Below are 57671 nucleotides of genomic sequence, written 5' to 3' on the forward strand. Positions count from 1 at the left end.
GTACTTTATTTATGAAAAAAATTATTATTTTTAATAAAATATATATTGCTCACCTCGAATGCCGTCTCACTAACATCCTATGTTAATGAAAGTTCGACGGTCTCCAATATAAAGGGGGATTTGTGCCCCTACGTAAACAACTGTTATTCGGCAGAGAACCTGCACTTGTTGTAGTGAAGGGTGATTGTATTACGATAAAAAAGGAATGCCGATTATTATAAGCATTCCTTTGCATTCAGATTTTGCTGCTGTTGCTCTCGTTTTCCGGTTTCTTTAAGATTGCGTATGCTAGGTATCCTATTAAGCCGATAAATAATCCGGTGCCGCCTACAATATAAATCATTGTAAACACTTTTCCTAATATTGTCTGTGGTTCAAAACTGGGATGCCCAACCGTGCTAAGAGTAACAACGCAGAAGTAAAGGGATTCAATCACAGATAGACCTTCCTGCTTAACATAGAAAATCGTGCCGGAAAATAACATAACGAGGACCAATACGAAAAGAACCTGGAAGTTCTTCAATTTAAAAGCGGACCAGAGTGCTTTTAGGAAACGTTTCAAGGTGAGGATAAATGAAATCATTGGTAATTGAATTTCCTTTCGGTTCATTACATTTTAAGTAAGGTGAATGAGTAAATCCTGATATTCGAGCTCGATCAGTCAATCATTCTACTATACAGGAATTCAGCTTGGATTGACAAAAAAAACCGTATTTATTTTGATCTCGTTTGAACTAAAAGAGTTGGTAAACAATAGAAGGAGAAAGTAAGTAAAAAGGGGGACAATCATGAAACCACGTATTACTGTCATAACATTAGGTGTGGATGATTTGGAAAAATCGCTGGAATTCTATCGGGATGGCCTGGGATTTCAAACAGAAGGAATAGTGGGCAAAGAATTTGAGCATGGGGCCGTTGCCTTTTTCGACCTGCAAGTAGGCCTAAAGCTTGCCATATGGAATCGCAGGGATATAGCTCATGAGGCCAAGGTTCCTTTGTCTCCGGCAAGCCCTTCTGAATTTACCCTTGGTCACAATGTAGGCAGTAAAGAGGAAGTGGATATTGTGTTGGAAAAAGCAAAAAAAGCTGGCGCGATCATAACCGATCCGGCACATGACACTTTCTGGGGAGGATACTCTGCACACTTTCAAGACCCTGATGGACACCTTTGGGAAGTCGTTTGGAATCCGCAGTGGGATATCATAGAATCATGAATAGAAAGCATCCTCATACTCAAGTTTAGTCCTGATATTTTAATACAAAAAAGACTGTAGCAATAGGAGTTCTATCCAAATGTTAAAACAAAGTCAATTGGAGCGGGTGTTCGAGACTCCTGCGGGAAAAGCGGGTCTAGGGGAGACCAGCAGGCGTAAGCCGAGGAGGCTACCGGACCGCACGCGGAAAGCGAGTGCCTGGAGTGATTTAACGTTTAAATTGTAAAAATCATAAAAAACTGTAGGCAAAATTGATTTTCATCGAGTTTGTATGAAACAAGCACTTTACCTAGGGGGTAAGTGCTTGTTTTTTATTGATGAATTCTCTACTTCTTGCAATCATTTCTTTATTCTTTTCAATCGCTTCGTTGTTACTGAATTTCACCTGATTAACCGTCTCATTGTCTTCCATGTATTCAAGCAGCAAGTCTACCGCTTTATCCATCAGTCTTTCGATGGGGATACCTCTTTCTTCAGCCAAATTAGCGAGTCTATTAGTCAAGTGCGGATTGATGGTAATGTTTATAGGTTTTTTCGTTTCAGAATTGATAGGTCGTTCCACCTTCAGACTTTTAATCTATCATATACCTTTAATTGATGTTAAACAAATATAGTGTAGGGAAATGTAAGTATGCTTGTGGTTCATTTTGGCCCTCCTTCTTTCCAATTCTGGAAGTGAAGAGTAATTTTAAAAAGAAAGCAGGAAATTGACAGTGATCAATTTCCTGTTTTTTTTTTTTTGTACTTGGGGGAGTCACGAGAAGGATTTGCACCTCTTTTATCAACAGCGGCTATAAAACTGCACTGTGTATTCCTATATTTCAAAGTTTGTAACACAAACTATATTTTCAATAAAAATATTGACATAATCAATATAACGTTATAATGTTTATTTATTGTAATTGTTTGTTTTTTCAGACTCTTATTCAAAAAGGGGGAAAAGTTATTGAATAATTTTATGGGGTTACTCGAAATGAAAGTGCTTCCAGTTGCAAACAAAATTGGTTCACAAAGACATCTGCTAGCGATCAGGCACGGTGTTCTGGCAACACTTCCACTGACGATCATTGGATCATTCTTTGTTATTTTGTTGAATTTTCCAATCGCTGGGTATGACGAATGGATTGCACCTTATCGTGCCGCTTTGGATGTTCCTTTTCGGTTTACAGTGGGAGCAATGGCTTTATATGCAGCTTTTGGGGTTGGGTCAGCGCTGGCAGGACATTATAAATTAGATCAGCTCAGTGCAGGTCTTCTATCAGTCTTAGCTTTTCTGATTACATGCGTTGTGCCTACCCAAGTCATGGAATCCGTTCCAGGAGTAATAGAAGCGGGTCGCTGGTTACCTATCAGCTCTTTAAGCGCAGCCTCTTTATTCGGAGCAATAGTAACATCGTTGATTTCCGTCGAGATTTTTCATTTTTTGATTAAACGCGATATAAAAATCAAATTACCGGAAAGCGTTCCGCCAATGGTTTCGAATTCCTTTGCAGCCCTGATTCCAACATTGGTCGTGGTCCTTCTTTTCTGGGGCATTCGTTATGGTTTAGGCTTTGACATTAACTCGATCATCACTACTTTGGTGTCACCTCTCAAAAATTTATTGGTTGGTAATAGTTTAATAGGTGGCCTGCTTACAGTCTTTCTCATTGTTTTCTTTTGGTCGCTGGGTATTCATGGACCGGCAATATTGGGTCCGATCATACGGCCGATGTGGGATTCGGCGATTCTCGAGAATATGGATGCATTTGCGAGAACGGGTAATGCGGCGAATTTGCCCAATCTATTTACCGAACAATTCATTCAATGGTTCGTATGGATTGGCGGGGCGGGATCGACATTATCACTTGTTGTACTATTCCTATTTTCAAAATCGAAGTATTTGAAAGAACTGGGTAAACTGTCCTTTGTTCCAGGGATTTTTAATATAAACGAACCTATCATTTTTGGAGCGCCGATTGTCATGAACCCCATTTTAATGGTTCCGTTCATCGTTGCCCCTTTGGTAAATGTCATCGTTTCTTATACATTCTTTCAATTAGGGTTAATACCAATGATAATGGCTAAGCTGCCGTTTACGGTCTTTAGTCCAATTGCCGCTGTCATCAGTACAAATTGGACAATCATGGCCGGGGTTCTGGTTTTATTGAATTTCGTCATCTCTTTAATGATCTATTTTCCCTTTTTCAAGATGTTCGAGAAGCAGCATTTACGTGATGAAAATAAAATAGAAGCTGGACCGGAAGAAAAGGAAGCGGGCATTAAATATGCTTGAAATAATATCCGCAATTCTATCATTTGTCGGGTCACAAATCATTTTTTCCCGAACTGGGCTAGGTGAAAAATTAACACCCTGGAAATCGGTTGGCCTGTCTATTTTAATCATTAGTTTTTCTATCTTTCTGTTTACCGCAATGGGATCGACTTATTATTTAATTGTCATTGTACCAACGATTATTTGTTCTGTAATGGTATCCTCACGCTACCGTGATTATTTAATGGGATTACAGGCTAAGCGGGCTCAATGGAAAGAAAGTAGTAAAGGAGTGAATGATAGCTTATGAGAAGATTAGGTATTTCAATTTATCCGGAACACTCTACACCGGATAAAGACAAGCAATATATTAAACTTGCCCATAGTTATGGTTTTGAACGAATATTCACGTGTTTATTATCGGTTTCAAAACCATATGAAATTGTCATGGAAGAATATAAAAATATTATTTCATATGCGAAAGAGCTACATATGGAAGTCATTCTTGATGTTGCTCCAGCTGTTTTCGACAAGTTTGATATTAGTTATGATGATTTAAGTTTTTTCGCAGAAATGGGAGCTGACGGCGTTCGTCTGGACCTTGGGTTCGATGGCTTGAAAGAAGCTAAAATGACCTATAACCCTTACGGATTGAAAATCGAATTGAATATGAGTAATGATGTCGATTATTTATCGAACATACTGACGCATCAAGGGAATAAAAATCAAATCATTGGCTGTCATAATTTCTATCCCCAAAAATTCACAGGTCTCCCTTACGACTTTTTCATTGCCTGCAGTAAACGTTTTAAAGAACATGGCATTCGTACAGCTGCATTTGTTACTTCACAAACTGGTGATATAGGTCCTTGGAGTATAAATGATGGATTATGTACATTAGAACAGCATCGTGAGCTTTCAATTGATGTACAAGCCAAGCATCTATGGGCAACGGGTTTAATTGATGATGTCATCATCGGGAATGCTTACGCTAGTGAAGAGGAACTAAGAATGCTGGGATCATTACAGCGTGACATGATCGAGCTGAAAGTGGAACTCCATTCGGATGCGTCACCAATTGAGCAAAAGGTTGTGTTGGATGAATTACACCTTCGCCGTGGTGATATCAGTGAGTATATGGTCCGTTCAGTGGAGGTCCGGAAAAAATATGCGAATGAAGATTTTACAGTCCGGGAAAGTATCCCACAGTGCAAAGGGTCCGTTTTCATCGGCAATGATTCTTTTGGAAAATACAAAGGCGAACTTCAAGTCATCTTAAGGGACATGCCATTGGATGAACGAAAAAATGCAGTCGCCCATGTTGTAACAGAGGAACATTTTTTGCTGGATTACATTAAACCATGGGGCACATTTAGATTGATTAAATAACCTGAACCTAATTTTTAAGGAGGAATAATGATGAATATACTATTATGCTGTTCTGCAGGAATGTCCACAAGTCTATTGGTTAATAAGATGGAGAAAGCGGCAATGGAAGAAGGATTGAACGTGAAAATCCAGGCTGTTGCCACTATGGAAGTAAGAAACCATATAAATGAGGTCGATGTTATACTTTTAGGCCCTCAAGTTCGTTATTTACTTAATGATATAAAGAAAATAGGGGATGAAAAAGGAGTACCGGTAGATACGATTAATCCCATGCATTATGGATCATGTAATGGCAAGGAAGTATTGCGTACGGCCCTCCAATTAATATCAAAATAACATACTATCAAAAGGGGTGTTAATATGACGAAAACGAAAGAGGATCTCTCTGAATTATCATTTCAATTAATTCTCCATAGCGGGAATGCCCGCAGTTGTGCAATGGAAGCCATCGCCTTGCAAAAACAAGGTAAATCAAGCGATGCCCAGGATAATTTAAAGGAAGCGGAACAAGAATTCGTTGCGGCACATAAAATCCAAACCGCATTGATTCAACAAGAAGTGAATGGTGAGGAATTCGATATTCCAATGCTCCTGATCCATGCTCAAGATCACTTGATGACTTCCATGACAACAAAAGATTTAGCAATAGAAATCGTGGAATTGCACGAGAAAACACAAAAGAACTAACGAAGTGATTCATGCTGATAGAGGGTTTAAGAGGTTGCTGCGGCAGCCTTTTTCTAATGGACCTAACGTGTGAAATGGCACGACAAGATTTCTTTTGTTAAAGTTCATGAACCTTAACAAAAGAAATATGGCATAGGGTCACTCAAAATTAGGATTCTCCGAAATTTTAAATTATACTATTGTTCAAGGCAGCAGCGAATGATACTGACACAAATTAACGTAGGATAATCATGATAGAAATACAAACAATTAATTAGCAAGATCAAAGGGGAGAAAAACATGCAAAGAGTCAATCTAACTGATGAGCTTAGTCTTTCACGAATTGTACACGGTATGTGGAGATTAGCGGATTGGAGATTTTCTACAGAGGAAATCCTATCTCTTATTGAACACGGAATGGATCGTGGCGTCACTACATATGATCACGCCGATATATATGGAAGTTATACATGTGAGGAAATTTTCGGGAACGCACTTTCATTAAAGCCATCTTTACGCGATAAAATGGAGATCGTTACGAAATGTGGCATAGTTCTTCAATCAAAAAACCGTCCTTCCCATAAAAGTCACCATTATGACACTAGTATAGCCCATATCATAAAGTCTGTTGATCAATCTCTTATGAATCTTAAAACGGATTATATTGATTTATTACTTATCCATCGTCCTGATCCCCTGATGGACCCTGCGGAAACGGCTGAGGCGTTTAATCAATTAAAGGAATCAGGGAAGGTCCGTAACTTTGGAGTATCGAACTTCAAAAAACCGCAATGGGATATGCTTCAATCTTATCTAGAATATCCGCTTGTGACGAATCAGCTGGAGCTTTCTGCATATAATCTTGAAAACTTCGAAGACGGAACCATGAACTTATGTCAGGAAATGGGCGTGGCGCCGATGGCATGGTCACCGCTTGCAGGAGGAAGCATTTTTGAGGAGTCGAATGAAAAGGCTGTCCGCTTAAGAAAAACGTTAGAAATCGTAAAAGAAGAAATCGGGGCCAATGGAATAGATGAAGTGATGTATGCATGGCTGTTGAGACATCCTGCAAAAATCATTCCGATCGTTGGATCAGGTAAGAAAGAACGATTGGACAGCGCCATTGATTCACTAAACCTAAGCATGGAAAAAGAACAATGGTTTAACATTTTAACAAGCTCGATGGGACATGATATTCCGTAATGAATTGTACCGTTGAACAAGAAACCTTGCCTTCATTAATGGGGACCTCCGTAAAGAGGTCCCCATTCTTAAATTTCAATGAATCCATATCAATCCACTTTCCCATGTTTCCTAAGGTACAATTCATTTCCTTTCAATATGATATGTGGAAGAAAGCAATCTATTAATAGAAAAAGCGGGAAAACAAACTGATCTATTACTGTTTTCAGGTTCCATACCTTTTTTATGGATATGAAAAGGTTAAAAGGAGCTTAATAGAAACTATTTATGTCCCATCTTCTGGACTTTCAGATAATTCTTGCCCCATACCTTCTATTTGACTTTCACTAACTGTGGTCTTTGTGGCATTGTTCAATAATTTTAAATATTTTTGAGTATTACACTTCCAGGGTTCGGTCAAATACTAAACAGTAAATTTTTGCATCAAAACTCGTGTGAAAGCCGTTTTTCCATTTCTGTTATTGAAGGGCGCGCAGGCATTTTCAATGATGGAACCTCCTGATCATTCAAGCCAGTAGCAATGATAATTACTATAATTTCATCTTTTAAGTTTTCATTAATAACAGAACCGAAAATCATATTTAACTCTGAGTCTGCCTCGGAAGTAACAATATTTGCTGCCTCTTGTACTTCATATAGACTTATATTGGCGCCTGTGAGTTTCATTAGCACACCTTGGGCTCCGTCGATGGAAGTGTTAAGTAACGGACTGGAAATGGCTTTCTTTGCAGCTTCCGCAGCGCGATGTTTACCTGTTGCTCTGCCAATGCCTATTAAGGCAGACCCTTTATTGGACATGATTGTTTTCACGTCTGCAAAATCAATGTTGATTAAACCTGGTACAGCAATTAAATCCGATATACCTTGGATACTTTGGCGAATAACATTATCCGCTTCAAGAAATGCTTCAAGCATTGGTGTATCTTTATGTAAAATCTCCAATAAGCGATCGTTTGGAATAACAATTATTGTGTCCACTGCTTTCTTCATTAAGGAGATTCCTCCTGCTGCTTGTGTTGCACGCTTATTGCCCTCAAACGCAAACGGAAGTGTTACAACGCCAATGGTTAGTATGTCAAGCTCACGGGCAATTTGAGCAATGACAGGGGCAGCACCCGTTCCTATACCGCCGCCCATTCCGGCTGTAATGAGTACCATGTCTGTACCTTTTAATGCTTCTTGGATCTGCTCTTTGCTTTCTTTAACTGCTTGTTTACCTACCTCTGGATTTGCCCCTGATCCTAAACCTTTTGTCAATGTTGCACCGATTTGTATCTTGATCTCTGCTTTTGATAAATTAAGAGCTTGTGCATCTGTATTAACAGCTATAAATTCTACACCTTTAACTCCATGTTCGATCATACGGTTAACGGCGTTATTTCCTCCGCCGCCAATACCAATTACTTTAATGTTGACTGATGAGTTTACACTTGTAACAAACTCCATTTATAAGACCTCCTAGTCATTGAAATTACCTTATTTCAAATTATTCAAATAAATAGCGGAAACAACACTCATTCTTTTATTAGAAATGTTTTGTCTTTCTTATATTTAGATTTAGTTAAAGAAAAAGGCATTGTCGTTAGCGGTCCCGTAAAGGAGACTTCTAACGACAATGCCTTTCATTGAACCCTTCCATTCTTTGCTAAAGGTGGGTGGGTTCGATATCCTAAAAAGGTAATCTTTGTTTTAATTCTAAGGTAATTCCACTATTAAATCAATATATATACATTATTATAAACAAATACGTATTCATGAAGATGGCGACGACCATCTGATTAGAATTATTTACAGTGTGTAACCTAATAAGGTTAAAGATAATGATATCTTTAGGAGTTTTAAAAGGTGAAACTAACTTAGTTAAATTACCGTGCTGTATACCTTTAATTCATGAACAAGAAAATAGATAAGCAAAGATGCACCACTACATCTCATCTTTATTTTGTATTTTTCCTACCGTCAGCACTCTACACATATAGTATGTGGGAACATAGTTTACACCTAAAATAATTTCAATGTTGTGAAAATTTAGGGGTGAAATGATTCTGATTCTTATTTTGAATAAACTAAAACAGACAGGAAAATATTTATCCTGTCTGTTTTTTGCCTCTTAAATAACTACGGTGAAGCGTACCATGAGTAATATAATGAGGCTTTTACGCATATAAAGAAAAAACACTATGTTCTCTTAATAGTCCATACAGCAAATCCTTCCTCCGCTTGTGATTTTATTGTGATATTAAAGAAAAATGATAGGTAGAAGGTGACGAATATGGAAGCAATCGTCCTGGCTGCTGGATATTCCAGCCGAGCGAATGCATTTAAAATGACTTTGCCGATGGGGCAAATGAGCGTGTTGGAGCAAACGATCTCTAAATTTGAAGGATTATGCAACAAGGTCATCGTCGTAGCTGGATTTCAAGCGGAAATCATCCAAGAGGAAATTGTCAAAATTATCAGTGAAAATGCCTATTCATTTCAGATCAAGTTTGTTTATAATGAAAACTTTAACCAGGGAATGTTTCATTCCATTCAAAAGGGCTGCAACGAAGTGAATGACCCAACCTTCTTTATAACACCCGGCGATTGTCCGCTTGTAAAAAAAGAGACTGTTCAGCTACTAGCAAAACACAAAGGAAACGTGGTTATTCCCAGCTTTGACTATAAAGGCGGCCATCCCATTAAATTATCAAGCGAAGTGAAACAGAAAATTCTCGAAACCAATCCAGAAAGTAATTTGCGTGTGGTCCTGGGCGGTTACGAAAAGCAATACATGAATGTAGATGATGCGGGAGTATTAATGGATGTTGATACACCGGAGGATTACCAAAAAGCCATTGAATATGATAATGCTTTAAATTTCTCGAAGTAAAAATAAAAATAAAAACTACGAAAATCTTGAATAGAAATGAATCATAAAAGATCATTCTCATTGATAAAATCATTGGAAGAGGTTTCTATTCAGAATATGTCCCATTAAAAAAATGAGTCGAAGGGTGTTGTTGCAATGAATCTCAATGACATAAGCACCTCAGTGCCCAAAAAGGACCATAAAGGTAAAGTATCGGGCCAGTTGCCCTATATTAGTGACGTAAAAGTGGAAAATATGGTTTATGGTGTTTTGTATCGATCGCCAATTGCATATGGAAAAATAATATCCATTCAATTACCTAATCTTCCAGAAGGGTATGAAGCTGTTGGAGCAGAGCATATCCCCGGACCGAATTATGTCAAAATTATCAAAGAAGATCAGCCCATTTTTGCCAATGAGTGGGTCAATTATATTGGTGAGCCAATTCTCATGCTCACGGGCAAAGATCTGGATATCCTGTACAGTTTGTTAAATGAAGTGAAGGTTGAATTTGAAGAACATCAGGCTATTTATACATTGGACGAAGCGATCAAGCAAAAATCAGTATCCTTAGTTTTGGCAAGCTATGAATTTGGGGAAAGCTTAGTCAACATTTCAGCTATCGAGCAGGGAGCCCATCAAATCATCGAAGAAGAATATGATACGGGTTATCAGGAGCATGTCTATCTTGAGCCGCAAGGAATGCTCGCCGTTTATAAGGATGATGAAATTGTCGTCCAGGGATCGATGCAATGTCTTTATTATATAAAAAATGCATTGCTAAGCGCATTAGCCTGTGGTGACGATGAAGTTAGAGTTGTTCAAAGTCCTACCGGCGGAGGTTTTGGCGGCAAAGAAGATTATCCTTCTATGATGGCTTGTCACGTAGCCGTTGCCGCAAGAGCAGTAAAAAAATCGGTAATGCTCGTGTTCGACCGTTCTGAGGATATGCTGGTAACGACGAAAAGGCATCCGGCCAAACTCAAATATCGGACGGCCCTTGATAAGGAAGGAAATATTTTGAGCATGTGTGTTGACATCTTTCTCGATGGAGGGGCAAATGTTGGATTGAGCTCTGTTGTGCTGCAGCGCGCATTATTAAACAGTGCCGGTGTTTATAAAATTCCGCATTTTCATGCAAAAGGCTATGTCTTAAAAACCAATACCGTTCCGAACGGCGCCTTCAGAGGCTTTGGTGCTCCTCAAAGCTTTGCCGGAATCGAAAGTCATATTGGACATCTTAGTAAACTGGCAAAAATCGACCCGCTTGAATATAAACGAAAATACCTCGTCAAACAAGGAGACCCCACCATCACCAAAGGTAAATTCCGCGACCCGATATTAGTGGAAGATATGATTGAGGACGTACTCAACGTGTCAGAATACAACAAGAAAAAAGAAGACTTTCAGCGCTTAAATCAACAAAATCAGCGCTATAAAAAAGGCATAGGAACTTCGCTGTTCCTCCACGGCTGTGGATTTACTGGCAGTGGCGAAAGAGATCATATTAAAGCAAAGGTGAAACTGGTTAAATCAAAGGACGACCAGGTATCACTAAAAATCTCAAACTCTGATATGGGACAAGGTATTTTGACTACGTTGTGTAAAATTGTCGCCAAAGAACTTAACCTCCCGTTCGAAGATATTTTGTACCCTTATCCCGACACAAAAGAGGTTCCCGACTCGGGTCCGACCGTAGCTTCCAGGACGACGATGATTGTCGGAAAATTGCTTGAGCGGGCCGCAAAAAAACTTAAGAATCAGTGGCAAACAGGGGTGGAACAGGAAGTGGTTGAGCACTATGTTCACCGTGAAATGATTCCTTGGGACGAGAAAACCTTCACTGGAGATGCCTACCCGGCTTATTCATGGGGCGTTAATATCGTTGAAGTAGAAGTTGATACGTTAACAGGTAATTTAAAGTTAGAAAAAGTATACGGCAATTATGAAGTTGGGAAGGTCATCGATGAACGGATTATGAAAGGCCAAATTGACGGTGGTTTGGCTCAAGGGCTAGCATATGGTTATCTAGAAAAGATGACGTCAAAACAAGGTAGAATCCAACAAAAAAGCATATCGGATTATGGACCGCCGACTTCATTGGATATTGTTTCAATTGAAAGCAAGGTCTTTGATAACCCCTATGCTGATGGTCCATACGGGGCGAAGGGTGCAGGTGAATTGACTTTAATCGGAGGCGCTCCAGCAGTCCAAGCTGCGATTGAGGATGCCCTGCACACTTCTTTTCAGCAAATTCCGATTACACCGGAAGTCATTATTGAAAGTCTTTGGATGAAAGAAGGTGAAGAGGGTTGATTAAATTCACACTAAATGGAAGAACGGTAGAAACTGACGCCCCTGCTACAGCAAGATTACTAGATTTACTAAGAGATGAGTTTGAGTTAATCGGAACAAAGGAAGGCTGTGGTGAAGGGGAGTGCGGAGCCTGCAGTGTTTTTGTGAATAACCTCCTGCAAAACAGCTGCCTTATTCCAATTGGCTCGATTGCTGGTGCCGATATTCAAACGATCGAAGGCATCATTGAAACGGAACAATTTAAAATTTTAGATGAAAGCTATTCCATAGCCGGGGGAGTGCAATGCGGCTATTGCATACCGGGAATGATTATGGCAAGTGCAGCTTTGTTATCTGAAAATCCTCATCCTTCAGAGGCTGAAATTCGTGAGGGCATCTCCGGAAATTTGTGCCGATGTACGGGCTACAATATGATTGTTGAGGCGATTAACCTAGCAGCTAAAAAAGGTGATGGCTTATGATAGAGAAAATAACAGCGTATCGCTTCGAGCGTTTAGACGAAACTTTGAGCCAATTGAATAGAGAAGATTGTGCAATCATAGCCGGAGGCACCGATGTTATGGTTCTTCACAAAAGTAGAAGGGGAGTACCTCCAAAAATCCCTAAACCGATTGTTTTTATTAATCATCTTTCCGAATTAAAGCAGGTGTATCAACATCACAAGGATCTCCACATCGGGGCCTGCTGTACCTATAGTGAATTACTTGAAAATCCGTTGATTCCTTTTGCTTTAAAGAATGCAATTAAAACAATTGCTGCCCCGGCAATTAGAAACCGGGGAACATTAGGCGGTAATATTTGCAACGCCTCTCCAGCCGGTGACATGCTTCCTTTATTATATGTATACAATGCAAAGCTTCTGTTGCGCTCCGTAAATGGTGATCGCATGGTTGCGATTAGCGATTTCATTCAAGGTCCACGACAGGTTCAACGCTTTCACAATGAAATAGTAACGGAGATTATTCTGCCGTTCGTATTAGGAGATTCACATGTCGTTTTCGAGAAAGTTGGCAACCGCAACGCAGATGCCATTGCCAAAGTATCGTTTGCGGGTTTCGTCCGGATAAGCAAAGATCGAATCGATGACATTCGATTTGCCTTCGGGGCGGTCGGACCTACGATGGTTCGTTCCATTGATATTGAGAGGAAGCTGGTTGGAAAAACGATACCATTAGCCGATGCAGACATCGCTGAAATTGTGGCAGCCTTCGATAAGATCATTAGACCAATCGACGATCAACGCTCCACTGCGGCTTACAGAAAAACCGTTGCGTTACATCTTTTACGTTATTTTCTCAGCATGAAGCAATATCAACCGAATTAATGTTTAAAGATAGGGGGGAGCTTTTCATGCAGCTGATGGAAAAAGTGGCCATGCTGACGCGTCAAAACGAAACCTTTGCTTTAGCCATGATTATTGAATCAAAGGGCTCGACTCCCAGGCATGTTGGAAAAATGATTGTCTACCGGGATGGTACCATTGAAGGGACTGTCGGAGGGGGCTTGGCTGAACACTATGTGATCGAAGATAGTGTAAAGGCGATCCAAGATGGCCAATCGAAAATCGTTGAATATAAATTGAATAAACATGCAAAAGACGGAATTCAGATGAATTGTGGCGGCACGTTACGGGTCTTTATTGAAGTCTATACAAGCAGGCCTGAACTCATTCTGGCTGGGGCCGGTCATTTAGGCCATGCGTTGGCAAAGCTCGCTGATTTCCTTGAATATCCTTATTGCATTGTCGATGATCGCGTTGGTTATTGTACAAAGGAACGCTTTCCGAATGCGACAAACCTTTTTGTGAACGAGGATATTGGAAAGGCTTTGCTCGCAGCCAACCTAAATGAAAAATCATATGTGGTAATTGTTACAAAAGATTGTGATGATATTGTATTAAAAACGGCACTGCAATTTCCGATTGCATATGTTGGGATGGTAGCCAGTAAACGCAAGGTCATAAGCATATTTGAAAAGTTAAAAAGTGAAGGGGTCACGCAAGAACAGTTGGAGCAGGTACATTCTCCAATCGGATTGGAAATTGACTCGGAAACATCAGAAGAAATTGCCATCAGTATTATCGGTCAAATCATCAAATTAAGCAAGGAAAAAAAGCCTGTAAAAGTGAAACAATTAAATAGATAAGTAGAAAGGTCAGATAAAGCTAAAATCAAAATTTCTAATAGACAATTAGGTCAGTCCCCACTGTGTTAAAGTATTAACTCAGTGGGGACTGACCCTTTTTCTTTGATAAAAGCTAGAAGCAGGCCCTTGCTCTTCAGAGTGGGCTTTTTGTCGTTTTGATTAATTCATTAATATGGTAGGAATATTTTACTTTATATGCTACTACTATCATACTATACACAAAGGAAAACTCCTGGAGGTATTTTGTATGGGGATATTAGATGGACTTATGGGAAACGGGTTCTGGTGCAAAGATTACATCCATTGGAAAAAGGTATATAGATTCCTATAGAATCAACTATTATGCAGCCATTCCAAATAGTGATGAATGAACTTCACTTGATTTTGGACAGACTTGTTCTGTAAAGTAAGCTGTCCTTTTTTAATGATTGTATCGTGCATAACATAGTTTGAAATGATTGCTGATAGGTAGTGCAAGTATCCAAAAGCAAATTTAACCTGAAGAAAAGAAGTGAAAAAAATGGCTGAGCCTTTAAAGGATTTATATAATGAAACGTTCATTCGTGAATTCGGTGAAAAAGTAAAGGGTGTCCATCCGTCCTTCTCTACTGAATCGTTTATAGGGGAAGTGATTGATGAGCATTGGGACGAGAGGAAGTTAAAAGAACGAATAAGACACATTTCCATTACTCTTGGAAAGCATCTTCCAAGTGATTATCAAGATTCTTTGGATATTTTGTATCGGCTTGATAAGGATTGTGAAGGTTTTAGATATTTATTTTTCCCGGATTTTGTAGAGGTACATGGATTGAATAAGAAAGATTGGCCGTTATCGCTAGACGCGTTGGAGCGTTTTACAGCAAGGTCATCCTCCGAGTTTGCAATCCGTGCTTTTATCTTGCTTGATCCCGTTTTAATGATCGAGAAGATGAAGGAATGGACCAATCATGATGATGAGCATGTCCGCAGGCTGGCTAGCGAGGGATGCAGGCCCAGGTTACCTTGGGGGCAAGCTTTACCGATGTTCAAATCCGATCCGGCACCCGTCTTGGAATTACTTGAGAACCTGAAAAACGATCCATCCCTATATGTTCGCAAAAGTGTGGCCAATAACTTGAATGATATTGCCAAAGATCATCCCAAAACCGTTATAGAAACAGCTAAGCGCTGGTATGAAAGCGGAGAACCCAACACGATTTGGATTATTAGACGGGGATGCAGGACCTTAGTTCGACAAGCAGATCCAGAAGTCCTTTCATTATTTGGATACACGGATGTATTGAATAATCCGAATATCATTACAAACGCATTTATTAGAAATGAACCAGACTCGATTTTTATTGGGGAAACGAGTGAACTTCATTTCGGCTTTCGAGTTCAAGAAAAGAACTCAGTAAAACTACGCATCGAGTATGCCATCGATTTTGTAAAAGCAAATCAGAAAACTTCCCGTAAAATTTTCCTTTTGTTAGATAGGGATTTCTCAGGTAGTGAAGAAGTTGAAAGAGTGAGGAATCACAATTGGAAAGACCTGACGACACGGCGACATTATATGGGAATCCATCGAATATCACTTCTTGTAAATGGTGTGGAAGTTGCAGAAACACAAGTCAAACTAAACACTGAAACTTAAATGTTTACGAATGAACAGAACAGTTGTTAACGAAAGGGTTATAATACTTCAATTTTAAAACAAAAATGACTGTAAGCAAAAGGAGTTCTATCTAAATGTTAAAACAAGGTTGATTGGAGCGGGTGTTCGAGACTCCTGTTTAGAAAGCGCGTCCAAGGGAGACCCCGCAGGCGCAAATGCGCCGAGGAGGCTTTCGGACCGCCCGCCGAAAGCGGGTGCCTGGAGGTGAAATCAACGGTCATATATAAAAAAACCTAAAAAAGCTGTGAACAAATTCAATTATATCGAATTTGCAACAGTCTGAGAGGAGCACCCTAGCTCCTCTTTTTGTTTTTTAGATATATGTGAAGATTATTCACTTTTCTCCGATTTTGAATATTCTTCGTTAAAATCGTTTATCGCATCAAAAGGCTTATACTATTTACATCAAATCCAAAAAGTTGGATAGCTCCGATTGCTGCGTAAATTATTAATTAACAATGCCAGTAAAACGATTATCACAGCACCAGTTAAAACAGGTGTAAATAAATAACTCCAGCTATACTGGCCAAGCATAACTACAAGCGGGTCTGCCCCAGCTGGAGGGTGCGTCGTTTTTGTCAGCATCATCACCGCAATTGCTAATCCGACAGCCAATCCGATTGCCCAAGGTTCGTCGCCAAAAAAATGATAGGAAGCTAAACCTACGAATGTTGAAACGAAATGGCCGCCAATAATATTCCGTGGCTGTGATAATGGTGCGTTCCACAGACCGAACGCCAGTACACAGCTGGCACCAAATGGAGCCATTAACCACACTGCTGATGTTATTTTTGTTAAAAGAATTAAAGCGAATATAGTTAAAAACCCTCCAATAAGTCCCGTTATTGCGTCCTTTACATTTATCTGTAAAGGGCTTCTTCCTTTTCCCTTCATCTTCGATAAATAACGAATATGAAAAAAACGTTTTTCTTTATGACTCGATACTGAAATACGGTCCAATATGACCCCTCCTTTTTTATATAATTAGACTTTATATGAAATTAACTAACCTGTCAAAACTAATTTTAAAGGTTAGTTTGAAAGTCCATAAAAAAACCAACTTATATAATAAGTTGGAAAGACTTTAGCCAAAAGGGTTTTATCTAGAAGTAAAAACAAAGCTGATTGGAGCGGGTGTTCGAGACTCCTGAGGGAAAAGCTCGTCCAGGGGAGACACCAAAGGCGCCGAGGGCTGACCGCCCGCGGAAAGCGAGTCCCTGGAGGCAGCGTTCACATTGTACAAACTTAAAAAAACTGTTAGACAAACTTATTTAATAAGTTAGATCTTCATTCATCATCAGATTTCCGGTGTTGAAATCGTGCTACCTTTTTTCTATTTCCGCATATTTTCATTGAACACCACTTGCGTCTCCCGCTTTCATCGATAAATAACAGGACGCAATCATCATTCGAGCATCGCTTTAGTGATGACAGCTTATTTTCTTCAATTAATTTTAAGGAGTCAAAGGCAATATAAGATTGCAGGATATCTTCCGCTTCTCCAACAGGTATGGGAACAAGTTTTTGATCACTTAATTTAAAAGTGAAAGGTGATTTTTCGATTTTATTTTCTAAAAAGGCGATAAACTCATCAGGAATCGGATTCCCATCTGCTATTAACTCAAATTGTTTTCTTAAAATAGTACGCATTTGTAGAATGCCTACAAATACCTGCCCGATTCTCTCTTTAATTTTTAAGGATAGCTGATTATCCCAAAATGAGTTTTTCCCTTTTATTACAGCAAGCCAGTCCAGCACATCCCGTTCTGAAAGTAATAAGTCTTGCCGTTGACCACGACTGACCAGTTCCGTATTCACTAAATCCAGAGAAAGATTACCTGATATAAGTGGAAATTTATTAGTTTCAGACATAAGTTCATCTCCCATTTTCCGCTAAATTCTAACCAGTAAAATGTTAATTGAGAGGTTATGTCATCATTATACCCTATTTCGGATTTTTTCAGCTACTCGTTATCTTGAGAATTACGGGATAACATAAATGTGATCAAACATCCATATTAGCAATAAAAGAATAGTGATTGAAAGTACATGATAATCAATCCTTTTAAAGTGAGTAAAAAAGTTATTGACAAATCCTGTACGTACAGGATAATATGAAAGCGTATACAGAACCTATACGTACAGGTTATAAAAACAACTATATTTTGCTTTCTAGGGAAAGGAAGTAGTGAAATGGGTAAATACACAGAACCAGCAACGGATTTGCTCCAACATGTCGGAGGGAAAGAAAATATTGCGACGGTTACGCATTGTGCGACAAGAATGCGTTTTGCGTTGAAAGATCCCGCCAAGGCGGATGTAACGAATATCGAATCGATTAAGCTTGTGAAAGGAACGTTTACACAAGCTGGCCAGTTCCAGGTCATAATCGGGAACGAAGTATCATCGTTTTATAATGAATTCGTTTCCATAGCTGGACTTCAGGAAGCGTCAAAAGAAGATGTGAAAAATGCAGCAAAACAGAATATGAGCTGGCTGCAGCGTATGATTGCACATCTTGCGGATATTTTCACCCCGCTAATTCCTGCAATAGTCGTTGGCGGACTCATTCTTGGTTTCCGCAATATTATTGGGGATATAAAAATGTTCGATGACAGCACAAAGACCCTTGTGGATATTTCACAATTTTGGGCAGGGGTACACGCCTTCCTTTGGCTGATAGGTGAAGCTATTTTTCATTTTCTTCCTGTTGGGATTACATGGTCGATCTCGAAGAAAATGGGCACGACTCAAATTCTCGGCATCGTCCTTGGTTTGACCCTGGTTTCCCCACAGCTTCTTAATGCATATGCAGTGGCAAACACAAAGGCAAGTGACATACCTTTTTGGGATTTCGGTTTTGCCCAAGTCGATATGATCGGCTACCAGGCACAAGTCATCCCAGCGATACTTGCAGGGTTCGTCTTGGCGTATTTAGAACGGTTCTTGAGAGATAAAGTGCATAATTCCATTTCCATGATCGTCGTTCCATTTTTTGCTTTACTTCCAACTGTAATCATTGCCCATACCATTCTGGGGCCAATAGGCTGGAAAATCGGTTCTGTAATTTCTACGGTTGTATATTCCGGATTGACTTCATCAGTTGGCTGGCTGTTTGCTGCCGTTTTCGGCTTTGCCTATGCACCGCTTGTCATCACAGGCCTGCATCATATGACCAACGCAATCGATCTTCAGCTTATGAGTGAACTTGGCGGTACGAACCTATGGCCAATGATCGCATTATCCAATATTGCACAAGGTACGGCAGTGCTAGCAATGATTTACATCAACAGAAAAGACCAGGAGGAAAGACAGGTTTCCATACCCGCCACGATTTCATGTTATCTCGGTGTAACCGAGCCAGCCATGTTCGGCATTAACCTGAAATACGGCTTTCCGTTCTTAGCGGGTATGATCGGTTCACTTTTCGCAGGCATCGTTTCAGTCGGATCTGGCGTAATGGCAAATTCCATCGGTGTTGGAGGGATTCCAGGTATCCTATCCATCCAGCCGCAGCATATGGGAATGTTTGCACTTGCGATGCTGGTTGCATTCGTTGTTCCATTCATTTTGACTATAGCATTCTCCAAGCGACCTAATATGAACTTGAAAACAAGAACGAAAACAACGAAATTAAATGCTTAATAACGCGGAGGGAGAGCATTCTCCCTCTTTTTTTACCATACTGGCAAAAGATACATCAGGGATAGCAGGGGAGGAATTACAATGAAGGATTTTAAAAATAGTACGATCTATCAAATTTATCCGAAGTCATTTAAGGACTCGAACGGTGACGGCATCGGGGACATAAATGGTGTTATAGAAAAACTTGATTATTTGAGTATACTGGGAGTGGATTATATTTGGCTGACCCCTTTTTATCGTTCACCTCAAAATGATAATGGATATGATGTAGCTGATTATACATCCATTGATCCTGTTTTTGGGACGATGGATGATTTCGAAAGATTGGTGAAGGAGGCTAATTCGCGGGATATCCAAATCATGTTGGATATGGTATTCAACCATACATCAACAGAGCATGAATGGTTCCAAAAAGCATTGGCTGGAGAGAAAGAATATAAGGACTATTATATTTTCAAGAAATCGAAAAATGGAGAGCCCCCTACGAATTGGATTTCGAAATTCGGAGGACCTGCATGGGAATATGTAGCGGAACATGATGAATACTACCTCCATTTGTTCGATCGGACACAAGCTGACCTTAATTGGGAAAATCCCAGAGTGAGGGAGGAAATCTTCAATGTAGTAAACTTCTGGCTGGATAAAGGTGTCAAAGGATTCCGTTTGGATGTCATCAATCTTATTTCGAAACCTGACATCTATGAAAATGACAAAGATGGAGATGGACGATGCTTTTATACAGACGGTCCCAAGATTCATCAATTCCTAAAAGAGATGAATGAAGAAACTTTCGGGAAAGATGAAGAGGTGATGACTGTAGGGGAAATGTCATCGACGACCATTGACCATTGCATCAAATATTCATCTCCAGTTGAAAAGGAGCTGTCAATGGTATTCAGTTTCCATCATCTAAAGGTGGATTATAAGGATGGGGAAAAGTGGTCACTTGCAGATTTTGACTTCAGTCAGTTAAAGGAAATCCTAAGCAGCTGGCAATATGGGATGCAAGAAGGAAATGGATGGAATGCCCTGTTCTGGTGTAACCATGACCAGCCGAGGATCGTATCCAGGTTTGGGAATGATCAAGAGTATCACAAGGAATCGGCCAAGATGCTGGCAACAGCCATTCATATGCTTAGGGGAACCCCTTATATTTATCAAGGGGAGGAAATAGGGATGACCAACCCGAAATTCAATGATATTGGACAATATCGGGACGTGGAATCGATTAATTATTACAATATTTTAAAAGAGGCAGGCAAGGAAGAAAAGGAAATAATCGAAATCCTTCAAGCTAAATCCCGTGATAACTCGAGAACTCCCATGCAGTGGGGAAATGCGGAACATGCAGGCTTTACAAAAGGGACTCCATGGATTGCAGTGCCTGATAATGCCAAAATCATCAATGCTGAACACGCACTTATGGATCAGGATTCCATTTTTCATCATTACCAAAAACTTATATTCTTACGCAAGAAACATGATATCATTGCATATGGGGAGTATCAGGAAATTCTTGGCGACCATGACCAATTGTACGCTTATGTACGCAATTATGAAGACGAGAAACTTTTGGTCGTCAATAACTTTTATGCAAAAGAAACGGTCTTCGAAATTCCAAAGGATATAGACCTATCCGGATACAACTCAGAGCTCCTTCTCTCAAACTATATCGATTCGAAAGAACTTGCAGGTGATTTTATCCTTCGTCCCTATGAATCGGTGGTCTATTTGTTGAAAAAGGACGAGTAACAGACTAAGAAAAATATATTGTGGTGATGAAATGAACAGCAAATACCTATCGCTATATGGTGATATCGTTTCAAAAATTGAAGAAGGAACCTTTCCGACAAATTCAAAGCTTCCTTCCGAAAGCAGCTTCATGGAGGAGTATGACATATCCAGGGATACTGTGAGAAAATCCTTACAGTTGCTTGAACAAAATGGATATATCCATAAAATCAAAGGCAAGGGTTCCTTTGTCTTGGATTTTAGCAAATTTAATTTTCCTGTAGCAGGGTTGATTTCCTATAAAGAAATGGTGGAAAAGTTGAATTTGCATTCCAAAACGATCATCCACAAGTTGGAGCTTGAGACCCCCGACTCAAAAATGGCCAAGCTTCTAGACTTAACTGATGATGGTGAAATATGGAAGGTGTTCCGGGTACGCCAAATCAATGGGAAGAAAATCATACTGGACAAAGACTATTTCAAAAGCGAATTCGTAACTAACCTGACCAAGGAAATTTGTGAGGATTCTATTTATGGATATATCGAAAAGGATCTCGGGCTCCAGATTGGTTTTTCCAACAAGGAAATTACCGTGGAGCCATGCAGTGAGGAAGATAAACAATTATTGGACATTGAAGACTTCGATATGGTGGCAGTTGTGAAAAGTACGGTCCATTTAATCGATGGAAGCTTGTTTCAATATAGCGAATCCAGGCATAGACCCGATAAATTCAAGTTCACTGACTTTGCACGAAGGACTTGGTGAAGGTTAAGGAAGAAATGAAGGACTGACTCTTGAAAGTTCAGTCCCATTCAAAATGAGAACCCCGCCGTTGAAGATATTTTTATTTTTGAACGAGCGGGGAGAGGAGGAGAGTCAAACTTAGTTTGTCTCTCCTTCCGCTTGTTTAGTGGTATGGGAAGCATTTAGTAAAATCACTCCGCCAATGATTAATACTAAACCGCCTAATGTAGTGATACTAAATGGCTCATTCCATAATAGTACGCCAATCATTGCCGTTAAAGCTGTGCCTATTCCTGACCAAATGGCATAGGCTAAGCTTAACGGAATTGTTTTAAGACATAAAGATAAGCTATAAAATGCAATGCTAAACCCAATTATAACTCCAAATGAAGCGAATAAATGTGTAAAGCCTTCAGACAACTTAAGCATGGTCGTACCAAATACTTCACTAATGATTGATATTCCTAAGGCTATGTATCCGTTCATATTATTACCTCCGATTACTAAATTGTTAAGAAGTGCCTCCACTAGAGAGTTTCAAAACAACAACTCCTCCAATGATCAGGACTAAACCTAAAAATTTTTTCACGTTAAAGCTTTCTTTATAAACGATAACTCCCACTAAAGCAGTTAAAGCAGTGCCTATTCCCGACCAAATGGCATAAGCCGTTCCAAGCGGTATGGTTATTAATGATAATGACAGGCAATAAAAAGCCAAACCCATTCCAATTACCACACCAATGGAAGGGAATAACCTTTTAAACCCGTTTGATACTTTTAACATCGAACTGCCAAACACTTCACTTAGGATGGCTATTGCCAAAAACGCATAAGGATTCAAGATGAACTCCTCCTAAATATTGATCTATTTTCGACCACTTCCCCCAAGAATCTTATCATCTAAAGGACTCATATTAAACTAAAACCACCTATAGTCAGTTTCATATTTTCTGTCTTTGCAATTCACGCTCAATATTCATCTTAAAGTGATACAATAAGCCGCTTCTTCGAACCTGGTAGCAACATATAAGAAGGGGGAACAGGGATTTCTAGGAATTTTGTCGAATTATTCCTTTAACGATTATATTACTTAAGAAATAGGGAAACGGTAGAATATGAAATTAATTAATAGTTATTCGGATAAATTTACTTTTACACTGTGGGAAGAGCCTCTGTAAGTATATTATTTATTTTAAAATATACCTCGATAGAATAAATTGATGATGTAGCTACACTTAGAATCCGTATTTCATCTCTATTAGCAACAACTTTAATAGGATTAGGGCTCCAATTCTGCGGAGAATAGATCACGTTCACAACAATTTAGGTATCCCACTTTAGTGCATACTCTATACAAAGCTAGTTAATTTATTCAGATGTTACCGGGATGTAAAAAGGGATTTTCTATAGGAAGATCCCTTTTTACTACTTCTTCAACTAACGACCCTTAAATCAAAAGCTAAACAAAAAGGCTTTGGTTATACCGGTACGTTTATTTGGCTAAGAAAGCCAGCAGCAGACAAGAGTGGATTTCGGAATAAACGTACGTATTTCATCAGAAAGGTCCATATCTGCATTTATAAGAAGATTTTCCTTTATTTAGGCAAGCTTCTCCATTATCCATTGTTTAATTAACTTAGCGACTTGGGGCGGGGAAGTGGTAGAAGTGTCTATAGTAGGTATTGGTGGAACTGATGTTTTGGCTTCTTGAACTAACTTCTCAGATAGTTCATTCATATAATTAATGCTGTCAGCCGTCCATTTGCCACGAGCCGATAATCGTTGTGTACGCGCTTCACCGTTACAATAAAGATGTAGGTAATGAACTGGATCAAATAAAGGGAAATGGTCGCAAATTTCAACATTATAGGGATCGGGTACATTGCCGAATAATACGGAATTACGTCCGGAATAAGCACTATAATAGGCAACCTTCAACCAATTATCACATGCTGTTTGATAATCGTCATTGTTAACGATAAGATCCATATCAAATACATTGAAATCCACCATGATTTTCTGCAATTCCAGTGAAGTTGCTGATTTACCTGAGCCACTAATGCCAGTCACAATAAAAAGAGGGTAAGTCATGATCATCACCTTCCAGTATATTAAGGAAATAGGTTACTAATATCATAATGATATTTTCCACTTTATTTATTAGTATGTTCAAACTGTTAATTCGCATCTTTTTTTTACCCAGTATGAAAAAAGAACTTTGCCTGCCTCTCTAGAAATGTGATTCTTCTTTAAGGCTATTGACTGGCCTATATAAAAAATGTACTTTGAATATGAACATTACTGGTATATGGAAATTCACAGGATATAGTCAGGGGGATAATTATGTATGTTAGTCAAACCAGGGATCATGAAGTAATTGCAAAACTAAATAGAAATGTCCACGATCTGCATGCAAAACTATATCCTAAGTATTTTAAGGAATATAATTATAGTGCAATGAAGGAATCTTTCAAAAGTTTGGTTGGAAATAACAGTTTTGTTTTTCTCGTTTTAAAAGAACATGAAGAACCGATCGGTTACGTATGGATTGAAATTAAAAAATATCCAGAAAGTGCTTTTAAAAATGCGTATAAATCAGTTTATGTGCATCAGCTTAGTATCGTTGAAAATCAAACCAAAAAAGGTTACGGTAAAATACTAATGAATGAGGTCTATGAAATTGCCAAAAAGAATGATATAGATTTAATTGAACTGGATTATTGGTTTGAAAACAAAGCTGCAAAAGAGTTTTATCAAAAACAACACTTTAAAAAGTATAGGGAGTTTGCATTTAGACAGTTGTAAATCCTTTGACACTCATTATTCAAAGGATGGAGGAAGGAATTAATAAAAACCCCGAATTGGGGTTTTTTTAATTAATATCTTACCAGTCTCCTTGAAAAACTAGGGGGTTGAGGAACTCCACAAATAAAGCTTTGGGAATAACACTCTTTCACGATACTTCGGGTATGCGGTATATATGTGTTGAAGTGTTTATTCACCGTAGTTGTATGTGTCGGGTGAAAAACCGGAATCACCGTGTTGATGACATTGGTTTTTACATATTGCTTTGCTGGGGAGATTTGAGGTGGATTATACTGTGTAGGCATTCTGTGAGGTGGGCAATATTGTCGTGGGCATTGACCGCCTTTCAGATGCCCCCAGGGCTTATTATACATTTAAACACCTCCTGGATTTTTTTTTGAAAGTCATTATTAGTTTATGAAAATAAATGATAAAGGGACTAGTATAAATGCCTTTATCAAAAATATCCTGGGCATATCAGATTTTTCACTCATTTTAAAAAGCATTAATTTAAACGAATTCGGTTAATCGCTTGACGAACAAATGACTTGTGTCTTTTTCGCCAGTTATTTTCCTTGCTCTTTTCCAAGCCCCATTCAGGAAATGTAGATAACCGTAATGAGGCAAATAATTGCCAGTAGGGTAAGTTTGTAAAATTCACCTCAGGCATCAGGGTTTTATATTGATTGGTGAAGTCATTCATCGCTTGCATTCCAAAATGATAAAAGATTTCGAGTTGACTATTGGCAAGGTCAATCAAAGGGTCCCCTAAGCCTGAATCTTCCCAATCAATTATGGAAACTAGTTTACCCTCTATCCATAATAGATTTCCTGGCCAATAATCACCATGAAGGATCACTTCCTTATTAATGGATGGTAAAGGGGTGAAATATTTTAACAAATCCCTAATCAATCTCATATTTAATGTTTCGTCCAGGATTACCCTATCGTTATTATTTAACATTTCGATATATGTATTTTCTAATTTAGGCAGGAATGATAAAGATAGATTTGCACAATCAACACGATGGATTTTTGCTAGATTTATTGCCGATTGTAAGATATGATCATTGAGATTTGAGGGTGTGAATTCTGACTTCCCCTCAATAAACTCGATAAGTATGCATGGCTTGGAAAAAATCTCGCAAGATTGCTCTAGGTAATATGGCATCGGTACAGGCAAACCTGCAGCTTTCAATATCCCTAGGAGCTTGTGTTCATCAGCTGCAACATTTGGATTCCGTTTTAGGTCAGGATCACCATGCTGACGAACGATCATTTTCATGAGCCGCCCTGAAGGATGTAATACTTCAAGGCCTGTAACCTGTGCAGAAATTCCGCCTTTTAATTCCCATGCGCGAATTAGCTTGCTTCCTTGATCAAACTTTTGAACCAATTGTTCAAACTTACCATATTCATTCATCATACAACTCTCCTTTAAAAAATTTTAGCTATAGGATAAGTTCCCAGATAACTTTCGTAATTAAAGCATTATGTTAGAACTTCAATAAATGAAACCAAAGCTCGTTACACACGTAGAGTAATCTAAACAAAGTGAGGTGCGCTGATATTGAAAATAGAAAAATATAAAGTGGAAACACCAAAAGGGACGTTACAATATAATATTAGTGGAAAAGGCAAACCAAATATTGTTTTGATTAATGGTGGTTCTGGACCGATAGAGGGCTGGATGAAAATACTACCGGTAATTTCTGAAACATCATCTGTATTTTCCTATAATCGCTTTGGTGTTGCTGGCAGCGATAAACCTAAGGAAAGCCAAGACGGGGAAAGTATTGTTAACACTTTACGTGAGGCATTAACAACGGTGGGGTTTGAACCTCCATACTTATTGGTCGGACATTCGCTAGGCGGCCTATATGCTAATTTATATGCCCGACTTTACCCAAATGAAGTGGGGGGACTAGTTTTTTTAGAATCCAGTACAACGAAAGATATAAGCCTTAATGAATACCAAGGCAAGGCCGTAAAAACCATTAATAGGATGTTCAAGGTGTTTGATTCCTTATCCTCGCATAAACAATTCAATGAAGTTAATTTTGTAAAAAAAACTGTGGATCAAATCCAGCAAACTGATACATTTCCCGAAATACCTGTATTTGTCATTACTGGTGGACAAGAAAATCGAATGATGCCAGAGGAAATTCGAAAAAAACGACTTAAGAATCAATTGGAATTGCTTTCATTGTCAAGAAACAGCAATCACATTGTCGCAAAAAAAAGTGGGCATTTTCCGCAATTATCAGAACCAACTATAGTGATTGACTCAATCAAAGATTGTGCAGAACAATTAAATAAAACAAACCATAACTAAATAAATACAAGCATTTTGTTAGATTTTTTGTTAATAATGTTGACTTTTTTTATCTCTCTATCTCCTTCTATCACTTTATTTGTAGACGCCCAATAATTACTGATAGAAAAGTATAAAAATGGAAGAAGGCTTTAAAAAATTCTGCGTCCATTTGGCGAATGTTATCGTATAATGCCATAACACCCTTAGGGTGTATTTTTTTTGGAACTGTGGCCGAGAGATGAATTCTTTATTTTGAAATTTCTTTAATCAGATAGTTATGTGTACAAGCATTTATTGATACGTAACATAAGATTAATAGAGGTGATAGAAATGGTAAAAGTATTTATTGATCCCGGCCACGGCGGTACGGATCCAGGCTCGGTGGGGAATGGATTGAGAGAAAAGGATTTAACTTTATCCATTGCAACTCGAATTAAAGACATCTTATTAATAGAATATAATAACGTTTCTGTAAAAATGAGCAGATACCAAGATACGTACCCCTCTTTAAACGATAGGACGAATGCAGCGAACGCGTGGGGAGCCGACTTTTATCTCTCCATCCACATCAATGCCGGCGGCGGCACTGGGTATGAGGATTACGTTTATACGTCTACTAATCAGATTACGAAAACGTATCAAGATCATATTCATTCAGAGGTCTTGAAGCTTATCAACATCCAAGACAGAGGACAAAAAACAGGAGATTTACATGTGCTCCGTGAAACGGACATGCCTGCACTACTGACTGAAAATGGATTTATCGATAATGTCAATGACGCAGCCAAATTGAAAACGGCAGCCTTTATCGAATCACTGGCTCGCGGGCATGTAAACGGTTTAGTTAAATGCTTCGATCTTAAAAAGAAAAATACAGCTGTATACCACACAGTCGTTAATGGTGACACCGTATACTCCTTAAGCATGGCTTATGGCAGTACGGTTCAGCAAATTAAACATTGGAACGCTCTTGACAGTCAGTACACCATTACAGTAAACCAGAAATTGCGGGTTAAATGAATAATTAATAGTTGCCTGGTTAAATTATTTTTAACTTCCAGAAGCACACCACACAGGAAGCCTTTCTCAAAAAGAGTTTGTCTACAGTTTTTAAGGATTAGTACAATTTGAACGTTGATTTCCACTACAGGCACTCGTTTTCCGCGGGCGGTCCGGAAGCCTCCTCGACGCCTTTGCGCCTGGCGGGGTTTTCTTGGACACGCATTTCCCTCAGGCGTCTCGCCACCCGCTCCAATCAACTTTGTTTTAACTTTTAGAGAGAACCTCTTTTGTCTACAAACTCAGCCCTTCTCAAAAAGAGAGGGGCTTTTCCTCGTTCAGGAATATGCGTGTAATAAAATAGTCGTGTACATTCTACTGTCCTAAATGAGTACTTAGATAATAGCGGAAGAAGTGAAAGGGAAAAATAAATAAATTTGCACAGAGGGCTAAAGTGGAATTGAATATATACTCGCATTTTCCAAGAAAAAAGCCTCTGACGGGATTCGAACCCGCACTCCTTTCGTAAGCATAGGCTAGGGGAGAACACGCTTCCCTACGGATTTTCACCGGCAGGAATTCCGCCTGCCTCAGCTATTTGCTTTTCGGTGCTTCTGAAACCCTTACCTTGCGACCCGGTGGCTACAAATGTTTTCCGGCGCTCTTCCCTTCTAGAGCTACAGAGGCAAATGCTTATCATCCTATTATAAGATTCCCATATGAGGTTGTGAACCGAATAATAAAAATATGATAATTTGATTGCCTAATACAGACAATTATATTCATTCTGCATGAAAGGGAAATCTGAAATAAAAGCCCTAGGAAGCTTAGAGTTCCAAAAACATTCACTCAATGAAATAAGTAATCTGGGGAAAACGGATATGCCTTTGTATATAGGCTGACACAAATTTTAATTATCTTTTGCAAAGACATATATAAAGAACAATACTAATAAGCACAAACCATGATGGCTTGTACCTAATATGTATCGGTCAACAAAGAGAACTTAATTAATACTCCATAAAGAAACTCTAAGTCGATATTAATCGTATATTTTAATGGCTTGAACCACTTTTCCTAAAATTCGAACTCTATCATTTTTGATGTTATAGGTTTTTTCTTCATAAAAAGGATCCGTGCTGCAGGGAGTGAGTGTGATATTTTCTTCATCGATATTCACTTTTTTGACAGTGGCATCGTGACCATTTACCAAGACCACTCCAATTTTTCCTTTATCAACGTAGGTTGTTTTTTCAACGAGAATCAATGATCCGTCACTGAATTCTTTGTTCATGCTATTGCCATTCACTCTAAGGAAAAAATATTCTTTATTCGTTTTTAGCATCGAATTTAATGTCGGCATATAGGCTTCTATATATTCATTGGTAAAATTAGGCTCTCCAGCAGGGATATTGCCATATACTCCAATTAATCTTACATTCTTTTCATTTAGAAATTCCATTCCTGGAGCATTTCTAACGTTAGGTGCTCCTTCGATGAGGTGGGATAGCGGTATTTCAAAGCATGAGGACATCATGCCCAATTTATCCATTAAAGGTTTATTCCGTCCGGATTCCCATGCTGATACTGCCGTTGGTGCCACCTTTAATATATTTGCCAAATCTTCTTGTGTCATTTTTCTTTCTTTTCTTAACATTTTAATCCGTTCACCAATGTGCATATTTCTTCACCTCTTACTTGAATATACACCATGAGTGAAGGTGAGTAAACTTAAAGTGCGTGAATTTTGCGAAAAATTGTTGGTAACTATACTTCAAGTGTGATATCATTTTTTTAGATAGGTGGTGACAAGATATGACAAACGTTAAGTTCACACTTAAACAAGCGAGGAAGTATAAAGGTTTAACACAGGAAGAAATGGCTAAAGTGCTGAAGATGGCCAAAAGGACTTACATTGACTATGAGCAATATAAGATTCCTTTGCGAATCGATAAGGCTTATTTGTTTGCTGAATGTGTAGGGTTCTCGATCGACGATATTATTTTTTTTGATCCCCACCTACACTTCAAATGTAGTTAAAGGATCAAGACTATCAATCATTTATTCACCAAAGTAACCATTCCTGGGGCAAAATTTAAGTAATGATCGAAACAGGGTGAAAAAATGGGAAAGGAAAATCAGATAAATAAATTATACAATTGGAAGAGCGAGCATAGCCCTGATATTATTTATCCAGTTCTCATTGTGAAATACGCGTATGTGGCGTTTAGGGGAGGGCTTTAAGGAGTTAATAATCCTAATACACGATTGATACTGAGATCCCTATGAATGACAGCCAATTGCTGTGAAAGAATTTTTTCAACAATTTACTTAATGTATAGGATGGACTTCAAAACAACATGAATAGGAGCAATTGGACAGTGGCAAATTCGAAGAATAATATTTGGATGCTCATAAATAAAGTCAAGCCCTACATCCTTTGCAGGAGAAGGGCTTATTCTCTTTTTCTTCGTGAACATACAGCATTCGATATATGGATTTCCTCTATAAGGATAATTTCATAATTGGAAAATGACTGTATACATAAACGAATTGAAGGCAAACCATCATACTATATCTCCATTTTTTATTAACTTTTTCTAGTTTTTTTCTCCTATCTTTATGAAGATAGCAGGTAATGGTATGCAAAAGTACAAATATATACTAATGAAGGCTATCAAAGGCATGGAAGGAGGGCGTTGAAAATAGGATGAGTTCGAAAGAATTCCACATGATATTGGAGGAGATAACAATTGAAAAGGAATGTAATCAATTATATCGTTTTTCTTGTCCTCATTCTAACCATATTAATTATGGCCAAGCCAGACATTTCCTCAGCAGGAAAATTAAAGCCCCCATCCGAAACTTTCAGTCCAGGGGATTGGTTTCTTGGAAGTATTCCTCCCAATCTTGATACAAAGAAACCACCGATCGTGTTTGTTCAAGGGAAAAACGGCAGTTCAACCAGCTGGTACGGTGAAACGGATTATCATGGTGTCAATGATATGTATACCAAAGCGTATGAAGCAGGCTACCAAACTGTTTTTGTTCAGCTTCATGATTCAGCTGGAAATGGATCAGTGAGCCAATATGCTAATGGAAGGCTTTTAGCTCAAATGCTTGCAGAAATCAGTAACCATTTCGGGGGTGAAAAAGTAAATATTATAGCTCACAGCAAAGGGGGCCCAGATACCCAAGCGGCTCTAGTGCACTATGGAGCACACCAGTATGTTGGAAGGGTGATCACTTTAGCTTCCCCCCATCATGGTTCTCACCTAGCTGATTTGGCCTATAGCTGGTATGCGGGCTGGCTTGGTTCCCTATTAGGTCAAAAAGATGAGGGAACTTATTCTTTACAAGTTGGTAAAATGGCTGAATTTCGTTCGGTCACGGATAACCATGTTAATTCTCGTAAAAACATGTATTTCACTGTGGCAGGCATGAACAGAGGCCCGGTTCTATCAGCCTTATCAATGGGTGGACAATATTTATCTTCATATGGGGAAAATGATGGTCTAGTGAATGTATGGAGTACAAAAATACCCTATGCAACACATTTATTTTCAGATCCCAACTTTGATCACGACAATATACGAGTCGGCTCAGCTGTATTTTCAAGAATTGAACCATATTTAAGAAGCACCTCCACCGCTGGAATCCCTGAATATAATGTCAATTATAAAGAACGGGTTGAAGATGATGTCATTACCACTGCACTCGCTCAAACCGTTCTGGGTGATGTCCTGAAACAAAATGTCTGGATCGAACTAAGCTTCCATGTAAATGAATCAGCCCCAGGTAATATAAACATATATACAGCATCAAATGATGTCGAGGTTGAAATGATTTCTCCATCCAATAAAAAGTATTCACCTTCCTTAATGGTTCATTCAGCCAAAAACGAAACTTCCTTTTTTAATGGTGCAACCGTCCAATCATTCAATAGAAACAACCTTGAAATTGGTGATTGGAAAGTGCGTATGAAGACTAAATCGCCAAAAGACGCCTACCTGTTCACAGCACAATTTAACGAAAAGAATCCCATTACATTAAGTATGGCCGGTAAAGTTAAGCAAAAAGATGCGAAATTTTTAATAAAGAACCCAATGAATGATAAAAAAAGGCCAATCAGCACAACATTCTTGGTTCATCTAATAGATGAAACAGGTAATGAAATTAGTGAAAAAAGCTCAATTAAGGCAATGGATACAGAAAATTTTACTGGCACACTTCCGGAAGTACCTAAGTCAGGGGTTTATAATGTAACAATAGATGTCAAGGAAAAAAATGTGGATGGTACTGAAAGAACCCGGACACTGATTCGTTCGGTCTATATTGAGAAATAGTGAAATGCATTCTCTTCTTTGAGAGGGTATCAGACTGTAGACAAATTCGAAGTTTGCCTCCAATCTTTTCTTGAAAAATAGATCCTGTTGAATACAGAAATCCGGTCCCTTTCCGCCGATCCTACCAAGCCGCCTCGGCAGGAGTGTAAAAAACATAATAACCCACTTTTCCCGACAAAAAAATCCCTTCTCTTAATTGAAAAGGGTTTTTTGATGTAATGTGGTGCTAACATGGGTGGTTTGTTTTAGCCAAAGGATTCAGCCAGTTTGTAATTACTAATACAGCGATTAAATTAATGGTGTTCGATGGGAAATAAAGCTAGTAAGGTCATCTAGCAATAAAAAGATTGATGAATTTCAGCTAGGCAACAAGAATAGATTTAATCCGTCTTTTTGTAGGATTCTCTATAAGACAAAATACCAGTTTTGAGTGCAGCATAATTGCCTATGCTTGCATAGCCATAAAACCAGCCCATGAAAATTCCTGAAACCAAGTGATGACGATGACTGATGAAAATGGAAATGAACAAGCCAAGACCCAAAGCGATGGTAGGGACGAATTTTGGATGAATATGAAACATGACCTTAATAAATTGAGTAAGAATCATGATGGTAGGAATGGCTATCACTGCATCCCAGAAGTTTGTATGGACGGTTGGGTAGTCCATGATTTCACCACCTTGAAATGAAGTTTTTAAAAATAGTTTTTGTTTTTCATCAAGGTTTTATACAAAAATAAATAATTACAAATTTAAAATTAACGAACAAGTTTTGAAGATTTTCAGTGTTCGACAGGAAAAGCCGTAAATCCATTTAATTAAATGGATTGACGGCTTTTCCTGTTTGGTAGGGAAATGGATAAATAATACTCGAAGCAGGCAACTCTAGGTAAGAAATCTATAATAAAAACAATTAGCCAAACATCAGAACCTTTTGTATGGGACTTGCTGTAACCTTTTTCATAGATGAGAATACGATAAGAATGAAGATGAACAGTGAAAAATAAAGTAAAACCATTGATGGGAGGTTCTAATGAGCAAGGAAACATTTATTAAGGAAATTGCTCCCTATGCCCAGAAAATTCAACAGGAATTTAAAATATTACCTTCTGTTGTCATTGCACAAGCTTGTTTGGAGAGTGGATATGGGACAAGTTTATTAGCAAGCAAAGGAAAAAATATATTCGGTACAAAAGGTGACTTCAAGGGTGAGTCTGTCATCATTCAGACAATGGAATATGTCAATGGCGTACCCGTTCAAGTATGGAACAAATTCAGAAAATACCCATCTTGGGAAGAAAGTCTTAGAGATCTTGCCAATTTATATGTAAAGGGGACTTCATGGAATAGAAGTCTTTATACGGCTGTCATTGGAGAAAAAGATTACAGAAAAGCACTCAAAGCAATTTTCGATGCTGGGTACGCCTCGGATCCCAACTATATTGAAAAACTGGTGAACCTTATCGAAACAAGCGATTTAACAAAATATGATGCAAGTATAGAAGAGGTTTATCATATTGTCCAAAAAGGGGATACCGTCTCTGCGCTTGCAAAAGCATACGGTTCTACACAAGTGCAGATTCAACAGTGGAACGGCTTGGTAGATCTTAACCTAATTAAAGTGAACCAAAGATTACGAGTGAAGTGAATTTTAACTGGGAGCGGTAGTTAAAGCTCTCTTTTTTATTGTAATCAGAGTGTTACCAAAGTACATATTAGGCGATCGTATACTTCCGTTCGTAATTAAGGATGTTTAAATTCCCATGAAAACTTGATTCTATTAAAATTCCATATGCATATTGAGAGAATTCGGGACATAGATTAAACAAACAAAAAAAGCGCGGTTAGCGCTTTTAGTGTATTTGTCTATATAAGCCTATTACTTTTCCAAGTATCGAAACATCTCGTAAAATAATTGGTTCCATATTCGAGTTCTCAGGCTGAAGCCTTATGTAATCCGGTTCCTTAAAGAATCGTTTTACAGTGGCTTCATCATCTTCCGTCATGGCCACGACGATATCTCCATTATTGGCATTGCTTTGTTGTTTCACGATGACATAATCCCCATCATGAATTCCTGCTTCGATCATACTTTCACCCATGATTTCCAGCATGAATACATGGTCATCATGTGGAACCATGCTTTCGGGAAGCGGAAAGTATTCTTCTATGTTCTCAATGGCCGTTATCGGCATTCCCGCTGTTACTTTTCCAAGTAACGGCACGTTCACGACATTGACTTTGGGAATATTGTTCGCTTCCTCCAAATTCATTATTTCAATGGCCCTTGGCTTGGTTGGGTCACGTCTAATCAGGCCTTTGCTTTCCAGGCGTGATAAATGCCCGTGTACTGTTGAACTTGAAGCAAGTCCCACTGCTTCACCAATCTCCCGTACGGAAGGTGGATACCCTTTTTGGCGAACCTCTTCTTTAATGAAATCAAGAATATCTTGCTGCCTTTTTGATAGTTTAGTCATATGTGCACCTCTTCCCCAATGTTCTTTGCTACATTATAGCATGGCCCCCAATTCTATACAAACATAAGTTCGAATTTTGTTGTTGACTGAAACAAACGTTCGTATTATAATTTGACCATAACATACGAACGAACATTCGCTTTGGAGGGATATTTATGAAAAAATTATACAAAAATTATATTTATACGATTCTATTAGCGGGATCAGTATTCATCTTTTCAATTTTATTCTCTTGTACATTGAACAATGATCCAAAAAAGGATTTCCTTTCTATAGAAGTAAGTGAAGGTGATACCCTATGGGGAATCGCCGAAGAATACGAAGAAGCAAATTTGACAAAAAAAGAATTCATTGGTTGGATAGAAGAGCATAATGGTGTCAGGGCGGATACAATTAAACCTGGTCAAGTCATCGTCATACCGGTTAAAGGGGAAGAACTTGTCCAGAATTTGGCCAGTGAGCAGTAAGCAGTGAAGGTAGGGTATTATGAAGGCGGTAATCTATTGTAGGGTCAGCACAGAAAAAGAGTCACAGGAAACATCATTGGCAAGGCAGGAAGATGAGTTAGTCAAATTGGCAGAAAAGATGGATGTTGAAGTTATATCCATAATAAAAGAGCAGGCAAGTGGTTATGAGTTGAATCGGGATGGCATTTTTGACATGCTCGAACTATTTAAAACTAAAGAAGCTGAAGTACTATTAATCCAGGATGAAACAAGGCTGGGAAGAGGGAATGCCAAAATAGCCCTTTTCCATGTCATCCTTAAAGAAAATGTTAAAATTTATACACTCTCACATGACGGGGAGCTTGAGTTATCGGATTCGGATGCCATGGTCATCCAGATAGTCGGTATTGTAGAAGAATACCAAAGGAAACTACATAATCTTAAAATAAAGCGCGGGATGATAAGAGCCGTTGAAAAAGGATACCGTCCTCAAAAAAACCTTCAGAATCAAAGGAATTCCACTGGAAGGGACCGTATGGAAATCCCTATTGAAGAAATTATTAAACTTCGGGCCAATGGATTGACATTCGCAGAAATCGCAGCCACTTTAAGGGGCTTTGGATACAATGTTTCAAAGGCTACTGTGAACAGGCGTTTTCTCGAACATCAACTGAATACAAATGAAAGTAAATCTTAGAACTTGTAATTTCGCTTTTTTTTTAATACCATGACAATATCCGGAGATTATGAAGGAGCGAAATTATGTTATCAAAAGAAAAAATAGCCCGTATTAATGAACTTTCTAAAAAGGCGAAGGCTGAAGGTTTGACGGAAGTTGAGGCAAAAGAGCAAACCCAATTGAGAAGTGAGTATTTGGAAACATTCAGAAAGTCCATGACTGATACGTTGGAGCATGTGAAGGTCGTTGATCCAGAAGGTAATGACGTCACTCCTCAAAAGATAAAAAATATAAAAGAAAAAAGAAACTTACATTAATGCTTGGATCCTTCTGATAAAACATTCCGCTTGAGTATCCTGTTAGCATTTAGGAGTAAAAAGGGAGTACATGCATGTATGTATTCTCCTATTTAGTTTAATCTAAATAGGGGACTTCTGTTATTATAGAAAATTGCAATATTGAGGCAGTAAATAGTGATTTTAGTTGTGATATTATGCTTGTCACTATAATATAAAGAGGTACATTACAGGAAGGGATGTTTTTACAATATGTTAGATAAATTAGATGCACTTTCTATCAATACGATTCGTACATTATCAATTGATGCAATTGAAAAGGCTAATTCCGGCCATCCAGGTATGCCAATGGGTGCTGCGCCGATGGCGTATAAACTATGGACCGAATATATGAACCATAACCCGAAAAATCCCGATTGGTTTAATAGAGATCGCTTTGTTCTTTCAGCTGGACATGGTTCTATGCTGTTATACAGCCTTCTTCATTTATCGGGCTATGGCTTATCTATCGATGATTTGAAAAGCTTCCGTCAATGGGGCAGTAAAACTCCAGGACATCCTGAATACGGTCATACGGCTGGTGTTGATGCAACTACCGGGCCGCTTGGACAAGGTATCGCAATGGCAGTAGGAATGGCAATGGCTGAACGTCACTTGGCAGAAAGCTATAACCGCGATTCTTATAATGTGGTCGATCATTATACATATGGCATTTGTGGAGATGGAGATTTAATGGAAGGTGTTTCTGCAGAAGCCGCTTCATTAGCTGGACATCTACAACTCGGAAGACTCGTTGTTTTATATGATTCTAATGATATTTCTCTTGACGGCGACTTAAGCCAATCATTTAGTGAAAGCGTAGCAGACCGGTTCAAATCTTATGGATGGCAATATATCCGCGTTGAGGATGGGAATGATCTTCAGGAAATTGCTAAAGCGATTGAAGAAGCGAAAACCGACGATGCACGCCCAACATTAATCGAAGTGAAAACGGTTATTGGTTACGGTTCACCAAACCGTTCAGGTAAATCTGCTGTTCACGGCGCTCCGCTTGGTGCAGATGAGCTGAAATTGACAAAAGAAGCATATAAATGGACATTTGAAGAGGACTTCCATGTTCCGGAAGAAGTGTATTCACACTTTAATGAATCTGTTGTTAATGCAGGCGCTCAAAAAGAAGAAGCTTGGAATGAATTGTTCAAAAATTACAAAGAAGCACATCCTGAGTTAGCACAGCAATTGGAGTTGGCCATCAAAGGTGAACTGCCTGCTGATTGGGATCAGGAAATTCCGGTCTATGAAGAAGGTAAAACATTAGCTTCCCGTGCTTCAAGTGGGGAAGTGCTAAATGCTATTGCCAAAAGGGTCCCTAGCTTCATTGGGGGTTCTGCGGATTTAGCCGGATCTAATAATACTGCCATCAAAGGTGAGACTGATCTATTACCTGGTAATTACAGTGGCCGTAATATATGGTTCGGTGTACGTGAATTCGCTATGGGTGCGGCTTTAAATGGAATGGCACTTCATGGTGGATTAAAAGTATACGGAGGAACATTCTTCGTATTCTCTGATTATCTACGTCCTGCCATAAGAATGGCAGCACTAATGGGACTGCCTGTAAACTATGTATTCACTCATGACAGCATTGCTGTAGGAGAAGACGGACCGACACATGAGCCAATCGAACAATTGGCATCATTGCGTGCAATGCCTAACCTAGGGGTAATCCGTCCAGCTGATGGCAATGAAACGGCAGCAGCCTGGAAAGTGGCTATGGAGTCTACAAATAAACCAACTGCCCTTGTACTGACTCGTCAAGGATTGCCAACAATTAAAGATACTTCCGAAACTGCGTATGAAGGTGTTTCAAAAGGAGCTTACATCATCTCTGCTTCTAAGAAAGAAGTAGCCGATGCATTACTTCTTGCGACTGGTTCCGAAGTGAACTTGGCTGTGGAAGCACAGAAAGCTTTGGCGAACGAAGGAATTGATGTTTCTGTTATCAGCATGCCATCATGGGATCGATTTGAAACTCAATCTAAAGAATATAAACAAAGCGTAATCAATCCGGCAGTGAAAAAACGTCTAGCTATCGAAGTGGCTTCACCGTTTGGTTGGGATCGTTATGCAGGTGATGAGGGTGAAATATTGGCCATCAATCATTTTGGAGCTTCTGCACCAGGCGGTAAGATCATGGAGGAATTCGGTTTTACTGTAGAAAATGTAGTTGCTCGTGTTAAGGAAATGCTTAACTAATAGTAATGGGGAACTGACACCAACTAGTTTGGTGTCAGTTTTTTTATCAAAAACAATCCAGATTTATATTGTGTGCTTCTATTCTAAGGGAAATCTTCCATTCGACAAAAAAAGAAGAAAATTTCTCCAGCAAACAACATATCTTTTTAGTTTGTCAATATATAATGAGAATAAATAAATTTCGTTTAAATGTGTCAGTTAAAGGGGAAAGTTATCAATAGTGGAAAATAGTGGAGAATGTCCTGGTGGTTAGTTATTTTCGTGACCAAAATAGGAAAGCTAGGAGGCATTGGCTGATGAGAACCTATCAAATTTATTTAATCGAAGATGAATTTGCCCATCATTATTATGGAAGAGAAAGGCTATTTTTCAATTTGTTTTTGGAGTATATTCAAGCAAAGGGCAGACTGAAGAGTATTTTGCAAAAACAAATCGAATATGTCACCAAAACAGTCCCGATTATCCAGTTGCAGTTAGCCATTGAACAACGTTTGCAAAAAAAGATGAATTATTGGACTCAAAATGGAAAATACTATTTAGAAAAAACAAACGGATCAAGTAAGGCCGTTTTAATCATTCAGCATGATTCCATTATTCTAAAAGCTGAAGGAGACTATGAAGCGGAGACCGCTTTCTTTGAAAGTATTCGAAAATATGAAGCGAGCTTTCTGGCCATTGATTTTGAACATGAAAAATACGGTTGGTTAAAACCGATAAAAGAAAGAAAATTTGTCTAAATGGGGGACTTTTCAGTAGCGGGTATTGTATAATAACCTTTGGTCTAGTACACTGATGTTAGACAACACGAAGGAGGAAATAGTATGTGGGTTTACATTCTAGTTGGCGTACTGGCATTGATTGCTGGAGTAGTGCTGGGATTTTTCATCGCTCGTAAATACATGATGGATTACTTAAAGAAAAATCCGCCAATTAACGAACAGATGCTGAAAATGATGATGATGCAAATGGGTATGAAACCATCCCAAAAGAAAATTAATCAAATGATGAGCGCCATGAATAAACAACAAACAAAATAAGATAGCAATTATAAGATAAGCAAATCATAACTACCGTGAAGAGTGAATCTTTCATCATAAATTTTCCTTGTTTTTGCTTTATCTTTCGTTACTAATCCGAAACTTCTTTCTCTGGTGGAAACTAAATCAGAGAGAGGGGTTTTTTGTGTTGTAAGGAGATAAGCAAGAGGGCAATCATGGGATTGAAAGGTTTCATATAGAGGGAATCTAGTTCATGTGACTTTCAAACTACTACACAGGATTCATCAAATTCAGAAACTTACTATAATTCATGTATCGTTTCTGAAATTGAATGCCTGGCCATTCAATTTTTTATATAATACTTACGATTTTAACACCACTTTAATGCATCCGTCTGTCCTTGTATCGAATACTTGGTAACCATGTTTAGCTTGATCCAATGGTAGTACGTGGGTTACGACATCGCCAGGATCAACTTTTCCTTCAGATATTAGATTATAGAGATATGGCATATAAGGGATAACGCGAGCTTTTCCGGTCTTGAAATCCACGTTTCTTTGAAATATATATCCTAGCGGAAAGCCATTATAACGCCCTCCGTAAGCACCAGTTATTTGAATGGTTCCTGCTTTACGGACCGCTTGTGAGGCGATTACAATACCACCCATTGCACCGCCATGAAGCTTAAGCCCCGTTGCAAGATATTCCATGGGAGTCATTTTACCACTCATGCCTGAACAGTCAATTACTAATATCGGCTCCGCCTTTAGTTATGTCTTTGAGATAATCCCCTACGTTTTCATATTGTTCGAAATTTACGATTTCGACTTTATTTGTCCTTTTTGCATGTTCCAGACGATAGTTGAGATGATCGACGGCAATGACCCTTTTCGCTCCTTTGAACCAAGCGAATTTTTGTACGAGTAATCCAACGGGACCGCAGCCTAAGACGATTACAGTATCACCTGGTTTTACTCCTGCATGATCAACGCTCCAAAATGCGGTTGAAGCTGCATCGGCGAGTAATATCAATTTTTCATCTTCAATCTCACAGTCTTCTGGAATCTTAAAAGGAGTGAAATTCCCATAAGGGACCCGCATATATTCTGCTTGTCCTCCAGCATACCCGCCAGTTGTTTCTGAATATCCAAAAAACCCGCCCATTTCCCCATGTGGATTCGAGTTATCGCACTGACTTGTAAGGTCGTTGTCGCAATACCAGCAGCTTCCGCAGCTAACGTTAAAGGGGATGATTACACGATCTCCCTTTTTCAATTTATTTACACCAGGACCAACTTCCTCGACAACACCCATTGGCTCATGGCCAATAACATAATCGGTTGGCATATTGGGAATCATTTGATGAATCAAGTGCAAATCCGAACCGCAAATGGCCGAAGCAGTAATTTTTACGATGATATCATCAGAATTTTTGATTTGGGGGTCTTTAACCTCTTTGACCTGCACGTTTTTATTGCCCTGGTAAGTTACGGCTCTCATTAAACTACCTCCTCTATTTTCTCGGCGTTGCGAACATTCCGAGTCTATCAGTATCGTTAGGGAACAGCTTCATCCCAGCGATGCTGACTGCCATATCAGCTGTTTTCAGATCCAATTCAACTTGCTTTCCAACATCATTTGGATAGAGCCAGCCTTTACTTATCATTAAATCGGTTATTTCTGCATGTAAATCAATGGATTGCTCCATTTGCCGGTATAATGCTTGTCGCAATTCTGGACTCGCTGTTTCTGACAAAGCGATACCATACGTATGAATACCGCTTTTGACCGTCAGTAGGAAATCCAGGGCAAAAGAGGAGAAATCCTGGTAAACCAAGGCGAGGGAAGACAATGACTAACTTTTTGCAAAATATGGCGGGGATGGGTGGTATGACCGATCAGGTTATTGCTACTGACTTTTTGAATGCTGCCAAATCAGGAATAAGAAATACGGCTTTCTCGCCATAACAGAAACAGCTTCCCCTGAATTGAGGGCTGCATTACGGGAACAGCTGAGGTCTGCTGTGGAAACACATGGGCTAATAAGTGATTACACGGTTTCAAAAGGTTATTATCATCCTCAGGATATAATTGAGCAATCGAAAGTGAATCTAAAAGCGGCTAGTATTAGTACGGCTTTGAATCTTTCTCAACGATGATATTATCGGTTTGTAAAATTAGCTGAATGAAATTCCCTCAATCCTTTGTGTATAGGAGGGAATTTCATAGCAATCATAAAGTAATCAACAAAGTTGAGAACTCTGTTGAGTTTTTTGAGTTGACTTTACCAACTGTAAACATTAAAATTACAGTAATCTCCTTGAGGAGGATGCGAAAAGTGAATAGTGATTTTACAATAGCTGTGCATAGTTTGGTCTATTTAGCTTATCTACCAGATCATATGGCAAGCAGTGAGTCTATCGCAGAAAACGTTTGTACAAACTCGGCAAGGATTCGGAAAATGATGAGCTGCTTAAGAAAAAAGGGATTTGTTAAAACGAAAGAAGGTGTGGGCGGAGGTTATATTCTAGACTGTAATCCTGAAGAGGTAAGTTTGGCAGATATTTATATAACGGTCTCACATGGAACCTTGAAACCGAAATGGTGTACAGGCGATCCGGAGAAAAAATGTGTCATATCCTCCAATACCCAGGTAGTCATGGATCAAATATTCGATGAAGCAGAATTGTATTTTGAAAAATATTTGGAAGATATAACTCTCAGCACTTTTTTGGAAAAAATTAAACAATGTCCGTGATATTGATTTAGTTTTTTCTTTGTACAAAATGTATATTTTATTAATACAGTTAATAACTATAGTTTTAATATTAAATGAATATAAAAGGGGTGTTAAGGAAATGGTTGAAAACAATCTGTTCAAAAATGGGGATTGGGTACAGGGAAAATCAAGAGATGGAGAACTTATCCATGGTTTCGTTGAAAACGTGAGCGATAATCGTGAAATTGTTAAAGTGAATGTGGTGGAAAGTGACAATGAAAAAGCGGTTGGGAAATCTATTTGGATTCCAAGTAGATGGACTGAAAAGCTGCCGGATCTAGAAATCAGTAACGAAACACATCTTTTGGCCTTAATTGATTTGGCTTTACTTTCTAAAGATGAAACATGGTTCATGGAGTTATCCGGTAAATTGGAATCCATCAAAATCCATCCGAAAATGAATGCCAGGAAATCAGAGGCTTTTATCCCGGGAAATAGAATCGCAAAACTTGATTTTAAATAGATGGTGAGTAAAGACCATAAATATTTCGGATAATACAAGGAGGAAATGATCATGACAATAGAACATGTTACAGATGATAATTTTGCTAGTGAAATCAAGGAAGGTTTGGTATTGGTTGATTTTTGGGCACCGTGGTGCGGTCCGTGCAAAATGATTGCCCCAGTTCTTAATGAAATCGATGAGGAAATGGGTGATCAGGTTAAGATCGTAAAACTTAATGTGGATGAAAATTCAAATACGACAAGCGAATATGGAGTGATGGGAATTCCAGCACTTATTCTATTTAAAGATGGAGATAAGGTAGATCAAGCTATTGGCTTCCAGCCAAAAGAAGCCATTTCGGCATTAATTGCAAAGTATGCATGATATTTAAATTAGTTTGCGGATTTGATTTATTATACAAACCAGTGGGTTACAAAATGGAGGATTACTAAATGAATTCTAAATATACACCATTATTTGAATCATTCAATTTAGGAAAGGGAATAGAATTGAAAAATCGATTGGTGATGGCACCTATGACAAATTTCTCTTCTAATTCTGACGGTACCGTTACCGACGCAGAAGTTAATTATTATGAACGCCGGTCAAGCGGTGTAGGCATGGTTATAACGGCTTGTACTTACGTGACGGCTAATGGAAAAGGTTTTCATGGGGAATTTGGCGGAGATAAGGATGAATTGATACCTAGTCTAAATCGATTGGCATCAGCGATTAAAGCGAAAGGGGCAAAGGCAATTCTCCAGATTTTTCATGGCGGCCGAGAGGTTCCACCGGAATTAGTAGATGGTGATGTAGTCAGCGCAAGCAATATCCCGTCGGAAGGCGAAGGGAAAGCAGTTCCGCGTCCACTTTCTGAAAAGGAAATAGAATCGATCATTCTCGACTTTGGTGAAACCACCCGACGTGCCATTGAAGCGGGATTTGACGGTGTAGAAATTCACGGTGCTAATGGGTACTTGCTTCAGCAATTCTTTTCTCCTCATTCAAACCGTCGTGAAGACAAGTGGGGCGGTTCCCTTGAAAAGCGCCTGACTTTTCCATTATCGGTTGTGGACGAAGTGAAAAAGGCTGTTGCTGAACATGCAAAGGATCCCTTCATCGTTGGATATCGTTTTTCACCGGAGGAGCCGGAAACTCCAGGAATAACCATGGATGATACACTTGCATTGATTGATGGACTTGTAACAAAGGATTTGGATTATCTTCATGTTTCATTAATGGAATTCTGGTCGAAAGCAAGACGGGGAGCCGACGTTGACCGACCTCGGATAGAAATTATAAAAGAACGTATCGGAGATCAAGTTCCCGTCATTGGAGTTGGTTCCATCTATACAGCGGATGATGCGATTAAAGCACTGCAATCCGGGATTCCGTTAATCGCATTAGGCCGTGAAATCATAATCGATCCTGAATGGGTACAAAAAGTGGAGCAAGGCAGGGAAGCAGAAATCGTGACAAAAATAAACAAAGATAATCAGTTGCAACTAGATATTCCAGATCCATTATGGCAAGCGATCATCCACTCTCCAGGATGGTTCCCAGGGGTAGAATAAGTAAAAAATGCATTCTGGTTTTCAATAACCCCGGATAAGGATAAAAGTGTTCCTTATCAGGGGTTTTTATGTTTATGGAGATACCACTTAAGTGAATTTCAAATTGAATCCTTAAACTGAGTACTCTTTTTCTAAGCTGTTTCGGAAAATAAAACAGGGGAAAGATTTAGAATTTTCATTGACTAGAAATTAAGTCTCGACGGCAGATGCATTCGGAAATTTTGGTGAGGAAAGGGGCTTTCTTTACGGAACGCTTGAAAAGGTTAGGAAGGACGTTAGGTAACACCAGAAGAGCAACCATTAATTAATGGTTGCTCTTCTGGTGTTACCTTCTTTTTAACAGAATAGCTAATATCAAAGATATTTGCAGAGAAATGATAAGTAAAAGAGACAATATAAAATGTTCATCTAAAGAAGCATCATAGCTAAAGATAAAAAATAAAATCACTGATATTATTAGAATGCAAATGAAATTAATAATGACTTGCCTCATGGGCCCCCCATTCTAACAACAGATTAATAACACCCGGAGATAAAAGAACATGAGGTTATGATCATTCTCATTATTACTGTACTCTATTTTTCCTGATTATGAGTCTTGGTTTTTAGACATGATATTTCAAATTAGGAACAATTGTTTGGAGGAACATAAAGAATAGGATTCGAATTTAATGGCATTATTCCAACTCATTTGTAAAAATTACTGTACAGCAGTGATTTCACAGGTAGTTTGCATTTCAATATTGAAACCATCTTATTTAAATATGGGACAACCTATGTTCCTATTTCCTCAACACAATAATCGAAGTATCCATTACTCGATTTTTAAGCTTTGATAACCAAGATAAAAATTTCTGAGCAATTGGGAAAAAGAAAAAACACGGAGTGGATTAAACCCACTCCGTGTTATCCGTAATGTAGGGATTTAGCAAACCCACCGATTTCCTTAAAATAGAAAGGAATCAAGTGAGTATGGACCAGCTCCCGTTAACGCTATGCCAATCGCCACTGCAAGGATGGCAAGATTATATTCATAACCGTTTTGAGTTGCCCAATAGCCATTTGCTCCATGGACTTTAACGATCGCAACGAGCATTGTAAGTGCAATTAATATACCTGCAAAGGGTGTAAAGAGACCTAATGCAAACAAAGCTCCGCCAATAAGCTCTGATAGACCAGCAAATAGGGCCATGGTAACTCCTGGCTTCATGCCAATAGAATCAAACCAGCCTCCTGTACCTTTCAAGCCATGACCGCCAAACCAACCAAATAATTTTTGTGCCCCATGACCTACAAACGATAAACCGATAACTACACGTATAACTAATAAGCCTATACCAATCATTTATGATTCCTCCTGGAATTTAATTTGAATTTAGATATCTTTAATTCGAGATTTGTGATTTTAAAAAAAGATGTTATCTCGAATTAATTTATCTTTAATTAAAGATAATCTTATTTTAGTGATTTGTCAAACATAATTTTATCTCTTATGGCTTATTTCAACAGGAGGGTTTTTGGAAAACAGATGAACTTTGCCTGGAGCAAAACAATAAGTCAGAACCGTAACACATTCCTTTTTCCTACTGTAGGTTAGCTTCAGTTTGAATTTCATAGTCGCAATTAAGGTCTTCAAACGGATACCCTACTGCTATATCTATCTTACTCGTAAATTTCACACTTTTACTCGTGAGGTTTGCTCATTTACTCGTAAGTTTTATACTTTTACTCGTGAATTCCGCGCAATTACCTGTAAATTACTCAATTTTCCTCATGATCAGTATATTGAAATTCAATTTCAATTTTATTTAATTTAGGAATCGTTTAGGAACAGGCCGCTCATTTAAATAATGAACATTTGCAAAATGATTGGTGTACTGGATATCAATCGTATTCAATTTAAGTTTTCCTTTTTCAACGGTGTAATTATCGTGGGGCTGCAATACACCATTTATGAATAAATTCATATAGGATACATTTGATGGATCAAGTATTACCTGATTGTCTATGTCAGCTATTCCGTCTTTTTCTTCATAAATCCGTTGGCACCCATTTGCAATAGCGTAAAATTCATAAGAAATGATTCTTTTTGGGATCCTCGAGCGAACTTCGTTGGGAGAGCACTTAGGGAAAAACAACAAAGGTCTCGGGATAGCTGTATCTTCTTTAATGAAACGGAAATATTTACTTTGCATTTCTAAAACTCTCCCCTTTTCTTATCTCCTTATACATTTTATCTAAAGTACAGATTATCGTGAGGACCATTTCTGAAAATTGTCTATATAATTCCTTTTGCAAAGTCATAGCATGGAGAGAAGAGAGGTGAATATTTTGCCGTTAAAAATAATGAAATTAGCGATAGCGGCTACCTCGGTGATCAATGTGAATCCATTGGTCACCCGATTATTTTATGAGGTGCCTGCCGCATCGACTGGTCCAACCACGCTTTCAATTGATCCAGCAAGCTTTTTCTCGGATACTGGTGACCCTGCGACTGTACTGCCTGTATTAAGTACTGAAAACAGTTCATATGAGGTGTTTATTAATGGGGTGCTGCAAATGGAGGATTTAACAACGTACACACCAGGTGCCACTGGGGTAGGAAGTCTTGTGATCACTGTTCCGGACGGTTCTTCCATCTTAGCTGGATCTCCTATCGTTCTTGTTGTGACAAACTATGCACCGACATCCGATGTTGATATTGCTACATGATTTTTAAGCATTATTTTAAATGAAAAAACAGGAAAACAGGCAGCGCCCATAGTGCTTGCCTGTTTTTTAATATAGCAAATGTCATGCCTATGTATTCAAATTGTGAAAGAATGAAAAAGGGGAGATTGACAGCAAAATAAATCATATAATAATATATGTGGTTATCAATGGGAGAGGTACTGGGTTAAAAATTTGTACCTGTTTTATAAAAAAGTTCATTATATTTATTTAATAATTGATCAAGTTGCTGGCTGTATTCAACGGCAACATTTGAGTTCAAACCATCTTTAGCGACAATCTTGATAAGTTCATTTCTCTTCAATTCAATCTGTTCGAGAAATTCATTCTTTTTAGCCATTATATTTCCTTTCTGGCCCAACATTTTTTCATGGTACCATTAATTTATGTGTTCGTTGTAAAATCTGTATGAATATAACAATTATATCGGCTTGGACTAATGAATTCAAATAAGTTATCTTATTGAAAATTAAACCGTCGCCCCATTCTGTTTTTAGGCAATTGGCTGTCATGAAATATTCACAGTTCCATAAATGTATTTTTTTATCTTATTTGTTACAATGTTTATAGGTTGACATACATAGGAGTGAGCTTATTTGAATGATATTAATATGTTTTTAGCATTTGGGGCGGGATTCCTGAGTTTTATTTCGCCATGCTGCTTACCGTTATATCCGGCCTTTTTATCTTATATCACTGGTATGAGTGTTGGTGAAATCAAATCCGAGAACGCCATGCTCCAAAGAAGGAGCATGCTGCATACCTTATTCTTCCTGCTTGGGTTTTCTCTGGTTTTTATCGCAATAGGTTTTAGCACATCATACCTAGGTTCTTTTTTCGCGGATTACAAAGAATTAATTCGTCAGATTGGCGCCATCCTGATAATCATTTTTGGTTTATTCATTGTAGGAATCTTTCAGCCGAAATCTTTGATGAAAGACAGCCGCTTTGAATTCAAGAACCGACCTAGCGGATATATAGGTTCCATTCTTATCGGACTGGCCTTTGCCGCTGGATGGACCCCTTGTGCAGGTCCGCTATTAGGCGCTGTCATTTCACTGGGTGCAACAAATCCTAGTGCCGCCATGAGCTATATGACTGCCTATATTTTAGGATTTGCCATACCGTTTTTCATATTATCCTTCTTTGTCGGAAAATTGAAATGGATCAAAAAGTACAGCCAATACATCATGAAGATTGGCGGATATTTAATGATTGTAATGGGTGTGATTTTGTTTTTTGATTGGATGACCAAAATAATTGCAGTCCTGTCTAGACTATTCGGTGGCTTCACGGGTTTTTAGTCCATAATAAGTTATTTTTTCAATATTCTAGTTGATTGCCTGCTATTAGGTCTTATGGTATCAATTTCGTTTATTTTGGGTCTAAGGTCATTCACTGAATTGTCGGTATAAAAATTAAATCCTGACCTAAGAAATTAAAAAGGAATTTCATGCCGCAAAGGTTATAATAAGCTCTGCTATAGGTGGTCAGCAAAAATATGGTTATCGAAGGCTATAGTAAGCCAGGGTGCAAGATTTTTTTCTTCAAGCCTTTGGACGAAGGCGGGGCATTGGAAGCATCAAAAGGTAGCTTATTCAATAACACCTCCTTGTTTATCTCAAATAGGTAATATATACTTTGTTTATAAATTGAAGTCATATATAATTTTTAATGGTACTTACCTATTTTTAGTTTAAAGGGATGGTTAAGAGATGATATATATATCAACAGGTATAGCGATCGTGATGGCTATAGGTGTTTTCATATTACGGATGAAGGAAACGAAAAAACCAGTGAATGAAAAGAAAATCATCTTACCGCCGCTGTTTATGAGTACGGGTGCTTTAATGTTTATTTTCCCGATGTTCCGTGTGACTCGATACGAATTGCTGGAGGCTATTGTTGCAGGGATGTTATTTTCCATCTTATTGATTAAAACATCTAAATTTGAAGTAAGAGATGAAAAAATTTATATTCTGCGCTCTAAAGCGTTCATATTCATATTGATTGGTCTCATGGTGATTCGACTGGTGGCAAAACTGATGCTTGGAAGCACGATTGAAATCGGTGTATTGAGCGGAATGTTTTTCTTACTTGCTTTCGCGATGATCGTTCCGTGGAGAATTGCCATGCTTTACCAATATAAAAAAGTTAAAGCAGCCAGTTTCGGCAGAAGCAGTATGGTGTGATAATCAAAAAAACCTGAGTCGATATTCATGATGACTCGGGTTTTTCATTTGCCTGGAACTTTTCATGAGTAAAAAAAAATCCAAAAACCTAGTAATTTCATCCGGATTATATTATATTAGTATTATTATTAGTTTACTTAAGGAGGAAACGGTACATGTTACAAATGATTGTGTTCGGGATTATTTGTGGTTTATTGCTTGGATTTGTGCTTCAAAGAGGCCGTTTCTGTGTTGTTGGTGCATATCGTGATTTGATTTTAGCTAAAGATGGACGGATGTTTTTGGCTACATTTGTTGTTATAGCGATACAAAGTATTGGTGTTTATGCATTGAATGATACAGGGGTCATTCAGTTTGGAAATGATGGTTTTCCATGGTTGGGAACAATCGTGGGTGGCTTTATTTTTGGTATTGGTATGGTTCTGGCAGGAGGTTGCGCCACTGGAACATGGTATCGTGCCGGAGAGGGCATGATCGGAAGTTGGGTTGCCCTTTTTGGATATATGCTAGGGGCAGCAATGACGAAATATGGTATATGGAAAGTGGCTGGAGATAATCTATTATCATATCGTACAAATGATACGTATATTCATGAAACGTTAAATGTTTCGCCTTGGGTGCTTGTGATTATTGTGACACTCTTGGTTGGCATATTGGTGATTCGTGAATTGAGAAAGCCGAAACTGCCTATTTTTAAAATGAAGCCGAAAAAGACGGGATTGGCCCACATCTTATTCGAGAAACGTTGGCATCCTTTTGTTACAGCATTATTGGTTGGCCTTATTGCAATCATGGCATGGCCGCTAAGTGCAATGACAGGCCGAATGTTCGGACTGGGCATTACAGCGCCTTCCGCGAACATTTTAACTTTCCTTATAACCGGAGATGATGCGTTAATCGATTGGGGTACGTTTTTAGTATTGGGCATTTTCCTTGGTGCTTTCATTGCAGCCAAAGGGAGCGGGGAATTCCGTTGGCGTTTGCCTGATATGAAAACGTTACGTAACAATGCAATTGGCGGTGTAACCATGGGATTCGGCGCAAGTGTTGCCGGAGGATGCACAATCGGAAATGGACTGGTGAACTCGGCGTTATTTGCTTGGCAAGGTTGGATCGCGATTGTCTTTTTCCTGCTGGGTACATGGGTAGCAACTTATTTCACGATTATCCGTAAGCAAAAGCAGAAAGCTGCTGCATCCAAAGCGGCTTAAGATACGAGCCGAAAATTTTTGAGCAAGGAGTGGAATATAATTGGCAAAGGTATTGGAAACGACTGGGATGGTATGTCCATTCCCTTTAGTGGAAGCGAAAGAAGCGATAGTGGACATGGCAAAAGGAGAGGAATTGATCATTAATTTCGATTGCACACAAGCAACGGAGAGCATTCCCCGTTGGGCTGCTACCGAAGGTCATGAAATCACGGAGTTTGAGCAAATCGATGATGCTAAATGGAGAATAATCGTCAAAAAGGGAAAGTAAATTGATTGGAAAAAAACGTGCGCGGGTTTCCTGTGCACGTTTTTTCATTTTTTCAAGGTTGAATGATTGGCGCTGAAAGCTCCTAGTGATAACATGTCTTTAACCACTTTATTAAGGAGATGTTGATAATGGTAGACGAGGTCATTTTAAACGATGTTCCAATTCATGTTACTGATTTTCATGCTGAAAATGTAAAGGATTCTGAAGGTAAGGAAATCAGGAAAATCAGTTTTAACTTTAAGGTTACACATAGTGAATATCATGATATTACAACATTGCTTTATCAAATGGTATTTGATATAAAGATTCCACAGTCAAACGAGGAGTTCCGTGCAGAGATCTTTAACTATGCAACTTCGGTCACGAATCTATATGAAGAAAATGCGGTGGGGGATTTTTCGCTTGTCTTGCTGGAAGTGAACGGTCAAGAATGATTGCATTGCCAGTCTTGTAAAGATATGGGTTACTGTCTATAATAATAGTGACGATCATTCTATACATATGAGGTGGTACTTTGCTTAGCGGATGGTTTTTATGGTTTATTCTATTTTGGGTAGCCCTTTTAATTATATTGATGAGCATAGGTGGCTTTTTCATGTTTCGAAAGTTCCTGAAAAGATTTCCCAAAGAAGATGGGAAATCCGATATGGATTGGGAAGAATACTATTTGGAACAAACAAAGCACTTATGGTCAAAGCAGCAAAAGGAATTACTAGAAGATTTAGTGAGCCCTGTGCCAGAACTTTTTCGTGATGTTGCACGACATAAAATCGCAGGGAAAATCGGAGAGTTGGCGTTAAAGGAAAAAGCGGGCGATATTACGGAAGATTTAGTGATACGCGGCTATATCATTGCCACACCAAAACGTGATCATAAATTTTTACAAAAAAAATTAGCTGAAAGAAAGGTGAATATGGGTCCATATGAACACTTATTCAGCTAATGATGAAAAAAGCAGACTCTTTTGGAGTTTGCTTTTTTTATTCTGAATAATTCAAAAGAATGGTGCGGTGTGGTAAAAATTAGAACGTCTGTACCCAAACCATGCTATTCGTAAAATTTTTGATATAATAATAGTAAGTAAAAATTAGGACGGAGTGAAACTATGAAATTTATCCATACGGCTGATTGGCATTTAGGGAAAATCGTTCACGGGGTACATATGACAGATGACCAAAGGCATGCGCTCTTGCAATTCATAGAAATTGTCGAAGAGGAAAAACCGGATGCGGTTGTGATCGCCGGTGATCTATATGATCGTTCCGTTCCGCCGACTGAAGCGGTGGAGCTGCTTGATGAAATCCTTTATACGATTAATGTGAAAATGAATACACCGATCGTTGCGATATCGGGAAACCATGATTCTGCGGAAAGACTGGCATTCGGTTCATCATGGTATCGTCATAGCCAGTTATACATTCATGGGAAATTGACAAAAACATGTGAGCCGGTTCGCATCAAGGGAGTGAACTTTTATTGTGTTCCATATGCAGAACCCGGGACGGTTCGCCATCTTTTTGAAGATGATAGTATCCATTCCCATCAAGAAGCTATGAAGCGGATAACCGGAAAGATTGCTGAGAATTTCAATAAGGATGAGCCGAATGTCTTCGTAGGACATGCTTTTGTATTAGGCGGAAAAACGAGCGATTCGGAAAGGATCTTGTCGGTAGGTGGTTCTGGCTGTGTTTCATCCGACTTATTCGATGCGTTCGATTATACGGCACTTGGGCATTTACATAGTCCAGACGCGATACGTCATCCTAAGGTGTTTTACTCTGGATCACTATTAAAATATTCTTTTTCCGAGGCCAAGCAGAATAAGTCGCTTTCGATCGTCGATATGCAAGAAGATGGAAGCTTTGATATTCGCTATCGTTCTTTGGCACCCAAGTTCGATATGAGGGAAATATCCGGATCGATGGAAGAGTTGCTTGATCCCGTTTTTTATCAATCGCAAAAAAAGGATGACTATTTAAAAATAACACTAAATGATGAGGGGGCACTCATCGATCCCATAAATCGCTTGCGCCAGATTTATCCGAACGTACTACATCTAGAACGTAAATGGGATTTGACCGACCTTAGGAGAAAAAATTCCTTCTCTTCAGTAAAAGATGAACGGAAATCGGAATTGGACCTGTTCGAGACGTTTTATCAAGAAATGACAGATCGGGCCTTTGATTCCAAAAAGCAGGATTTGATGGTTTCGGTAATTGAAGCTGTTAAGAAAGAGGAGGCTTTGAAATGAGACCGGATATTTTAACGATGCAGGCATTCGGACCATATGCAGGAAGGGAAACCATTGATTTTAATTCCCTAGGAGAACGGACCATGTTTGTCATTTCTGGAAAGACAGGCGCAGGGAAAACAACGATATTTGATGGGATTAGTTTTGCGATATATGGTAAAGCCAGCGGTGAAGATCGCAGCGGGCAAGATTTGCGAAGTCAGTTTGCAGAAGATGATATGTTGACGGAAGTTTCATTACAATTTACCCTGCGAGGAAAAACGTATTTGGTGACCCGGTCGCCGCAGCAGGAACGCAAGAAAAAAGCAGGTGAAGGAACAACAACGGTTGGAGCAAAGGCTGAGTTATATGAGATATTGGCCGAAGGAAAAAAATTGCTGGGTGCAAATGTACGAGAAGTTGAAGAAAAAATAAAAGTACTCATTGGACTTGATGCGAATCAATTTCGGCAAATCCTGATGATTCCTCAAAATGAATTCCGAAAACTGTTAACTTCCGACAGCAAGGATAAGGAACAGATTCTTCAGAAATTATTTCATACTGAACTTTATAAACGAATAGAAGAAAAGTTAAAAGAAGAGGCTTCGATCCTAAGAAAGCAAAGTGAAAAAAGTGCTCAGCGGAGAATCGAATTAATGAAAGGCATCCAGCCTGGCAATCATGAAAAATTGCAGGCGCAATTACAAGGGGAAGAGCCTAATGAACAGCAGGTCTTGCCCTTGTTACAGGAAGTCATTTTGCAAGCAACAGAAAAAAATGAGTATATAAATAAACAAATACAGGAAAAGCAAAAAGCCCGTGATCAAGTAAATCAAGAACTTTCAAAAGCTGTCGATTTATTAAATCGATTTTCGGAAAAAGAAACACTGCGAAAAGAAAAGGAAAACCTTGAAGCAAAGCTGCCAGAAATGGAACTAGTGAAAGTCCAAATAAAAATGGCACACAAAGCGGCATCGCTTGAAAAGCAGGAACAATACTATTTGCGTATCGGCAAACAAGTACAAGATGCTAGTACCGAACTTCAAAAGTTAAGTGAGCAATCCGAGAAGTTACGGGCTGAGCGCATTGAGAAGCAGGATTCCTATGATAAGGAAATGTTGAAGGGAAATGAAAGAGAGCAGGCAGTCCGAACTGTTCATCAGCTTGAGCAGGTAAAAGAGGCTGTCAGGACTTTTGCAAGCTTAAAAGCACAGGTTACTTTAGACGAAAAAGAGTGGCAAACGAGTAAACGACTTCGTGAAAAAACTGTTTCGGAACATCTGGCGATTGAAGCGGAAGCAGAGAAAGTCGCTCAAGAAAAAACAGAAGCGGAAAAAGCAGCTGCCCTTTATCGTGATCAGGAAATTGAAGCAGAAAGAACTAATTCTTCGTTATCGAAAATTAAAAAGCTTCAAGAAGTTCTTAATGAAATAACTAATACGAAACGGGTTCTGGATGAAAAGAATATTCGGTTCCATGAGTTACAAAGAATACAAACTCAGGAGAAGGAAAAACTGGAAACCCTGAATCGGAACTGGAGATCAGGCCAAGCGGGTATGCTTGCCTCCATGCTGCACTCAGGAGAAAATTGTCCTGTTTGCGGTTCGCAAAGCCATCCAAAACCTGCGCAAATGCATGAGCATATGCCGACGGATTTGGAACTGAAAGAGCAAGAAAACAAGCTGAAATCTGCGGAACAACAAAAAAGCCAAGCGGAAAGTGAATATTATCAAGCGAAATCCAAATATGATGCACTGGCAGAGTCTTCACAAGAAAAGCTTTGTGACTTACAAAATGACTTGCCGGAGTTTAGGTTTGAGGATATTGAAGAGCATTTGACACAGTTTGTACAAAAAGGCAAAGTGCTGCAAGAGCAGCTAAAAGAATTGATGCGGAAAAAGTCTGTATTCAATGATCTGGAAAAAAGGTTACTTGATTTAAAAGACCAGGCAACCCAGCTAAAGGAGAATCTGATCTCTTTAGAAAGAAAAGAGGACGAAGGGAAAACCAGGTATATTGAAAACTCTACAAAACTAACAGGATTAACCGATTCCCTGCCTGACGGAATAAGGACAGAGGAAGAATATAATGCTGTTTATCAAATGGCTGTAAAAACACAGAAACGCTTACAATCGGCCTTGGAAGATGCACAAAAAAACCTTCAACTGGTGAAGGAAAGAGAATCGGCCATCATTGCAAAAACAGAATCCTTAAGTGGAAATATAGAGGCTTTCAAGACAGAATTGAAAGAGGAGCGGGAAAAGTTAATTACGGAAATGACCAATCAGGGCTTTTCCAATTATAAAGAATATACGGCAGCAAAAAAATCGGAAGCTGCTCTTGGAAATTTGGAAGATCAAGTTCAGCAGTATAATCAAAATTGGCAAAGTGTTTTAAGTCTGTTTCATGACTTGGAAATGAAATTAAAAGATGTGACCAAACCGGATCTTGAAGGATTGAAAAAGACTTTCGATTTCATAGATGGAGAATTGGAGTCTTTACGCCTAAATCAGAATGAGTTGCAGGCTGAAAAACGGACTAACGAAGAAATCGATAGGAAATTGGCGCAAATCAGGGAAGAACAGAAAAGTTTGGATGAAAGGTACAGTATCGTCGGTCATCTGTCTGAGATTTCCAAAGGTCAAAACTCCTTCAAAATAACTTTTGAACGTTATGTATTGGCAGCCTTTTTAGATGATATCCTAAAAGAAGCCAATTCAAGGCTGCTGAAAATGACAAGCGGAAGATATCAGTTATTGCGAAAGCTTGATCCTACACGCAGGAATATCCAGAGCGGTCTGGAGTTATCTGTGTATGATCAATATACAGGACAAGAGAGGCATGTCAAAACCCTTTCGGGAGGAGAGAGCTTTAAGGCTTCCCTTGCACTTGCCTTGGGTCTTGCGGATGTTGTCCAGCAGAATGCTGGCGGAATTTCACTTGAAACGATGTTCATCGATGAAGGTTTCGGTACGCTCGACCCTGAATCTCTTGATCATGCAATTGAAGCATTAATGGATATACAAAGCACCGGGAGATTGGTCGGGATAATATCCCATGTCCCGGAATTGAAAGAAAGAATCGATGCCCAGCTTCAAGTCATTTCGACACAAAAAGGAAGTCGGACGTCCTTTTATTTTGCTGGGTAATCAACAAAAAAGAATGGCTAAGGGGAGTTCCCCAGGCCATTCTTTTTATTTTTAATGAACGGACTACTCAATGTTAATATCTTCTGCTGTTTTTCCGGGGGAAAACTTATGGATGCGAATCACCAAGATCGGATTCGAGAATTCAGCGGTAATTCTGCGTGAGCAAATCGAAAAGGGGAAAGGGATTTTTCTCTGTGTGGGTAGTTTATCTTCTTTTTTATCAAGAAATGGCTTATGAGTATCGTCAACGATGATCGATAGCTCATTATCACTTAGGCATACTTTAATATCTTTCACATCATGATCTTCCAAAACTGCTTCCACCATATACTCATCGTCACTTTCGTATATATCAATTGAAAAAAGTTGATGATCCAACGCACAAGTTTCCGGATCCAGAAAAAAACTTTTTACCCATTCATCAAACTTTTCAACCTCATTCATTTGCGATCCATGTTGATTGTCTTGCATGTTGATACCCCCGGTTTTCCTTTGAGGTATTATATGTTGGGGCATGAGGAATGGTGAATGAAAAAGTGAAATTGATGATGATAATAAGTTCTCCGAAAACGTGGTTGGAAAAAATGAAAAAGCCACCCAATGCAAAGGAACGATGGGTATGTGGGTATAAAGGAGAATCAAAAAGTAGAAGGAATTCAATAAAAAAGTGATGACCAATTTTAATTGAGTTGGTAATTTTTTTATAAAGAATCAAGTTGATCGATCATGCTATTAAAGTTAATACAACTACAAATTTCATATTAAATGTATTTTTTATATAATTCACCAAAAATAATAACGATTCTGAAGATACTCGATCTGTTTCCTCTTAAGCAAACTATGTTATAAATTCAGCAGAACCGTATATTTCTGAAATCCCACTGTTCACTTTTGGAATTTATCAAGTTGAAACTTAGTTTATTATGGATTCACTAGATATATAGTTAGAATGTAATGCTAATGGCAAAAAAATCAACGAAATCCTTCCTGTAAATAGTAATCTAGTGATTCGCGTCGTAACTTTTAGGGGAATTTTGCTTTGAAAAAAGGATTACACAAATTAGTCCTGACTAATTTGTGTAATCCTTTTACATCTTTTCAATAAACAAGCCTTATATTCAGTAGCAGTGACAAGATTTTGAAAGAATGCTTTTATTCTTGTGTATGTACATTCTGCGTATATTTGTGTTGCAGTGAAATGGAAGATATTTGTTTCAATCAAGCTCTTATAAGGACTTTTTTCTATATCGGCAATGCCCCGGTTAATGTATAAACAACTAGGTATATAAGTATGATGGGCCAAGCATAAATTACATACTTTATTTGAAAGTCTATAAAGTTTGTCTCCGTAGAATCAACTAACATATATAGAGCTGGAATAACTGGTGAAATTAGACGGAATGCTTGTCCCACCATGGAAGCTACAGCTGCTTCGCTAGCAGAAATTCCATATTGGCCCATAACATCTGACATAACGCCGGCAATCCCAAAATAGAAAGCATCTTGCGGTAAAAATGTAATTGCAGGTGCTGCAATTAATGCGTAGATTGGTGCCATATTTGAGCCTAGTGATTCTGGGATCATAGCTGTAATAGATGTTGCTAAAGCGGTTGACATCCCGCTACCTGTTAAAACGCCAGAGAAAACCCCGGCAGCCAAGGT

At 38.7% G+C, this 57671-nt stretch carries 60 protein-coding genes and 3 pseudogenes (1 of these 63 running past the window's edge); 42 read left to right on the plus strand and 21 right to left on the minus strand.

Features of this window, described 5'->3' with window-relative positions; all coding sequences use genetic code 11:
- Positions 1–235 precede the first annotated feature (235 nt).
- Positions 236–583 (minus strand): ion channel, encoded by a 348-nt coding sequence (locus tag ACWF5P_RS09910; protein WP_434169246.1) that lies wholly within the window; start codon positions 581–583, stop codon positions 236–238.
- Positions 584–788: 205 nt separating this feature from the next.
- Between ACWF5P_RS09910 and ACWF5P_RS09915 the strand changes: the two genes are divergently transcribed.
- Positions 789–1214 carry a VOC family protein gene (locus tag ACWF5P_RS09915; protein WP_434169247.1) on the plus strand — a complete coding sequence of 142 codons (426 nt, stop codon included), beginning with the start codon at positions 789–791 and terminating at the stop codon, positions 1212–1214.
- 289 nt (positions 1215–1503) lie between these two features.
- Here ACWF5P_RS09915 and ACWF5P_RS09920 read toward each other — a convergent pair whose 3' ends face one another.
- Positions 1504–1776 (minus strand): ribbon-helix-helix domain-containing protein, encoded by a 273-nt coding sequence (locus ACWF5P_RS09920; protein WP_434169248.1) that lies wholly within the window; start codon positions 1774–1776, stop codon positions 1504–1506.
- Between the two features lie 384 nt (positions 1777–2160).
- Between ACWF5P_RS09920 and ACWF5P_RS09925 the strand changes: the two genes are divergently transcribed.
- From ACWF5P_RS09925 to ACWF5P_RS09950, 6 genes are all read left to right on the plus strand, one after another.
- A complete protein-coding gene (locus ACWF5P_RS09925) occupies positions 2161–3489 on the plus strand; it encodes a PTS transporter subunit EIIC (protein WP_434169249.1) in 1329 nt (442 codons plus the stop codon).
- Positions 3482–3778, plus strand: a complete 297-nt coding sequence (locus ACWF5P_RS09930; RefSeq protein ID WP_434169250.1) for a hypothetical protein — start codon at positions 3482–3484, stop codon at positions 3776–3778. The genes ACWF5P_RS09925 and ACWF5P_RS09930 overlap by 8 nt, the downstream gene beginning before the upstream one ends.
- The gene (locus tag ACWF5P_RS09935) at positions 3775–4857 is read left to right on the plus strand and encodes a DUF871 domain-containing protein (RefSeq protein WP_434169251.1); all 1083 of its coding nucleotides are present in this window, start codon (positions 3775–3777) and stop codon (positions 4855–4857) included. Before ACWF5P_RS09930 ends, ACWF5P_RS09935 begins: the two co-directional genes overlap by 4 nt.
- Positions 4858–4887: 30 nt before the next feature.
- Positions 4888–5193: a lactose/cellobiose PTS transporter subunit IIB gene (locus ACWF5P_RS09940; RefSeq protein ID WP_434169648.1), complete on the plus strand. Its 306-nt coding sequence runs from the start codon at positions 4888–4890 to the stop codon at positions 5191–5193.
- A 24-nt stretch (positions 5194–5217) separates the two neighbouring features.
- On the plus strand, positions 5218–5544 hold the full coding sequence (locus ACWF5P_RS09945) for a PTS lactose/cellobiose transporter subunit IIA (protein WP_434169252.1): 327 nt from the start codon (positions 5218–5220) through the stop codon (positions 5542–5544).
- 279 nt (positions 5545–5823) lie between these two features.
- On the plus strand, positions 5824–6726 hold the full coding sequence (locus tag ACWF5P_RS09950; RefSeq protein WP_434169253.1) for an aldo/keto reductase: 903 nt from the start codon (positions 5824–5826) through the stop codon (positions 6724–6726).
- 423 nt (positions 6727–7149) lie between these two features.
- Here the strand turns inward: ACWF5P_RS09950 and ftsZ are convergent, their stop codons facing one another.
- On the minus strand, positions 7150–8172 hold the full coding sequence (gene ftsZ / locus ACWF5P_RS09955; protein WP_452444820.1) for a cell division protein FtsZ: 1023 nt from the start codon (positions 8170–8172) through the stop codon (positions 7150–7152).
- Between the two features lie 826 nt (positions 8173–8998).
- On the opposite strand from ftsZ, the gene ACWF5P_RS09960 reads away from it, so the two are divergent.
- The 5 genes from ACWF5P_RS09960 (at position 8999) to ACWF5P_RS09980 (ending at position 14038) form a co-directional block, all read left to right on the plus strand.
- Positions 8999–9598, plus strand: coding sequence for a nucleotidyltransferase family protein (locus tag ACWF5P_RS09960; RefSeq protein WP_452444821.1), 600 nt, complete (start codon positions 8999–9001; stop codon positions 9596–9598).
- Between the two features lie 135 nt (positions 9599–9733).
- A complete protein-coding gene (locus tag ACWF5P_RS09965) occupies positions 9734–11893 on the plus strand; it encodes a xanthine dehydrogenase family protein molybdopterin-binding subunit (RefSeq protein ID WP_452444822.1) in 2160 nt (719 codons plus the stop codon).
- Positions 11890–12354, plus strand: coding sequence for a (2Fe-2S)-binding protein (locus ACWF5P_RS09970; protein WP_034312987.1), 465 nt, complete (start codon positions 11890–11892; stop codon positions 12352–12354). Before ACWF5P_RS09965 ends, ACWF5P_RS09970 begins: the two co-directional genes overlap by 4 nt.
- On the plus strand, positions 12351–13217 hold the full coding sequence (locus tag ACWF5P_RS09975) for an FAD binding domain-containing protein (protein WP_427572937.1): 867 nt from the start codon (positions 12351–12353) through the stop codon (positions 13215–13217). Before ACWF5P_RS09970 ends, ACWF5P_RS09975 begins: the two co-directional genes overlap by 4 nt.
- Before the next feature lie 26 nt (positions 13218–13243).
- Positions 13244–14038 carry an XdhC family protein gene (locus ACWF5P_RS09980; protein ID WP_063592958.1) on the plus strand — a complete coding sequence of 265 codons (795 nt, stop codon included), beginning with the start codon at positions 13244–13246 and terminating at the stop codon, positions 14036–14038.
- A gap of 340 nt (positions 14039–14378) precedes the next feature.
- On the opposite strand, the pseudogene ACWF5P_RS09985 reads toward ACWF5P_RS09980, so the two are convergent.
- Positions 14379–14467 (minus strand): annotated as a pseudogene (locus ACWF5P_RS09985) (IS6 family transposase); the annotation flags it as partial.
- Between the two features lie 91 nt (positions 14468–14558).
- Here ACWF5P_RS09985 and ACWF5P_RS09990 point away from each other — a divergent pair.
- A complete protein-coding gene (locus tag ACWF5P_RS09990) occupies positions 14559–15671 on the plus strand; it encodes a DNA alkylation repair protein (RefSeq protein WP_452444823.1) in 1113 nt (370 codons plus the stop codon).
- A gap of 426 nt (positions 15672–16097) precedes the next feature.
- On the opposite strand, the gene ACWF5P_RS09995 is transcribed toward ACWF5P_RS09990, so the two are convergent.
- Positions 16098–16652 carry an HPP family protein gene (locus ACWF5P_RS09995; RefSeq protein ID WP_452444824.1) on the minus strand — a complete coding sequence of 185 codons (555 nt, stop codon included), beginning with the start codon at positions 16650–16652 and terminating at the stop codon, positions 16098–16100.
- Positions 16653–16979: 327 nt separating this feature from the next.
- On the minus strand, positions 16980–17564 hold the full coding sequence (locus ACWF5P_RS10000) for a CGNR zinc finger domain-containing protein (RefSeq protein ID WP_452444825.1): 585 nt from the start codon (positions 17562–17564) through the stop codon (positions 16980–16982).
- A gap of 321 nt (positions 17565–17885) precedes the next feature.
- Between ACWF5P_RS10000 and treP the strand changes: the two genes are divergently transcribed.
- The 3 genes from treP (at position 17886) to treR (ending at position 21834) form a co-directional block, all read left to right on the plus strand.
- Positions 17886–19337: a PTS system trehalose-specific EIIBC component gene (treP, locus tag ACWF5P_RS10005; RefSeq protein WP_101221630.1), complete on the plus strand. Its 1452-nt coding sequence runs from the start codon at positions 17886–17888 to the stop codon at positions 19335–19337.
- A gap of 81 nt (positions 19338–19418) precedes the next feature.
- Entirely contained in the window at positions 19419–21089 is a 1671-nt protein-coding gene (gene treC, locus ACWF5P_RS10010; protein ID WP_452444826.1) for an alpha,alpha-phosphotrehalase, read from the plus strand.
- Between the two features lie 31 nt (positions 21090–21120).
- Positions 21121–21834, plus strand: a complete 714-nt coding sequence (gene treR, locus ACWF5P_RS10015) for a trehalose operon repressor (RefSeq protein ID WP_402942096.1) — start codon at positions 21121–21123, stop codon at positions 21832–21834.
- Between the two features lie 117 nt (positions 21835–21951).
- Here treR and ACWF5P_RS10020 read toward each other — a convergent pair whose 3' ends face one another.
- The 3 genes from ACWF5P_RS10020 to ACWF5P_RS10030 form a co-directional block, all read right to left on the minus strand.
- Positions 21952–22299, minus strand: coding sequence for a DMT family transporter (locus ACWF5P_RS10020; protein WP_452444827.1), 348 nt, complete (start codon positions 22297–22299; stop codon positions 21952–21954).
- A gap of 25 nt (positions 22300–22324) precedes the next feature.
- The gene (locus tag ACWF5P_RS10025; protein WP_101221634.1) at positions 22325–22654 is read right to left on the minus strand and encodes a DMT family transporter; all 330 of its coding nucleotides are present in this window, start codon (positions 22652–22654) and stop codon (positions 22325–22327) included.
- Positions 22655–23412: 758 nt separating this feature from the next.
- The gene (locus tag ACWF5P_RS10030; RefSeq protein WP_452444828.1) at positions 23413–23904 is read right to left on the minus strand and encodes an AAA family ATPase; all 492 of its coding nucleotides are present in this window, start codon (positions 23902–23904) and stop codon (positions 23413–23415) included.
- Between the two features lie 252 nt (positions 23905–24156).
- On the opposite strand from ACWF5P_RS10030, the gene ACWF5P_RS10035 reads away from it, so the two are divergent.
- On the plus strand, positions 24157–24618 hold the full coding sequence (locus tag ACWF5P_RS10035) for a GNAT family N-acetyltransferase (protein WP_452444829.1): 462 nt from the start codon (positions 24157–24159) through the stop codon (positions 24616–24618).
- A 71-nt stretch (positions 24619–24689) separates the two neighbouring features.
- On the opposite strand, the gene ACWF5P_RS10040 is transcribed toward ACWF5P_RS10035, so the two are convergent.
- Together ACWF5P_RS10040 and ACWF5P_RS10045 are read right to left on the minus strand one after the other, a co-directional pair.
- A complete protein-coding gene (locus tag ACWF5P_RS10040) occupies positions 24690–24992 on the minus strand; it encodes a CotD family spore coat protein (RefSeq protein WP_434169264.1) in 303 nt (100 codons plus the stop codon).
- 131 nt (positions 24993–25123) lie between these two features.
- On the minus strand, positions 25124–26041 hold the full coding sequence (locus ACWF5P_RS10045; protein WP_452444830.1) for an aminoglycoside phosphotransferase family protein: 918 nt from the start codon (positions 26039–26041) through the stop codon (positions 25124–25126).
- A gap of 147 nt (positions 26042–26188) precedes the next feature.
- Here ACWF5P_RS10045 and ACWF5P_RS10050 point away from each other — a divergent pair, with 147 nt between their 5' ends.
- Positions 26189–26953 (plus strand): alpha/beta fold hydrolase, encoded by a 765-nt coding sequence (locus ACWF5P_RS10050; RefSeq protein WP_452444831.1) that lies wholly within the window; start codon positions 26189–26191, stop codon positions 26951–26953.
- A gap of 312 nt (positions 26954–27265) precedes the next feature.
- On the plus strand, positions 27266–27955 hold the full coding sequence (locus ACWF5P_RS10055) for an N-acetylmuramoyl-L-alanine amidase family protein (protein ID WP_452444832.1): 690 nt from the start codon (positions 27266–27268) through the stop codon (positions 27953–27955).
- Between the two features lie 1021 nt (positions 27956–28976).
- Here the strand turns inward: ACWF5P_RS10055 and ACWF5P_RS10060 are convergent.
- The gene (locus tag ACWF5P_RS10060; protein ID WP_260357266.1) at positions 28977–29615 is read right to left on the minus strand and encodes a LexA family protein; all 639 of its coding nucleotides are present in this window, start codon (positions 29613–29615) and stop codon (positions 28977–28979) included.
- A gap of 134 nt (positions 29616–29749) precedes the next feature.
- On the opposite strand from ACWF5P_RS10060, the gene ACWF5P_RS10065 reads away from it, so the two are divergent.
- Entirely contained in the window at positions 29750–29974 is a 225-nt protein-coding gene (locus ACWF5P_RS10065; RefSeq protein ID WP_101221641.1) for a helix-turn-helix transcriptional regulator, read from the plus strand.
- 773 nt (positions 29975–30747) lie between these two features.
- Complete coding sequence (locus ACWF5P_RS10070; protein WP_434169649.1) at positions 30748–32280, plus strand: esterase/lipase family protein; 1533 nt, start codon at positions 30748–30750, stop codon at positions 32278–32280.
- Between the two features lie 380 nt (positions 32281–32660).
- Here ACWF5P_RS10070 and ACWF5P_RS10075 read toward each other — a convergent pair whose 3' ends face one another.
- Positions 32661–32948: a hypothetical protein gene (locus tag ACWF5P_RS10075; RefSeq protein WP_434169268.1), complete on the minus strand. Its 288-nt coding sequence runs from the start codon at positions 32946–32948 to the stop codon at positions 32661–32663.
- A gap of 364 nt (positions 32949–33312) precedes the next feature.
- On the opposite strand from ACWF5P_RS10075, the gene ACWF5P_RS10080 reads away from it, so the two are divergent.
- Entirely contained in the window at positions 33313–33927 is a 615-nt protein-coding gene (locus ACWF5P_RS10080; RefSeq protein ID WP_157830958.1) for a glucosaminidase domain-containing protein, read from the plus strand.
- Positions 33928–34132: 205 nt separating this feature from the next.
- Here ACWF5P_RS10080 and lexA read toward each other — a convergent pair whose 3' ends face one another.
- Positions 34133–34756, minus strand: coding sequence for a transcriptional repressor LexA (lexA, locus tag ACWF5P_RS10085; RefSeq protein WP_101221643.1), 624 nt, complete (start codon positions 34754–34756; stop codon positions 34133–34135).
- A 155-nt stretch (positions 34757–34911) separates the two neighbouring features.
- On the opposite strand from lexA, the gene yneA reads away from it, so the two are divergent.
- The 6 genes from yneA (at position 34912) to ACWF5P_RS10115 (ending at position 39470) form a co-directional block, all read left to right on the plus strand.
- Positions 34912–35223, plus strand: a complete 312-nt coding sequence (gene yneA, locus ACWF5P_RS10090) for a cell division suppressor protein YneA (RefSeq protein ID WP_434169269.1) — start codon at positions 34912–34914, stop codon at positions 35221–35223.
- A 19-nt stretch (positions 35224–35242) separates the two neighbouring features.
- Positions 35243–35899, plus strand: a complete 657-nt coding sequence (locus ACWF5P_RS10095; protein WP_101221645.1) for a YneB family resolvase-like protein — start codon at positions 35243–35245, stop codon at positions 35897–35899.
- A gap of 65 nt (positions 35900–35964) precedes the next feature.
- Positions 35965–36198 (plus strand): DUF896 domain-containing protein, encoded by a 234-nt coding sequence (locus tag ACWF5P_RS10100; protein WP_137020072.1) that lies wholly within the window; start codon positions 35965–35967, stop codon positions 36196–36198.
- A 231-nt stretch (positions 36199–36429) separates the two neighbouring features.
- Positions 36430–38433, plus strand: coding sequence for a transketolase (tkt, locus tag ACWF5P_RS10105; RefSeq protein ID WP_260357268.1), 2004 nt, complete (start codon positions 36430–36432; stop codon positions 38431–38433).
- 296 nt (positions 38434–38729) lie between these two features.
- Positions 38730–39170, plus strand: a complete 441-nt coding sequence (gene sirA, locus ACWF5P_RS10110) for a sporulation inhibitor of replication protein SirA (protein ID WP_101221647.1) — start codon at positions 38730–38732, stop codon at positions 39168–39170.
- An 84-nt stretch (positions 39171–39254) separates the two neighbouring features.
- Positions 39255–39470 (plus strand): YneF family protein, encoded by a 216-nt coding sequence (locus ACWF5P_RS10115; protein WP_034312934.1) that lies wholly within the window; start codon positions 39255–39257, stop codon positions 39468–39470.
- 323 nt (positions 39471–39793) lie between these two features.
- On the opposite strand, the pseudogene ACWF5P_RS10120 reads toward ACWF5P_RS10115, so the two are convergent.
- A pseudogene (locus ACWF5P_RS10120) lies at positions 39794–40931 on the minus strand (zinc-dependent alcohol dehydrogenase).
- Between the two features lie 13 nt (positions 40932–40944).
- On the minus strand, positions 40945–41283 hold the full coding sequence (locus tag ACWF5P_RS10125; RefSeq protein WP_434169270.1) for a spore coat protein: 339 nt from the start codon (positions 41281–41283) through the stop codon (positions 40945–40947).
- Between ACWF5P_RS10125 and ACWF5P_RS10130 the strand changes: the two are divergent.
- The 5 genes and pseudogenes from ACWF5P_RS10130 to ACWF5P_RS10150 all read left to right on the plus strand — a co-directional run bounded on the left by ACWF5P_RS10130 (position 41283) and on the right by ACWF5P_RS10150 (position 44229).
- Positions 41283–41590, plus strand: a pseudogene (locus ACWF5P_RS10130) (spore coat protein). The gene ACWF5P_RS10125 and the pseudogene ACWF5P_RS10130 sit on opposite strands and share 1 nt — an antisense overlap.
- 179 nt (positions 41591–41769) lie before the next feature.
- Positions 41770–42189, plus strand: coding sequence for an RrF2 family transcriptional regulator (locus ACWF5P_RS10135; protein ID WP_101221650.1), 420 nt, complete (start codon positions 41770–41772; stop codon positions 42187–42189).
- A gap of 100 nt (positions 42190–42289) precedes the next feature.
- Positions 42290–42673 carry an IDEAL domain-containing protein gene (locus tag ACWF5P_RS10140; protein WP_434169271.1) on the plus strand — a complete coding sequence of 128 codons (384 nt, stop codon included), beginning with the start codon at positions 42290–42292 and terminating at the stop codon, positions 42671–42673.
- A 51-nt stretch (positions 42674–42724) separates the two neighbouring features.
- Positions 42725–43039, plus strand: coding sequence for a thioredoxin (trxA, locus tag ACWF5P_RS10145; RefSeq protein WP_434169272.1), 315 nt, complete (start codon positions 42725–42727; stop codon positions 43037–43039).
- Positions 43040–43107: 68 nt separating this feature from the next.
- Positions 43108–44229, plus strand: coding sequence for an NADH-dependent flavin oxidoreductase (locus ACWF5P_RS10150; RefSeq protein ID WP_434169273.1), 1122 nt, complete (start codon positions 43108–43110; stop codon positions 44227–44229).
- 946 nt (positions 44230–45175) lie between these two features.
- Here ACWF5P_RS10150 and ACWF5P_RS10155 read toward each other — a convergent pair.
- Positions 45176–45574 carry a DoxX family protein gene (locus tag ACWF5P_RS10155; RefSeq protein WP_101221655.1) on the minus strand — a complete coding sequence of 133 codons (399 nt, stop codon included), beginning with the start codon at positions 45572–45574 and terminating at the stop codon, positions 45176–45178.
- Positions 45575–46037: 463 nt separating this feature from the next.
- Positions 46038–46424, minus strand: a complete 387-nt coding sequence (locus ACWF5P_RS10160) for a DUF4183 domain-containing protein (RefSeq protein WP_434169274.1) — start codon at positions 46422–46424, stop codon at positions 46038–46040.
- 136 nt (positions 46425–46560) lie between these two features.
- Here ACWF5P_RS10160 and ACWF5P_RS10165 point away from each other — a divergent pair, with 136 nt between their 5' ends.
- Entirely contained in the window at positions 46561–46941 is a 381-nt protein-coding gene (locus tag ACWF5P_RS10165; protein WP_101222215.1) for a DUF4183 domain-containing protein, read from the plus strand.
- A 184-nt stretch (positions 46942–47125) separates the two neighbouring features.
- On the opposite strand, the gene ACWF5P_RS10170 is transcribed toward ACWF5P_RS10165, so the two are convergent.
- On the minus strand, positions 47126–47299 hold the full coding sequence (locus ACWF5P_RS10170; RefSeq protein ID WP_101221656.1) for an aspartyl-phosphate phosphatase Spo0E family protein: 174 nt from the start codon (positions 47297–47299) through the stop codon (positions 47126–47128).
- A 256-nt stretch (positions 47300–47555) separates the two neighbouring features.
- On the opposite strand from ACWF5P_RS10170, the gene ACWF5P_RS10175 reads away from it, so the two are divergent.
- The 8 genes from ACWF5P_RS10175 (at position 47556) to ACWF5P_RS10210 (ending at position 56009) form a co-directional block, all read left to right on the plus strand.
- Complete coding sequence (locus tag ACWF5P_RS10175) at positions 47556–48263, plus strand: cytochrome c biogenesis protein CcdA (RefSeq protein ID WP_434169275.1); 708 nt, start codon at positions 47556–47558, stop codon at positions 48261–48263.
- Between the two features lie 411 nt (positions 48264–48674).
- On the plus strand, positions 48675–49151 hold the full coding sequence (locus ACWF5P_RS10180; protein ID WP_101221658.1) for a CcdC family protein: 477 nt from the start codon (positions 48675–48677) through the stop codon (positions 49149–49151).
- Between the two features lie 155 nt (positions 49152–49306).
- Positions 49307–50362, plus strand: a complete 1056-nt coding sequence (locus ACWF5P_RS10185) for a YeeE/YedE thiosulfate transporter family protein (protein WP_434169276.1) — start codon at positions 49307–49309, stop codon at positions 50360–50362.
- A 40-nt stretch (positions 50363–50402) separates the two neighbouring features.
- Complete coding sequence (locus tag ACWF5P_RS10190; protein WP_048685981.1) at positions 50403–50630, plus strand: sulfurtransferase TusA family protein; 228 nt, start codon at positions 50403–50405, stop codon at positions 50628–50630.
- Between the two features lie 128 nt (positions 50631–50758).
- Positions 50759–51064, plus strand: coding sequence for a DUF3219 family protein (locus ACWF5P_RS10195; RefSeq protein ID WP_101221659.1), 306 nt, complete (start codon positions 50759–50761; stop codon positions 51062–51064).
- An 80-nt stretch (positions 51065–51144) separates the two neighbouring features.
- The gene (locus ACWF5P_RS10200) at positions 51145–51573 is read left to right on the plus strand and encodes a DUF2621 domain-containing protein (protein WP_137018029.1); all 429 of its coding nucleotides are present in this window, start codon (positions 51145–51147) and stop codon (positions 51571–51573) included.
- A 162-nt stretch (positions 51574–51735) separates the two neighbouring features.
- Positions 51736–52881, plus strand: a complete 1146-nt coding sequence (locus ACWF5P_RS10205) for an exonuclease SbcCD subunit D C-terminal domain-containing protein (protein ID WP_434169279.1) — start codon at positions 51736–51738, stop codon at positions 52879–52881.
- Positions 52878–56009: an AAA family ATPase gene (locus ACWF5P_RS10210; RefSeq protein ID WP_434169280.1), complete on the plus strand. Its 3132-nt coding sequence runs from the start codon at positions 52878–52880 to the stop codon at positions 56007–56009. Before ACWF5P_RS10205 ends, ACWF5P_RS10210 begins: the two co-directional genes overlap by 4 nt.
- Before the next feature lie 63 nt (positions 56010–56072).
- On the opposite strand, the gene ACWF5P_RS10215 is transcribed toward ACWF5P_RS10210, so the two are convergent.
- Entirely contained in the window at positions 56073–56480 is a 408-nt protein-coding gene (locus tag ACWF5P_RS10215) for an Hsp20 family protein (protein WP_101221663.1), read from the minus strand.
- 771 nt (positions 56481–57251) lie between these two features.
- Positions 57252–57671, minus strand: the end of a protein-coding gene (locus tag ACWF5P_RS10220; protein ID WP_402942134.1) for a citrate:proton symporter. It continues 945 nt past the right edge of the window; only the last 420 of its 1365 coding nucleotides appear in the window; the start codon falls outside the window, past its right edge; the stop codon is at positions 57252–57254.

Source organism: Peribacillus sp. NPDC055009 (assembly GCF_053608705.1).

What these genes read in the sequence shown, in the direction of transcription:
- ACWF5P_RS09910 (WP_434169246.1), bottom strand. Translation starts at nt 583, where the DNA reads ATGATTTCATTTATCCTCACCTTGAAACGTTTCCTAAAAGCACTCTGG.
- ACWF5P_RS09915 (WP_434169247.1), top strand. Translation starts at nt 789, where the DNA reads ATGAAACCACGTATTACTGTCATAACATTAGGTGTGGATGATTTGGAA.
- ACWF5P_RS09930 (WP_434169250.1), top strand. Translation starts at nt 3,482, where the DNA reads ATGCTTGAAATAATATCCGCAATTCTATCATTTGTCGGGTCACAAATC.
- ACWF5P_RS09935 (WP_434169251.1), top strand. Translation starts at nt 3,775, where the DNA reads ATGAGAAGATTAGGTATTTCAATTTATCCGGAACACTCTACACCGGAT.
- ACWF5P_RS09940 (WP_434169648.1), top strand. Translation starts at nt 4,888, where the DNA reads ATGAATATACTATTATGCTGTTCTGCAGGAATGTCCACAAGTCTATTG.
- ACWF5P_RS09945 (WP_434169252.1), top strand. Translation starts at nt 5,218, where the DNA reads ATGACGAAAACGAAAGAGGATCTCTCTGAATTATCATTTCAATTAATT.
- ACWF5P_RS09950 (WP_434169253.1), top strand. Translation starts at nt 5,824, where the DNA reads ATGCAAAGAGTCAATCTAACTGATGAGCTTAGTCTTTCACGAATTGTA.
- ftsZ (WP_452444820.1), bottom strand. Translation starts at nt 8,172, where the DNA reads ATGGAGTTTGTTACAAGTGTAAACTCATCAGTCAACATTAAAGTAATT.
- ACWF5P_RS09960 (WP_452444821.1), top strand. Translation starts at nt 8,999, where the DNA reads ATGGAAGCAATCGTCCTGGCTGCTGGATATTCCAGCCGAGCGAATGCA.
- ACWF5P_RS09965 (WP_452444822.1), top strand. Translation starts at nt 9,734, where the DNA reads ATGAATCTCAATGACATAAGCACCTCAGTGCCCAAAAAGGACCATAAA.
- ACWF5P_RS09975 (WP_427572937.1), top strand. Translation starts at nt 12,351, where the DNA reads ATGATAGAGAAAATAACAGCGTATCGCTTCGAGCGTTTAGACGAAACT.
- ACWF5P_RS09980 (WP_063592958.1), top strand. Translation starts at nt 13,244, where the DNA reads ATGCAGCTGATGGAAAAAGTGGCCATGCTGACGCGTCAAAACGAAACC.
- ACWF5P_RS09990 (WP_452444823.1), top strand. Translation starts at nt 14,559, where the DNA reads ATGGCTGAGCCTTTAAAGGATTTATATAATGAAACGTTCATTCGTGAA.
- ACWF5P_RS10000 (WP_452444825.1), bottom strand. Translation starts at nt 17,564, where the DNA reads ATGTCTGAAACTAATAAATTTCCACTTATATCAGGTAATCTTTCTCTG.
- treP (WP_101221630.1), top strand. Translation starts at nt 17,886, where the DNA reads ATGGGTAAATACACAGAACCAGCAACGGATTTGCTCCAACATGTCGGA.
- treC (WP_452444826.1), top strand. Translation starts at nt 19,419, where the DNA reads ATGAAGGATTTTAAAAATAGTACGATCTATCAAATTTATCCGAAGTCA.
- treR (WP_402942096.1), top strand. Translation starts at nt 21,121, where the DNA reads ATGAACAGCAAATACCTATCGCTATATGGTGATATCGTTTCAAAAATT.
- ACWF5P_RS10020 (WP_452444827.1), bottom strand. Translation starts at nt 22,299, where the DNA reads ATGAACGGATACATAGCCTTAGGAATATCAATCATTAGTGAAGTATTT.
- ACWF5P_RS10030 (WP_452444828.1), bottom strand. Translation starts at nt 23,904, where the DNA reads ATGACTTACCCTCTTTTTATTGTGACTGGCATTAGTGGCTCAGGTAAA.
- ACWF5P_RS10035 (WP_452444829.1), top strand. Translation starts at nt 24,157, where the DNA reads ATGTATGTTAGTCAAACCAGGGATCATGAAGTAATTGCAAAACTAAAT.
- ACWF5P_RS10040 (WP_434169264.1), bottom strand. Translation starts at nt 24,992, where the DNA reads ATGTATAATAAGCCCTGGGGGCATCTGAAAGGCGGTCAATGCCCACGA.
- ACWF5P_RS10045 (WP_452444830.1), bottom strand. Translation starts at nt 26,041, where the DNA reads ATGAATGAATATGGTAAGTTTGAACAATTGGTTCAAAAGTTTGATCAA.
- ACWF5P_RS10055 (WP_452444832.1), top strand. Translation starts at nt 27,266, where the DNA reads ATGGTAAAAGTATTTATTGATCCCGGCCACGGCGGTACGGATCCAGGC.
- ACWF5P_RS10060 (WP_260357266.1), bottom strand. Translation starts at nt 29,615, where the DNA reads ATGCACATTGGTGAACGGATTAAAATGTTAAGAAAAGAAAGAAAAATG.
- ACWF5P_RS10065 (WP_101221641.1), top strand. Translation starts at nt 29,750, where the DNA reads ATGACAAACGTTAAGTTCACACTTAAACAAGCGAGGAAGTATAAAGGT.
- ACWF5P_RS10070 (WP_434169649.1), top strand. Translation starts at nt 30,748, where the DNA reads ATGGCCAAGCCAGACATTTCCTCAGCAGGAAAATTAAAGCCCCCATCC.
- ACWF5P_RS10075 (WP_434169268.1), bottom strand. Translation starts at nt 32,948, where the DNA reads ATGGACTACCCAACCGTCCATACAAACTTCTGGGATGCAGTGATAGCC.
- ACWF5P_RS10080 (WP_157830958.1), top strand. Translation starts at nt 33,313, where the DNA reads ATGAGCAAGGAAACATTTATTAAGGAAATTGCTCCCTATGCCCAGAAA.
- lexA (WP_101221643.1), bottom strand. Translation starts at nt 34,756, where the DNA reads ATGACTAAACTATCAAAAAGGCAGCAAGATATTCTTGATTTCATTAAA.
- yneA (WP_434169269.1), top strand. Translation starts at nt 34,912, where the DNA reads ATGAAAAAATTATACAAAAATTATATTTATACGATTCTATTAGCGGGA.
- ACWF5P_RS10095 (WP_101221645.1), top strand. Translation starts at nt 35,243, where the DNA reads ATGAAGGCGGTAATCTATTGTAGGGTCAGCACAGAAAAAGAGTCACAG.
- ACWF5P_RS10100 (WP_137020072.1), top strand. Translation starts at nt 35,965, where the DNA reads ATGTTATCAAAAGAAAAAATAGCCCGTATTAATGAACTTTCTAAAAAG.
- tkt (WP_260357268.1), top strand. Translation starts at nt 36,430, where the DNA reads ATGTTAGATAAATTAGATGCACTTTCTATCAATACGATTCGTACATTA.
- sirA (WP_101221647.1), top strand. Translation starts at nt 38,730, where the DNA reads ATGAGAACCTATCAAATTTATTTAATCGAAGATGAATTTGCCCATCAT.
- ACWF5P_RS10115 (WP_034312934.1), top strand. Translation starts at nt 39,255, where the DNA reads ATGTGGGTTTACATTCTAGTTGGCGTACTGGCATTGATTGCTGGAGTA.
- ACWF5P_RS10140 (WP_434169271.1), top strand. Translation starts at nt 42,290, where the DNA reads ATGGTTGAAAACAATCTGTTCAAAAATGGGGATTGGGTACAGGGAAAA.
- trxA (WP_434169272.1), top strand. Translation starts at nt 42,725, where the DNA reads ATGACAATAGAACATGTTACAGATGATAATTTTGCTAGTGAAATCAAG.
- ACWF5P_RS10150 (WP_434169273.1), top strand. Translation starts at nt 43,108, where the DNA reads ATGAATTCTAAATATACACCATTATTTGAATCATTCAATTTAGGAAAG.
- ACWF5P_RS10155 (WP_101221655.1), bottom strand. Translation starts at nt 45,574, where the DNA reads ATGATTGGTATAGGCTTATTAGTTATACGTGTAGTTATCGGTTTATCG.
- ACWF5P_RS10160 (WP_434169274.1), bottom strand. Translation starts at nt 46,424, where the DNA reads ATGCAAAGTAAATATTTCCGTTTCATTAAAGAAGATACAGCTATCCCG.
- ACWF5P_RS10170 (WP_101221656.1), bottom strand. Translation starts at nt 47,299, where the DNA reads ATGGCTAAAAAGAATGAATTTCTCGAACAGATTGAATTGAAGAGAAAT.
- ACWF5P_RS10180 (WP_101221658.1), top strand. Translation starts at nt 48,675, where the DNA reads ATGATATATATATCAACAGGTATAGCGATCGTGATGGCTATAGGTGTT.
- ACWF5P_RS10185 (WP_434169276.1), top strand. Translation starts at nt 49,307, where the DNA reads ATGTTACAAATGATTGTGTTCGGGATTATTTGTGGTTTATTGCTTGGA.
- ACWF5P_RS10195 (WP_101221659.1), top strand. Translation starts at nt 50,759, where the DNA reads ATGGTAGACGAGGTCATTTTAAACGATGTTCCAATTCATGTTACTGAT.
- ACWF5P_RS10205 (WP_434169279.1), top strand. Translation starts at nt 51,736, where the DNA reads ATGAAATTTATCCATACGGCTGATTGGCATTTAGGGAAAATCGTTCAC.
- ACWF5P_RS10210 (WP_434169280.1), top strand. Translation starts at nt 52,878, where the DNA reads ATGAGACCGGATATTTTAACGATGCAGGCATTCGGACCATATGCAGGA.
- ACWF5P_RS10215 (WP_101221663.1), bottom strand. Translation starts at nt 56,480, where the DNA reads ATGCAAGACAATCAACATGGATCGCAAATGAATGAGGTTGAAAAGTTT.